This is a genomic window from Flavobacterium beibuense F44-8 (assembly GCF_000769915.1).
In the GTDB taxonomy this organism is placed as follows: Bacteria; Bacteroidota; Bacteroidia; order Flavobacteriales; family Flavobacteriaceae; genus Flavobacterium; species Flavobacterium beibuense.
Genome location: NZ_JRLV01000024.1, coordinates 1 through 57671, shown reverse-complemented (window position 1 = coordinate 57671; position 57671 = coordinate 1). Strand labels below are relative to the sequence as shown.

45 protein-coding genes (1 of these 45 running past the window's edge) are annotated in these 57671 nt (G+C 38.7%); 22 read left to right on the top strand and 23 right to left on the bottom strand.

Features of this window, described 5'->3' with window-relative positions:
* Window positions 1-318, bottom strand: partial view of a transcription elongation factor GreA gene (gene greA / locus Q763_RS15820; RefSeq protein WP_035136006.1) — the 5' portion only. 159 nt of this gene lie to the left of the window's left edge; only the first 318 of its 477 coding nucleotides appear in the window; the start codon lies at window positions 316-318; its stop codon lies beyond the left edge, outside the window.
* Between the two features lie 167 nt (window positions 319-485).
* On the opposite strand from greA, the gene Q763_RS15815 reads away from it, so the two are divergent.
* Together Q763_RS15815 and Q763_RS15810 are read left to right on the top strand one after the other, a co-directional pair.
* Window positions 486-914: a Rieske (2Fe-2S) protein gene (locus Q763_RS15815; protein WP_035136005.1), complete on the top strand. Its 429-nt coding sequence runs from the start codon at window positions 486-488 to the stop codon at window positions 912-914.
* Window positions 914-1393, top strand: coding sequence for an SRPBCC family protein (locus Q763_RS15810; RefSeq protein ID WP_035136004.1), 480 nt, complete (start codon window positions 914-916; stop codon window positions 1391-1393). The genes Q763_RS15815 and Q763_RS15810 overlap by 1 nt, the downstream gene beginning before the upstream one ends.
* 35 nt (window positions 1394-1428) lie before the next feature.
* Here the strand turns inward: Q763_RS15810 and Q763_RS15805 are convergent, their stop codons facing one another.
* The 5 genes from Q763_RS15805 to Q763_RS15785 all read right to left on the bottom strand — a co-directional run bounded on the left by Q763_RS15805 (window position 1429) and on the right by Q763_RS15785 (window position 7456).
* The gene (locus Q763_RS15805) at window positions 1429-3648 is read right to left on the bottom strand and encodes a TonB-dependent receptor (RefSeq protein WP_035136003.1); all 2220 of its coding nucleotides are present in this window, start codon (window positions 3646-3648) and stop codon (window positions 1429-1431) included.
* Between the two features lie 274 nt (window positions 3649-3922).
* Complete coding sequence (gene arfB / locus Q763_RS15800; protein ID WP_035136002.1) at window positions 3923-4324, bottom strand: alternative ribosome rescue aminoacyl-tRNA hydrolase ArfB; 402 nt, start codon at window positions 4322-4324, stop codon at window positions 3923-3925.
* 35 nt (window positions 4325-4359) lie between these two features.
* A complete protein-coding gene (locus Q763_RS15795) occupies window positions 4360-6222 on the bottom strand; it encodes a DUF4301 family protein (RefSeq protein ID WP_035136001.1) in 1863 nt (620 codons plus the stop codon).
* Window positions 6183-6818, bottom strand: coding sequence for a nicotinamide riboside transporter PnuC (gene pnuC, locus Q763_RS15790; RefSeq protein WP_035136000.1), 636 nt, complete (start codon window positions 6816-6818; stop codon window positions 6183-6185). Before pnuC ends, Q763_RS15795 begins: the two co-directional genes overlap by 40 nt.
* 2 nt (window positions 6819-6820) lie before the next feature.
* Window positions 6821-7456: a 4'-phosphopantetheinyl transferase family protein gene (locus tag Q763_RS15785; protein ID WP_035135999.1), complete on the bottom strand. Its 636-nt coding sequence runs from the start codon at window positions 7454-7456 to the stop codon at window positions 6821-6823.
* Window positions 7457-7608: 152 nt separating this feature from the next.
* On the opposite strand from Q763_RS15785, the gene ahcY reads away from it, so the two are divergent.
* A complete protein-coding gene (gene ahcY / locus Q763_RS15780; RefSeq protein ID WP_035135998.1) occupies window positions 7609-8925 on the top strand; it encodes an adenosylhomocysteinase in 1317 nt (438 codons plus the stop codon).
* A 130-nt stretch (window positions 8926-9055) separates the two neighbouring features.
* Here ahcY and Q763_RS15775 read toward each other — a convergent pair whose 3' ends face one another.
* The 3 genes from Q763_RS15775 to Q763_RS15765 form a co-directional block, all read right to left on the bottom strand.
* Window positions 9056-9619, bottom strand: a complete 564-nt coding sequence (locus tag Q763_RS15775) for a DNA-3-methyladenine glycosylase I (RefSeq protein WP_035135997.1) — start codon at window positions 9617-9619, stop codon at window positions 9056-9058.
* Window positions 9620-9648: 29 nt separating this feature from the next.
* Window positions 9649-13347 carry a TraB/GumN family protein gene (locus Q763_RS15770; protein WP_035135996.1) on the bottom strand — a complete coding sequence of 1233 codons (3699 nt, stop codon included), beginning with the start codon at window positions 13345-13347 and terminating at the stop codon, window positions 9649-9651.
* Between the two features lie 97 nt (window positions 13348-13444).
* Entirely contained in the window at window positions 13445-14098 is a 654-nt protein-coding gene (locus Q763_RS15765; RefSeq protein WP_035135995.1) for a queuosine precursor transporter, read from the bottom strand.
* A gap of 188 nt (window positions 14099-14286) precedes the next feature.
* Between Q763_RS15765 and ald the strand changes: the two genes are divergently transcribed.
* The gene (ald, locus tag Q763_RS15760) at window positions 14287-15381 is read left to right on the top strand and encodes an alanine dehydrogenase (RefSeq protein WP_035135994.1); all 1095 of its coding nucleotides are present in this window, start codon (window positions 14287-14289) and stop codon (window positions 15379-15381) included.
* Between the two features lie 73 nt (window positions 15382-15454).
* Window positions 15455-16036 carry a hypothetical protein gene (locus Q763_RS15755; RefSeq protein WP_035135993.1) on the top strand — a complete coding sequence of 194 codons (582 nt, stop codon included), beginning with the start codon at window positions 15455-15457 and terminating at the stop codon, window positions 16034-16036.
* Between the two features lie 68 nt (window positions 16037-16104).
* Here Q763_RS15755 and tsf read toward each other — a convergent pair whose 3' ends face one another.
* The 10 genes from tsf to Q763_RS15705 all read right to left on the bottom strand — a co-directional run bounded on the left by tsf (window position 16105) and on the right by Q763_RS15705 (window position 28924).
* Window positions 16105-16929 carry a translation elongation factor Ts gene (tsf, locus tag Q763_RS15750; protein WP_035135992.1) on the bottom strand — a complete coding sequence of 275 codons (825 nt, stop codon included), beginning with the start codon at window positions 16927-16929 and terminating at the stop codon, window positions 16105-16107.
* Window positions 16930-17032: 103 nt separating this feature from the next.
* Window positions 17033-17791 carry a 30S ribosomal protein S2 gene (rpsB, locus tag Q763_RS15745; RefSeq protein WP_035135991.1) on the bottom strand — a complete coding sequence of 253 codons (759 nt, stop codon included), beginning with the start codon at window positions 17789-17791 and terminating at the stop codon, window positions 17033-17035.
* A 158-nt stretch (window positions 17792-17949) separates the two neighbouring features.
* The gene (gene rpsI, locus Q763_RS15740) at window positions 17950-18336 is read right to left on the bottom strand and encodes a 30S ribosomal protein S9 (protein ID WP_035135990.1); all 387 of its coding nucleotides are present in this window, start codon (window positions 18334-18336) and stop codon (window positions 17950-17952) included.
* Entirely contained in the window at window positions 18337-18792 is a 456-nt protein-coding gene (gene rplM / locus Q763_RS15735) for a 50S ribosomal protein L13 (RefSeq protein ID WP_035135989.1), read from the bottom strand.
* Window positions 18793-18962: 170 nt separating this feature from the next.
* A complete protein-coding gene (locus tag Q763_RS15730; RefSeq protein WP_035135988.1) occupies window positions 18963-19514 on the bottom strand; it encodes a GIY-YIG nuclease family protein in 552 nt (183 codons plus the stop codon).
* Window positions 19515-19555: 41 nt separating this feature from the next.
* Window positions 19556-20101 (bottom strand): hypothetical protein, encoded by a 546-nt coding sequence (locus Q763_RS15725; RefSeq protein ID WP_052123476.1) that lies wholly within the window; start codon window positions 20099-20101, stop codon window positions 19556-19558.
* Between the two features lie 135 nt (window positions 20102-20236).
* Complete coding sequence (locus Q763_RS15720; RefSeq protein ID WP_035135987.1) at window positions 20237-23104, bottom strand: alpha-amylase family glycosyl hydrolase; 2868 nt, start codon at window positions 23102-23104, stop codon at window positions 20237-20239.
* Window positions 23105-23156: 52 nt separating this feature from the next.
* Window positions 23157-24263 (bottom strand): SusE domain-containing protein, encoded by a 1107-nt coding sequence (locus Q763_RS15715; RefSeq protein ID WP_035135986.1) that lies wholly within the window; start codon window positions 24261-24263, stop codon window positions 23157-23159.
* A 16-nt stretch (window positions 24264-24279) separates the two neighbouring features.
* Window positions 24280-25827: a RagB/SusD family nutrient uptake outer membrane protein gene (locus Q763_RS15710; RefSeq protein WP_035136019.1), complete on the bottom strand. Its 1548-nt coding sequence runs from the start codon at window positions 25825-25827 to the stop codon at window positions 24280-24282.
* 19 nt (window positions 25828-25846) lie between these two features.
* Window positions 25847-28924, bottom strand: a complete 3078-nt coding sequence (locus tag Q763_RS15705) for a SusC/RagA family TonB-linked outer membrane protein (RefSeq protein ID WP_035136018.1) — start codon at window positions 28922-28924, stop codon at window positions 25847-25849.
* Between the two features lie 226 nt (window positions 28925-29150).
* On the opposite strand from Q763_RS15705, the gene Q763_RS15700 reads away from it, so the two are divergent.
* The 9 genes from Q763_RS15700 (at window position 29151) to Q763_RS15660 (ending at window position 40759) form a co-directional block, all read left to right on the top strand.
* Window positions 29151-30173 carry a LacI family DNA-binding transcriptional regulator gene (locus Q763_RS15700; protein ID WP_035135985.1) on the top strand — a complete coding sequence of 341 codons (1023 nt, stop codon included), beginning with the start codon at window positions 29151-29153 and terminating at the stop codon, window positions 30171-30173.
* A gap of 204 nt (window positions 30174-30377) precedes the next feature.
* Window positions 30378-31736, top strand: coding sequence for an MFS transporter (locus tag Q763_RS15695; RefSeq protein ID WP_035135984.1), 1359 nt, complete (start codon window positions 30378-30380; stop codon window positions 31734-31736).
* A gap of 13 nt (window positions 31737-31749) precedes the next feature.
* Window positions 31750-32406, top strand: a complete 657-nt coding sequence (gene pgmB / locus Q763_RS15690) for a beta-phosphoglucomutase (RefSeq protein ID WP_035135983.1) — start codon at window positions 31750-31752, stop codon at window positions 32404-32406.
* A gap of 1 nt (window position 32407) precedes the next feature.
* The gene (locus Q763_RS15685) at window positions 32408-34717 is read left to right on the top strand and encodes a glycoside hydrolase family 65 protein (RefSeq protein ID WP_035135982.1); all 2310 of its coding nucleotides are present in this window, start codon (window positions 32408-32410) and stop codon (window positions 34715-34717) included.
* Window positions 34718-34829: 112 nt separating this feature from the next.
* Complete coding sequence (locus tag Q763_RS15680) at window positions 34830-36665, top strand: glycoside hydrolase family 13 protein (RefSeq protein ID WP_035136017.1); 1836 nt, start codon at window positions 34830-34832, stop codon at window positions 36663-36665.
* A 5-nt stretch (window positions 36666-36670) separates the two neighbouring features.
* Window positions 36671-38101 (top strand): alpha-amylase family glycosyl hydrolase, encoded by a 1431-nt coding sequence (locus Q763_RS15675; protein ID WP_035135981.1) that lies wholly within the window; start codon window positions 36671-36673, stop codon window positions 38099-38101.
* Between the two features lie 94 nt (window positions 38102-38195).
* The gene (locus Q763_RS15670; protein WP_035135980.1) at window positions 38196-38882 is read left to right on the top strand and encodes a glycerophosphodiester phosphodiesterase; all 687 of its coding nucleotides are present in this window, start codon (window positions 38196-38198) and stop codon (window positions 38880-38882) included.
* On the top strand, window positions 38879-40099 hold the full coding sequence (locus Q763_RS15665) for a BaiN/RdsA family NAD(P)/FAD-dependent oxidoreductase (protein ID WP_035135979.1): 1221 nt from the start codon (window positions 38879-38881) through the stop codon (window positions 40097-40099). The genes Q763_RS15670 and Q763_RS15665 overlap by 4 nt, the downstream gene beginning before the upstream one ends.
* A gap of 60 nt (window positions 40100-40159) precedes the next feature.
* Complete coding sequence (locus tag Q763_RS15660) at window positions 40160-40759, top strand: hypothetical protein (RefSeq protein WP_035135978.1); 600 nt, start codon at window positions 40160-40162, stop codon at window positions 40757-40759.
* Window positions 40760-40838: 79 nt separating this feature from the next.
* Here Q763_RS15660 and Q763_RS15655 read toward each other — a convergent pair whose 3' ends face one another.
* Window positions 40839-41534, bottom strand: coding sequence for a DUF4397 domain-containing protein (locus Q763_RS15655; protein ID WP_035135977.1), 696 nt, complete (start codon window positions 41532-41534; stop codon window positions 40839-40841).
* A 190-nt stretch (window positions 41535-41724) separates the two neighbouring features.
* On the opposite strand from Q763_RS15655, the gene Q763_RS15650 reads away from it, so the two are divergent.
* The 3 genes from Q763_RS15650 to Q763_RS15640 all read left to right on the top strand — a co-directional run bounded on the left by Q763_RS15650 (window position 41725) and on the right by Q763_RS15640 (window position 44770).
* The gene (locus Q763_RS15650; protein ID WP_035135976.1) at window positions 41725-42408 is read left to right on the top strand and encodes an NUDIX hydrolase; all 684 of its coding nucleotides are present in this window, start codon (window positions 41725-41727) and stop codon (window positions 42406-42408) included.
* Window positions 42409-42473: 65 nt separating this feature from the next.
* Entirely contained in the window at window positions 42474-43301 is an 828-nt protein-coding gene (gene prs, locus Q763_RS15645) for a ribose-phosphate diphosphokinase (protein ID WP_035135975.1), read from the top strand.
* Window positions 43298-44770 carry a nicotinate phosphoribosyltransferase gene (locus tag Q763_RS15640; RefSeq protein ID WP_035135974.1) on the top strand — a complete coding sequence of 491 codons (1473 nt, stop codon included), beginning with the start codon at window positions 43298-43300 and terminating at the stop codon, window positions 44768-44770. The genes prs and Q763_RS15640 overlap by 4 nt, the downstream gene beginning before the upstream one ends.
* 130 nt (window positions 44771-44900) lie before the next feature.
* On the opposite strand, the gene Q763_RS15635 is transcribed toward Q763_RS15640, so the two are convergent.
* Window positions 44901-45377 (bottom strand): TspO/MBR family protein, encoded by a 477-nt coding sequence (locus tag Q763_RS15635; protein ID WP_035136016.1) that lies wholly within the window; start codon window positions 45375-45377, stop codon window positions 44901-44903.
* Between the two features lie 87 nt (window positions 45378-45464).
* Here Q763_RS15635 and Q763_RS15630 point away from each other — a divergent pair, with 87 nt between their 5' ends.
* The 4 genes from Q763_RS15630 (at window position 45465) to Q763_RS15615 (ending at window position 49524) form a co-directional block, all read left to right on the top strand.
* On the top strand, window positions 45465-46550 hold the full coding sequence (locus tag Q763_RS15630) for a diphosphomevalonate/mevalonate 3,5-bisphosphate decarboxylase family protein (protein WP_035135973.1): 1086 nt from the start codon (window positions 45465-45467) through the stop codon (window positions 46548-46550).
* Window positions 46551-46607: 57 nt separating this feature from the next.
* Window positions 46608-47546, top strand: a complete 939-nt coding sequence (locus Q763_RS15625) for a mevalonate kinase family protein (protein WP_035135972.1) — start codon at window positions 46608-46610, stop codon at window positions 47544-47546.
* A 111-nt stretch (window positions 47547-47657) separates the two neighbouring features.
* Window positions 47658-48578: a geranylgeranylglycerol-phosphate geranylgeranyltransferase gene (locus tag Q763_RS15620; RefSeq protein WP_035135971.1), complete on the top strand. Its 921-nt coding sequence runs from the start codon at window positions 47658-47660 to the stop codon at window positions 48576-48578.
* A 25-nt stretch (window positions 48579-48603) separates the two neighbouring features.
* Complete coding sequence (locus Q763_RS15615; RefSeq protein ID WP_035135970.1) at window positions 48604-49524, top strand: pseudouridine synthase; 921 nt, start codon at window positions 48604-48606, stop codon at window positions 49522-49524.
* Between the two features lie 29 nt (window positions 49525-49553).
* Here the strand turns inward: Q763_RS15615 and Q763_RS15610 are convergent, their stop codons facing one another.
* The gene (locus Q763_RS15610; RefSeq protein ID WP_084596095.1) at window positions 49554-51749 is read right to left on the bottom strand and encodes a M3 family metallopeptidase; all 2196 of its coding nucleotides are present in this window, start codon (window positions 51747-51749) and stop codon (window positions 49554-49556) included.
* Between the two features lie 275 nt (window positions 51750-52024).
* Window positions 52025-52924, bottom strand: coding sequence for a NifU family protein (locus tag Q763_RS15605; RefSeq protein WP_035135969.1), 900 nt, complete (start codon window positions 52922-52924; stop codon window positions 52025-52027).
* Between the two features lie 285 nt (window positions 52925-53209).
* Between Q763_RS15605 and Q763_RS15595 the strand changes: the two genes are divergently transcribed.
* Window positions 53210-57671 (top strand): choice-of-anchor L domain-containing protein (locus Q763_RS15595; protein WP_157499480.1); only part of this gene is annotated, 4462 nt, incomplete at its 3' end.

Genomic DNA, 57671 nt, shown 5'->3' with positions numbered 1-57671 from the left:
GGTATATTTCATTTCCATGCCATTGGCCTGGTTCTTAATTTTTACTGTAGAAAGTACCAGTGCTTTAGACAGGTCAAGTTGTGACTCGTCTATAAGGCGTGCATTAGCAAGAAGATCTTCCATTTTAGCTATTTTCATTTCAAGAAGTCCCTGTGCTTCTTTTGCTGCATCATATTCTGCATTTTCCGAAAGGTCTCCTTTATCACGTGCTTCGGCAATAGCCTGAGAAGCTTTAGGTCTTTCTATAGCTTTAAGATGATCTAGCTCGTCTCTTAATTTTTTTAACCCTTCTGCTGTGTAGTAAGATACTGTACTCATAACTTCATCGTTTATATAAATAGAAAAAATCCCATCAGGACGGGATTTTTCATATCGCAAAGATACTATTTTTTTTATTACGTCAATTTTTAAATTCGCGCTAATGCGTTTGTCAAAGTTAAATAAATTAAATTTGTTTCATAATTATACAGTAAAAATTTATCAAAATGAGAAAATATCTGTTACTGCTGCTTGCAGTTGCTTTTTTGTCATCCTGTAGCAAGGACGACTACAATAACAACAACAGGTACCTGCCTAATTATGCTTTTTCTATAAATATAGACATGAGCCTGCCGTTATATTCGCAGTTGCAGTTTACCAATAGTCCGGTTTATATAGGTCAGGCAGGGATAGGTATTAGGGGTATTATAGTAATGAATACCGGCGGAGGTTATACAGCTTTTGAGGCAAGTTGTCCAAATCAGGAGCTGAGCTCGTGCTCAACACTTGAAATTAATGGGATTAATGCTGTTTGTCCATGCGACGACGTAGAGTATAACCTGTTTACAGGCCTTGCAACCAGTGAGGTAGAATTTCCGTTAAAACCTTACAGGGTAGAGATTATAAGTGAAAATGTTATAAGAGTATACAATTAATGCCTGTTATAACCATTATAACATCTATTAATGCACCAGTACAGGTTGTGTTCGATTTGTCCCGAAGTGTAGATTTGCATAAACTATCTACCATACAAACAAACGAAGAGGCTATTGCCGGAAAAACATCAGGGCTTATGGGGGAGGGGGAGAGTGTAACATGGAGAGCAAAGCATTTGGGTTTTTATCAGGTACTTACCTCTAAGATTACTTTTTTTGACAGCCCTAATAAGTTTGTTGATGAAATGGTAAACGGAGCTTTTAAAAGTTTTGTGCATCATCATTATTTTGAAGAGAAGAACGGGGTAACCGTTATGGCTGATGAGTTTGATTATGAAAGTCCGTTAGGTTTGCTGGGTAAAATGGCAGACGGGTTGTTTTTAAAGCAATACATGAAGCGGTTACTGGAGAAGCGAAACCAAACAATAAAAGAGTTTGCCGAAGACAGTGCAAAACATAAAAAAATCCTGACGCTATAAACGTCAGGATTTTTTATTGATTAACTTACTCAAAATTAAAATTTCAGTGTTGCGCCAAGTAGGAAGTTAATACCTGCCTGTGGATAGTATCCGGCACCTTCTTTTGTTACAATGGTTCCCGGTGTGGTGAAATCATCATCATAAGTGTAGAAGTATCCGTTTGATTCATACTGTACATCAAAAATGTTGTTTACAAGTCCGCTCAATACAATCGACTTAAATACCTTGTTGGTTTTAAACTCGTAAGATATATTTAGGTCGTTAGTAAAGTAACTGTCCAGTTTAGAAGAATCTGAATCGATGTTACCCATATACTGTTCACCTACAAACTTTGAAAGTAACGATACCTGCATGTTTTTTACAGGTAGTATCGTTATGGCATTGCCTGCAACAACATTTGGAGAGAAAGCAATATTGGTGTTTCCTAAGTTTTGCAGTACACCATCTCTCTGGAAGTAAAAATCAATGTTTTTGTTGGTGCTTACCGCTACATTAGGACGAAGTATAAAATGTTTCGTGATGTAAAGTGTAGCGTCTGCTTCAATACCTAAACGATAGCTGTCACCACTGTTAGTGTAAACAGGTGCTCCTACATCGTTTAGTGCTCCGGTTAATACAAGTTGGTCTTTATAACGCATGTAATAACCGTTTATGTTAATTCGGGTTTTTGGGGTAGTATATCTCCATCCCAGTTCAAAGTCGTTAAGAGTTTCGGGTTTAGAGCTGCCATTTTCATAGTCATCTCTTCTCGGTTCCCTGTTTGCTCTGGCATAAGAGAAATAAATATTGTTTTGGTTGTTTAAGGTATAGGTAAGTCCCGCTTTTGGGTTAAAAAAGTTAAAGGTGTCATCTACAGGATCTGCTAATACACCATCGGCTTCATAATGAACCCTTCTATATTGCATGTCGCCAAACAGATTAAGATTTTGTGTAAGCTGCCAGTTGGCTTTAGCAAACATATTAAAGTCGGTCTTAACCGCAGTATCATCATAATAATGATCCCTTATCTGGCTTTGTGATGCGTAGCGTGCCCAGATGATTTCACCAAAATGGTCTCCTTCATACTTGTTCCATGCACCGCCCACAATAACATTCCAGTCTTCGTTTTTATAGTTAGCCGAGAATGTTGTTCCGAAGAAGTCATTATCTAACCATTTTCTTCTGATAAGGTCGGTAGTATTGATGGTTTCACCGCCTATGGTTATTTCCTGTAATCCATAATCGGCAAAATCAGCATCCTGACGGTATTGCTCATAATATCCTTCCCCTTTAGTGTAGTGTAGGGCTACATTTGTATTCCATTTGTCAGACAGTTTTTCGCTCCAGTGCAACTGGTAATGATCCTGCTGATAGTTATCGGTTTCATTATCGTAAAAACGGGTTATGCCATTTTCATCTACATATTCACCGGCACTGTTATAAGTTCTGTTATTTTCAAGTTTATATGGGTCTTCCAGTCCGTTCCATGCCTGATAGGTTTTTTCTTTTCCGCCAAAAACAAGGGCTTTGATTAGGGTTGTTTTACCGATGTAAGTACCCTGTAGGAAATACGATTTTAAATCGGAAGAGGCGCGGTCTATATACCCGTCAGATTTAATGTTTGATAAACGTCCTGCCAGTTCAAAATGATCGTTCATCAGTCCGGTACTGAATTTAACGGTGTGTTTCCTTGAATTGAAACTACCGAATGAGTTTGATATTTCTCCGCTTGATTTTTTAGAGAAAGCATCGGTAAGCAGGTTAAGGCTGGCGCCAAAAGCACCTGCACCATTTGTAGAAGTACCTACACCACGCTGTAGCTGAATGTTCTCTGTAGAAGAAGCAAAGTCGCCCATGTTTACCCAAAATGACCCCTGAGATTCGGCATCGTTATAAGGTATTCCGTTTACGGTAACATTAATACGTGTAGCGTCTGATCCTCTAACGCGCATAGAGGTGTAACCTATACCGGCTCCGGCATCGGTAGTGGTAACTACCGAAGGAAGAAAGTTTAAAAGTACAGGTATGTCCTGACCCAGGTTGCGGGGAGCAAGCTCTTCTTTACTAACATTGGTAAAGGTAACGGGAGTTTTTTTGTCTACCCTTACGGCTGATACCAGTACTTCTTCCAGTTTGTATTTGTCGGCATCTGTTTTGGTAGTGTCCTGAACAGAGTTATTGTCCTGAGCATTTGCAGTAAAGGCAAAAAGCCCTAATGCCAGTATCAACGGTTTCCTGACCGATTTGAATTGATTTGTAATGAATAAAGTTTTCATTCGTAAAAAAGGTTTACGAATAAAAGGGGTAATTATTCTGTTAGTGTTAAATTGATTTTATAGTGGCAAATTGCTGTTATTGTGCTTTTTGCCTTTCCCTTGGCAGCATTACCTGCCCAGGTTCTTTGGGTATAATCTCAGCCCTTGTAGAGCACCCCTTTGAGACGGCGCAAAATTAGTAAAAAAATACGGTTAGCCTCATTACATTCTTAAAATATTGAAACAGGGTGTAATGTTTTGAAATTTAGGTGATTAAAAACGGAGTTTTTGCTATTTAATAATCAAACTTTTTGCGGGACTGCTTTTTTTCTGCCTGTCGGCGTTTATTTTCCAGTCGTTTTTTAATTACTGCTTTAGGTATTTTAGTAGCAATACGGGGTTTATCCTGTTGTAATGCCGTTTCAATAAGTTCAATAAAACGTTTTGTTACCAGTTGCTTATTGCGTATCTGGCTACGGTCTTCATCACACTGTAATATAAGCGTACCTTTAGTATTGAGCCTTGAGCTTAGTTTTTCGTTAAGCAGTTCTTTTTCCTCCTCGGTAAAAGCCTGCGAATTATTAAGGTCAAAACCAAGGATTACCTTAGAGGATACCTTATTTACATTTTGCCCTCCGGCGCCGCTGCTTCTTACAGCTTTGTATTCAGGTTCGTTTAATAATTGTTGTTTATTCATATTTATGTTTCCGGAAAAAACCCGGAATAAGCTTATTAATGATTAGGCTGATGGGAAGCCTTAAGTAAATCGTTTACGTTTTTTACAGGGTTAAAAGTGTCCAAGGGTACCTCTGTAAACACAGTTATCCAGCCTGCCATAGCACCATTCCATAACCCCGGTAGTTCGTATGATTTTACATCATGTCCCATCCTGTTTTTGGTTACTATAAATCCGGTGTCGGGATCAGTATATTCTCTAAGGTCAAAATATTCACCTTTGTAGTTTTTAAGCCCGCAAACCAAATCTACGGGGTTAAAATGGGTAGAGTGAGAGAAAATCTCGTTTTGGTTTTTGTTTTCTAAGTCTATTTGTGAACTTTCTACAATTTGTAAGGACAGTTTTCCGTCTTTAGATTTAACCCAAAACGGACCACCTCCCGGTTCGCCTTCGTTTTTAACCATCCCGCATATTCTTATCGGTCTGTTTAATAATTCGGTTAGGAACTCTATTTTATGCTCACAGGTGTACTTGTTTACATCGGGTGGGATGTTAAGGAAAAGTCCGTTTTTAGCAAAATCGAATATTTCGTCAATTTCATTAGCAGGAACATTTCCTTTTTCAATTTTTTCAAGGTAACCAAAAACTTTTTCCTGTAGCTCCAGCAGTATACCGGCCAGTGCTTTTTTATACAGGGAAATAGTTTTTATATTATTATGGCTTACATTGTCAATGTTTTTAATGAAAACTACATCGCTTTGTAACTGGTTTAGGTTCTCTATAAGCGCACCATGACCACCCGGCCTGAAAAACAGTTTGCCGTCACTATCTCTAAACGGTTTATTATTCATATCTACCGCCAATGTATCGGTTTGTTTGTGCTGATAGGAGAAGTCTATATCGATATCAATACCTGATTCTTTTTCAATATCATCCTTAACCTCTTTAATGCAGTCAATAAAACCATCAAGGTGTTCCTGAGATATGGTGAAATGTACATGTGCTTTACCGTTTGAGTATGCATAAGAAACACTTTCCTTTAAATGCTCGTATACCGGTGTAGCAGTAAATCCGTCATACTGGTGGAAAGGAAGTATGCCTTTCGGTTTATTGGCAAAGTCAAATTTTTCGTTGGTAAGAAGCGTTTTTATAAAGTTGTAATAACGCTCATCTTTAGTCCATTCTCTATATTCAGGATGCTTTTTAGATTCTTCCAGTACTTCCTTGAAAAAAGGGAACTTATCGGCACCAATAAGGAAAACCTTTAGGGCTTCATCCCTTCTTTTGTTGATGTAGGCGTTAACCGTATCGTTTACAGGGTCAAAATTAAGCAGGAACTCATTAAGGAATTTAAACATCCTGGTTGCTGCCCCCGATGCCGGAATGAATTTTTTAAGAGTAAGGTCGTTACGTTTTTCATCAAAAAGAGAAGCGTATTCCTGTGCCCTTTTTTTATCCAGGGGTTTAATACCGTCTTTAACGGTAGCGGGCCTGTCTAAAACAACTTTGTTTATTCCTTTTTTAAAGGTATTTAGTTGTGATTTTATTTTAGCTGTGGTAATGCCCAGGCTATATATCTGACTAAAGTCGTTGTAGGTAAAGCCTAACTCCAGTGTGTTTTGCAGTTCGGTTAACAGGTTTTTAATTTCTTCAAAACTATCAAGAACTACAAAGGCTTTATTCTGCTTTTCAAGATTGTTTATAAAACGACTTACTTCTTTATTTGGCTCGTTGTTTACAATTACAGCAATATCTCCATCAGTTGGGTTTGAAAAGTCGCAAATAGTAAAGGTGAAAGCAGTAGTGCTGTTTTCAAATGTTTCGGTAAGCCTGTTTTTCCATTCATGCTTTACTGTGCTATTGCTGTATATGGCAATAGTTATGCTGGTTGTATGTTGTTTTGTAATGTTTTCTTCCATGATAAATAACCGAAAATAGCAATTATGGTTAAAATTAGGTAGAGGATACTGGATAGTGTATATCCTTTTATGAAATAAAGCGGAATTGAAATAATATCAGCAATAATGAGGAAAATCCAGTTCTCTATTTTTCTTTTGGCTAATAGCCACATACCGATAAAACAAAGGGCGGTAGTAAGGTTGTCTATGTAAGACCACCATGCTGTAAATTTATCAAAATAAATGTACACAGATGCCACAAATATAGATGAAATTGTGAAAATGCCTAAGCATATTAAGTTATCTTTAGCATTCATTGAGGATATTTTAAGCAGGGTATGATGCTCTTTATCCTTTTTACTCCACAATATCCAGCCATAAATACTCATTATAAAATAGTAGGCATTGATAATAAGGTCTCCAAAAAGTTCCCACTGATATAAAAGGTATATATAAGCTATGGTGCTTATAATGCCTGTGGGGTAAACCCAAATACTGTTTCTTGCTGAAAAGATAACACTGAGGGTTCCAAAAATCAATCCTACAACTTCAACGCTTATCTGGAAAGTGCTGTACTCCTTGTAGGAAGCAAACAAAAAATCGAAAACCTCACTCATGGTTAGTTGTTGTCAATGCTGTAAACTAAGGTAAAATCTTCTATTTCCTCAAAATAAAAGGAGTAGTTTCCCTCTATTTCCATGTAGCTAACGGTGGCTGTGCCTTTGGCGTCGTGCATCTCAAAAGGCGCTACATCAATATTTTGCTTAAAGCTAAGTCCCTTGCGGGAAAACATTTTATAAAGGGTTTCCTTAACACCCCAAATAACAATAAGTCTCCTTACATAATCGGGCACATCCTCAGTATTCAGGAAGTCAAATTCTTTGTCAATAAATTTATCGGCTATTTTTATGGCTTTTTCCCTGCGTATCTCCATATCGATACCAATGCTTTTATCGCTTATTATAATAGCTGAAAAACTAAAGGAATGGGTAATGGAAATATTCTTGCCGTCTTTAAGGTGGGGTTTTCCGTCTTCGGTATAAAACAGGTCAAAATCAGTATAACCGGCCTCGTTTAAAAGCTTGCGTACACTAAGAAAACCTTTGCGGTGCTGCTCTGACTTCATGGAATCAATCCTGCTTTGACAAACATCCTTAAGCTCTGTGCCGTTAGAGAGTTCTTCCAGGCTTTCGGTTATTTTCCATACCAGCAGCTTAGTGTTTGGTGCTATTGTATACGATTTGTGTAGAGGCATGTAAGGTTTTAAAAAATTATACGTTCATTTTGTTGCAAATCAAACAATTAAAAAAGTTCAACAAATTTTAAAATAGTCCTAAAACTGTTTGTTTACAAAGGAATTCACTAAATTTGCAAAAAATTTTAGCTAAATACAAATATACAATATTCATGAGTACGAACACGGTGCCATATGTGGCTTACAAAGTAAAAGATATTTCCCTTGCAGAATGGGGTAGGAAAGAGATTGAACTTGCAGAGGCTGAAATGCCGGGTTTAATGGCGTTACGCGAGGAGTATAAAAACGAACAGCCATTAAAAGGAGCCCGTATTGCAGGTTGTCTTCACATGACAATCCAAACAGCGGTTTTAATTGAAACTCTTGTTGCTCTTGGTGCTGAGGTTACCTGGAGTTCATGTAACATTTTCTCTACTCAGGATCATGCTGCTGCTGCTATCGCTGCTGCCGGTATCCCTGTGTATGCATGGAAAGGTTTAAATGAAGAGGAGTTTGACTGGTGTATTGAGCAAACGCTGTTTTTTGGTGAAGACCGCAAACCGCTTAACATGATTCTTGATGATGGTGGTGACCTTACTAATATGGTATTTGACCGTTACCCTGAACTTACTAAAGATATCAAAGGTCTTTCTGAAGAGACTACTACAGGTGTACACCGTTTATATGAAAGAATGAAAAACGGTACGCTTGTAATGCCGGCTATTAACGTGAACGATTCTGTTACCAAATCTAAATTTGATAACAAATACGGTTGTAAGGAAAGTGCTGTAGATGCAGTGCGCCGTGCAACAGATGTTATGCTTGCAGGTAAAAGAGTAGTTGTTTGTGGTTATGGTGACGTAGGTAAAGGTACTGCTGCTTCGTTTAGAGGTGCAGGTTCTATTGTTACGGTTACTGAAATTGACCCAATTTGCGCACTACAGGCTGCAATGGACGGTTATGAAGTGAAAAAGCTTGATACTGTTATTGGTAATGCTGATATCGTTATCACTACTACAGGTAATAAAGATATTGTTGTAGGCCGTCACTTTGAGCAATTAAAAGACAAGGCTATTGTTTGTAATATCGGTCACTTTGATAATGAGATCGATATGGCTTGGTTAAACAAAAACCATGGTGCAAGTAAAGTAGAAATTAAGCCTCAGGTAGATAAATACACAATTAATGGTAAGGATATCATTATCCTTGCAGAAGGTCGTTTAGTAAACCTTGGTTGTGCTACAGGTCACCCAAGTTTTGTAATGAGTAACTCGTTCACTAACCAAACACTTGCTCAAATTGAGCTTTGGAATAATAGTGATAACTACGAAAACAAAGTATATATGCTGCCTAAACATCTTGATGAGAAAGTAGCGTCATTACACCTTGCTAAGCTTGGTGTTGAGCTTGAAACACTTTCGCAAGATCAGGCACAATATATTGGTGTTGAGGTTGAAGGTCCGTTTAAGCCGGAGTACTACAGATACTAATTTTAGTATTGAGATATTAGAAGTGAGTATTGAGTTACTTACTTATGACATAAATAAAAAGACCCGCTATGCGGGTCTTTTTGTTTTAATTTGAGTGATATTTCTAACTTCTCATATCTCTTCTGTTGTCTCAATTCTTTTTCGTCCAACACTCGGCTATATGGTCGTTAACCATACCGGTTGCCTGCATGTTGGCGTAAATAACGGTAGAGCCCACAAACTTGAATCCGCGTTTTTTCATGTCCTTACTAATCTTATCCGATAGCGGAGTAGTGGCAGGTACCTGTGAAAGCGATGTGAATTTGTTATCTATAATTTTTCCGTCGGTAAAGTCCCAGTAGTATTTGGAAAAACTGCCAAACTCATCCTGTATTTTCATAAATGCCTGCGCGTTTGAAACTGCGGCAAGCACTTTAAGTCTGTTTCTTATAATCCCGGTATCCTGTAGCAGTTCTTCTATTTTTTTATCGCTGTAAGAGGCTATTTTCTTATAGTCGAAATCATCAAATGCTTTCCTGAAGTTTTCTCTTTTCCTTAAAATGGTAATCCAGCTAAGTCCTGCCTGGAACGTTTCCAGTAGCAGGAATTCAAATAGTTTGTGATCGTCATAAACGGGTTGTCCCCACTCTTCGTCGTGGTACCTCTCGTAAAGTTCGTCGCCCTTACACCAGGCGCACCTGTTCTTTTCTGTCATTATTATGATTGATTTTTGATTGATTGTTGTTAGTACCTGAAGCCGTATTCTCCGTACATACTATTGTAATCTGATGTCTTGGTGAAACTAGCCCTTATTTTATCTCCGTTGAGTATGGAATCGATCATTTCTTTGTAATAGTTTTCCATTTCATCCTCGTCGATAATTGTTTTAGGGTTAATCATTTTAAACGCTGTAGGGTTAATGCCTTTCTCATCCTGTAAAAATGCTATTCCTATAAGTTTGTCCGGGTCATAATCATAAGGATCTTTGTCTTCACTTATGTTTTTAAGTCTGAAAAAGTAAAACTCTGCCTTGTGGCTGTATACGGGTAATATTCTCTTTTCAATAAAGGATAGTGAGTCTTCTTTTGTGTCCAGTCCTCTAATGGTAAATATAGCTGATGCTGCCACATCAGTATGCGATATGCCTTCTGTTAGTTCCGGGGCTTTTTTATGAAGCCTGTTGTAGGTTATAAACAGCGTTTCCTGATCTTTTAACAGGGTTTCAGTCTCGTTTTTATCAATAATGCCATTATCGATATTAAGTTTGGAAATGGCCAGGTTAGCCTGCTTAACATCTGTTTTTTTTACGTTGTCAAAAAAGCTTTTTACGTCGCTGTCATTTCTAAACGGATATAGTAATGCTATATAGTCTATTAGTTCTGTGGTTTCAGGAACTCCTTGATATAGTTCATTTATCTCGTGTTTGTCTTTCCTGCTTTTTACCCTTTTAAGTTCCAGTTTAGCGTTTGTAAGGATCATTTTTTTAAAGCTTTTCAGCTTTTTAGCTTTGACAGCATCACTTTGTAAAAGTTTTGAAGTGAAGCCTAGTATAGGTTCATGATATTCGTTTATGCTGTAAAACTGAAATATATCAGGGAAAAGTACTTTGCTTTTTTCGGTATTGTTGCTAAATCCGGAGAAAAGTCTTCTTAGTTCATAATTGTTGTCTGAAATAGGGAGGTCATACTCCATAAGTTCCAGTATCTTTCTATATGCTTCTTCTGATTTTTGACGGTTAAGTGCTTTTAGAACGGCAAACTGGGTTATGGTGTTGGCATTTTCTTTTTTGTATTGTTTTTCCAGAAATGCAATTGCCCTTTTATCTTTTAGTTCGCCTATTTTTTCATATAGACCGGTTAATGCCTCTGTTTCATCTTTTTTAAATTCAAAAGTATCTATAAAGTTTTCCAGAGTAGGCAGGTCTTCTTTTTCGATTGTAAGATTGTAAACCGAATTCAATGCAGAATAACGAATACTATCATGTTCGCTCTTAGCGTCCTCTATAAATAGTGCAAGCCTGTTTTTACTGTTTATGTCTTCGTTTTCGTCTGGTAGTAACCTAAATGAATTGAATACTTTTTCTACCTGCTGGTCGTTGTTATTATAATCTTTGTCTACCAACGTTCTGATTAGGTAGCCTTTTCCGTTTCGGTAAATCAGGTTGTATTTTATGGCTTGTTCAGACTTGTTGTCTACAGCAAGGGCTTCCATTTTATAGATACCTGTGCTTTTGTCAAACGATGTTTTTTCGTTTTTAATTTCTGTTTTATGCTTTACTAAGGGATCTTTGGTAATAATACTGTTCCATGCGCTTTTAAAGTTCCTGTTTCTTGAATAGGACGGATTTTCTCCAATTACATATAGTTCTGATATTGATGAGATTTCAGAATTATCCTCATCTTCATCCTCATCGCTTCCGGTAATCATTTTCCTGATCTTAACCGTAAGGGAGTCTATACTTTGTGGCTTTTTGTATTTATGGTCCTGATGGTACCATACATTAACAGCCTGACCTGACGGTAGCTTAAAGCTGTAATGGTTGTCTTTTGTTGTAAAGTAATTTTTCTTTTCGTTGCCGTATCTGTAATCCTGTTTTGAAACAAAATCAAGATATTCGTTTTGTAGTTTGGGTATATCAACCTCAAACCCCGCAGTTGTATCCTTATACACCCTGTATTCAGTTTCAGATACTTCCGGTTTGTATTCAAAGGAGTCAAAAAACATATTACTGTCGGTATCATTAGCGCCTACAGCTCCCATTAGATAGTACTTACTTCCTTTAAGGAAAGATTTTAACCTTATGGTTTTATCGCCTATAGCAGAAACCGATGTAAAGCTTAACGGAGTTTCTGTCATTTTTGTTTGTGTGGAGTCGATATCCAACTGGTTATAAAACTCATATTGAATACGTTTCAGTTCAAAAGACGAGTTTTCCAGATTATTATTGTCTGAAAGCGCTCTTTCCAGCAGGAAGTAATGTGCCTTATCCTGAGGGTTATAAGAGTACATCTCAATGTTAGAGACAGTTTTAGAATTTACCCTGTCGCCATAAACAATAGTGTATGAAGGGGCTTTAAGGCTAAAACTACCACGGTTAGGGGTAATATCTTTCCATTGTGAGGTGATAGGTTTTAGCGTTATTTTGCTAAACACATCGTTTTCAAACTTGCGGGTATAATCTTCCTCTCCGGCCATACTAACCACTATGATTTCAAGTGGTGTTATGTAGTACCTGTATCGTTGCGTGTTTCCTGTTTTGGTAACATTTTTTATATCGTAAACATCATAACCGTCCTGAGTATAGAATTTTTTGTCGAGTATTTTACCCGGAATATTTTCATAGAATAGACTGTCCAGTGATTTATGATTAAACGGTTTATTGTCCTTTTTAAGAAAATCAATTAAAGGAAGTCTCTTTACATTGATGTATCCGCCATTGGCCAAATCGGGCGATTCTATATTGTCTTCGTTCTCAATAACGGCTTTGTACAGTGGTAGGCTAATAGTTCCGTCCGGTGATGTATATTGTTTGTATGTTGGCTGAACGAAGTAAGACTCTATTTCCTGTTTTTTTGCTTTACCTTCTTCAGTGTAATTATCAAAAACGGGGTTAACAGTATAGCCTTTTTTACGAAGCATTTCGATAATGCCTTTTTTACCCGGTAGGTGGGCGGCACCCACAGCGGCAAACAGACTTCCTTTTTGGGCAAGGCTGTCTATTGATTTTACCATAACCACATTACGGTCGTAGAGAAGGGCTTTTAGGTAGCCTTCGGGAGCCGATAATACAGTTAGCGAATCAATCATATCCAGATCCTTGTCTCTGTAAAAATTAATCATGGCTTCATCGTAGCCGTTATTTTTCAGTATTTTTTGTAGGGCTATTATGTTTTCCTCCTTTGGCTTGGTGTTAGTCATGTCGGCGTTCATAATATTGATGATGGAAGTTTTGGTGTCTTCCAGTCCTACAGTTTTTTTATTGTATTTCCTGCCTGTACGGTATATAAACATATCCAGGTAGGTTTCTTCCTGATATTCCTTTTGGTGTTCGTTTGTCCTGAACAAAAGGTTGTTCATGGTGAAGTTATTCATGTAGAATAACGGATACATTTTATCCTTCTCTAAAGGAGAAAGGTAAAACTCTGAATAAAACTTGCCTTGTCCGTAATAGTCATACCCATCCCTTGATAAAACACCATACAGGTCTATCCATGTAGAGGGTTCGCTTTCGTTAGCAACCATGTCGGCATCCAGCAGATGTTTAAAAAAAGCATCTGAAAGGTGATAGGAAACCTTGTCGCTTACATGCATGGAGCCATACAGGTATGATTTTTTGGTAAGACCATTACCCGATACCTCCCACAAAAGGCTCTGGTATTTTTTTTCCTGAGCAAAAAGGGTGCTGGAAAACGCTAGTAGTAATAGTAAAGCAAGTTTTTTCAAGGCTGTAAAAATTAAGGTGTAAGTAGTGTTATATCAAATATAGGGCATAGTTTTTAAAATAGTATGCATAGCCACCTGTTTTCTTAGAGCCTGATAATTACTCTTTTTCGGGCTCTATGTATTTGCTAATCCAGGCATGGCCTACATATATTAACGGCGTAAGTACTATTGCTATTATCAGTTTTACGAAATATCCTGTAAAGGCTGAAGCGATGTAGGTAGTAGTATCTATTTTTCCGGTAAGCCAAAAGGCAATTCCCAGTACTATAAAGCTATCAAAAAGTTGTGATATGACCGTAGATCCCGTAGTTCGCAGCCAAATCATTTTGTTGCCCGTTCGCTGCTTAAAGAAATGGAAAATAGCAATGTCAATAAGCTGCGATACCAAAAAAGCTGTAATACTGCCCACTATAATCCACATGCTTTGCCCAAAAACGGCGGTAAACTGTTCGTCGCTAACGGTATTGAAGCCTTTTGCTGCAGGTATTTGCAAAGCCAGATACAATACTATAAAACAATAGGCTATCAGGCCGGCGGTAATGAAAGATAATCGCCTAACGCCCTTTCGCCCGAAGTATTCGTTAATAAGATCGGTAGTTAAAAATACCACAGGCCACGGTAAAATACCGATACTCATTACATACGGACCTATATTGATTAATTTTCCGCCAATAAGTTCGGCGACTACGGCATTGGTAATAAAAATTCCGGCAAGGATTATAAAAATAGTGTCTTTTCGGGTTTGTAACATAGTTTAGTTTGTAAGGGGATTTTCAAAAATACTGCTTTTATGGTTAATCTGGCAGTTTTGGTGTTTTTTGATTGTTGATGTTTTGTTTTTTAGGGGGTTGTGTTTTAAAATTATGTTATTTTATATTTTTCTTTGTAATATTTAGGGGGTGTATTTGTTATATTTGGTAAAATTTAAATTTTATCCACATGAAAATAGGGGTTCCTAAAGAAATTAAAAATTATGAGAGTCGGGTGGCAGTTACTCCGGCGGGTGTTTTTGAATTGGTAAACTGCGGGCATCGGGTGTTTGTGCAGGAAGGAGCAGGAGAGGGTAGTGGCTTCTCTGACGATGACTATCGGGAAACAGGAGCTTATATGCTTCCAACCATTGAAGCAGTATATGCAATGACCGAGATGATTGTTAAAGTAAAGGAGCCTATAGCGTATGAGTATAACCTGGTGAAGAAAAACCAGATTGTGTTTACCTATTTTCATTTTGCATCAAGTAGAGAACTTACTGAAGCTATGATTAGCAGTAAGGCTGTGTGTATTGCTTATGAAACCGTAACCGATAGCGAAGGAACTTTACCGCTATTAACACCTATGAGTGAGGTAGCAGGACGTATGGCAATACAGCAAGGAGCTAAGTATCTTGAAAAACCTATTAAAGGGCGTGGTGTGCTTTTAGGTGGAGTGCCGGGTGTGCCTCCGGGGAAAGTACTTGTGCTTGGTGCTGGAGTAGTAGGAGTGCAGGCAGCTAAAATGGCAGCCGGACTTGGTGCTCATGTTACTATACTGGATATTAACATGAAGCGCCTTCGTTATGTAAACGATGTAATGCCGAGCCATGTGGTAACCGAATTTTCAAGCGTGTATAATATTAAGAAGCATATTAAAAACCATGATCTTATTATCGGGGCGGTATTGATACCTGGTGCTAAAGCACCTAACCTGATTACAAGAGAAATGCTTAAAGAAATGCGCCCGGGTACGGTGCTGGTTGATGTTGCTGTAGATCAGGGAGGATGTATTGAAACCACAAGGCCTACCACGCATGATGATCCTACTTTTGTAATTGATGATATAGTGCACTATTGCGTAGCCAATATGCCGGGTGCTGTGCCTTATACCTCTACACTGGCGCTTACTAATGTAACGTTGCCTTATGTGCTTAAACTGGCTAATATGGGCTGGGAAAAAGCCTGTGAACAGAATGCCGACTTGCGTTCGGGATTAAGTATTGTTAAAGGTGAGGTTGTGGCTAAGGAATTACTTGAGGTGTTTGACTTGCCTTTGGTGTAATTTGGTTTTAAGGTGTAAGTTGTTTATATTTAGTGTTTTATATTTTAATTTAACTAAAAAAACCACCTGCCTTATGAAAAAAACATCCTTACTGTTCTTGGTTGTATGTCTTGTTTTTATCTCCTGCAGTGAAGATAAAGAGCAAGAGCCTGTACAGGCTGCAAATCCTAAAAATGTACATGTTATTCATGATGATGATCCGCCGTCAGGGCAGGGTGATATACCGAGAAATAAACTAGTTTATAAAACATTTGACCAAAAGAGTTTTACGCTTAATGAATTGTGGGAGCGTTATAAAAGCGATGTAGAGGTTACTGCGCCTGATTATCATGATAACCTCAAAAATTTTTGGTTTAGTATAATAGGTGATAGAGTAATTGATGAAGGTAGTGATGCAATGAAGCTTTATTTTCTTGATGAACAAATGGGGCTAGAGCAAAACTTGCTTAATTATGACCGATTTTTTAGTTTGCTTGCTACATGTCCGCTAACTGATGATGAGGTAGAGATGTATGCCTTAGATTTTTTTGACAGAAACCGTGAGGCGATTAATGGTATTATGTGGAAAAGTGAAGAGGAGAAAAAAGATAAATTGAATGAATTGGCATATATGCAACGCACCTTTTTCTTGTTAAGAAATAGTAATAAAGGCTAGAGAGTATTATAACAAAAAATCCCGATGGAAACATCGGGATTTTTTTATATGTGTTTGCTTGTTTTTAATTAAGCAAGAGCAACTCTTTTGAAACCTGTAACAACTAGAGAAGCATCAACAGACTTAACATAACCGCTTACGCTTAGTTTGCTGTCTTTAATGTAATCCTGGTTAACAAGAGTGTTGTCTTTAAAGAAACGGCCAAGTTTACCTTTAGCAATGTTGTCTAACATAGCTTCCGGTTTACCTTCCTGACGTAACTGATCTTTAGCGATCTCGATTTCTTTCTCAACTACTGCAGCATCGATACCTTCCTCGTTAAGAGCAAGTGGAGCCATAGCAGCAGCCTGCATAGCAACGTTTCTAGCAGCTTCTTCACCACCTTCTACGTTAGCAGAAAGGCTTACAAGAGTAGCGATTCTGTTACCAGCGTGGATGTATGAACCTACAAATGCACCTTCAAGTCTTTCGAAAGAACCGATCTCGATTTTCTCACCGATAACACCTGTTTGCTCAGTAAGTTTTTCTTCAACAGTGATGTTTCCGAAAGCAGCAGCAAGGAATTCTTCTTTAGTGTTGAAGTTTAATGCAAGCTCAGCAAGATCTGTAGCTAATTTCACGAAAGATTCGTTTTTAGCAACGAAGTCAGTCTCACAGTTAAGAGAGATAACTACACCGGCAGTTTTGTCAGCATTAACAACTGCGATAACAGCACCTTCAGTAGACTCTCTGTCAGCTCTGTTAGCAGCAACTTTTTGGCCTTTTTTACGAAGGATTTCGATCGCTTTGTCAAAATCTCCTTCAGCCTCAACAAGGGCTTTTTTACAGTCCATCATACCGGCACCTGTAGTTTGCCTTAATTTATTTACGTCAGCAGCAGTAATATTTGCCATTTTGAAATTATTTTAATAGGTTAAAATTAAAGTCGTTATGTTGATATAATGACTACAAAAGTAAACATCTACCAGCACAACGACTTTATTGTAATGTTATTATTTATTCTTCAGTAGCCGCTTGTGGAGCTTCTGCTTTAGCAGCAGTAGCATCCTGCTCTTCTTTTTCAGATTTTCTGTCAGAAAGTCCTTCAACGATAGCGCCTGAAACTAAAGATAAAATTTTGTCAATTGATTTTGAAGCATCATCATTAGCTGGTATTACGTAATCTACCTCTCTTGGGTCAGAGTTAGTATCTACCATTGCAAAAACCGGAATGTTTAATTTGTGTGCTTCTTTTACTGCGATGTGTTCAGCTTTAATATCAACTACAAACAGTGCAGCTGGTAATCTGGTCATGTCGGCAATTGAACCTAAGTTTTTCTCAAGTTTTGCACGAAGACGATCTACCTGTAAACGCTCTTTTTTAGATAGCGTATTAAATGTACCATCTTTCTTCATTTTATCAATAGAAGCCATTTTCTTAACAGCTTTTCTGATAGTAACGAAGTTAGTTAGCATACCACCTGGCCATCTTTCTGTGATGTAAGGCATGTTTGCTGCAGCTGCTTTTTCAGCAACGATGTCTTTTGCTTGCTTTTTAGTAGCAACAAATAATACTTTTCTTCCTGATGCCGCGATTTTTTTAAGAGCCTCATTAGCTTCTTCAATCTTAGCAGCAGTTTTATATAAGTTTATAATGTGGATACCGTTACGCTCCATGTAGATGTAAGGAGCCATGTTTGGATTCCACTTTCTGGTCATGTGTCCAAAGTGAACACCTGCCTCTAGTAAGTCTTTAACTTCTACTTTATTTGCCATTTTTGTAATAGTTTACGTTCTGTTGAGTAGCAATGGTTAAGTGGCGTTTCCGGCCTTATCCATTTAGATGCTAAACTAACTCTCTGTTAGAAGAGACAACAGCAACTTGTTTTAATTTTTTTAAAAAAGAATAAACTGATTGTTGTAATAACAGCAGATTAACGTTTAGAGAACTGGAATCTCTTACGTGCTTTCTTCTGACCGAATTTCTTACGCTCAACCATTCTTGGATCCCTTGTTAGTAAACCTTCCGGTTTAAGGATTGTTCTGTTTTCAGCGTCAACTTCGCACATTGCTCTTGCGATAGCCATTCTTACAGCTTCTGCCTGTCCTGTTATACCACCTCCGTATACGTTTACTTTTACGTCAAAGTTAGCAGCGTTCTCTGTCATTGCAAGAGGTTGCATTACTTTGTACTGTAAAGTTGCAGTAGGGAAGTAAGTTTCGAATTCTTTTTTGTTAACGGTAATTTTACCTGTACCTTCGGTAACGTATACACGCGCAACAGCGGTTTTTCTTCTACCGATTTTGTGAATAGTAGCCATTTACTTTAGATCGTTTAAGTTAACGGTTTTAGGTTGTTGAGCATCATGCTTGTGCTCTGAACCTACATATACATTTAAATTACGGAATAGCTCAGCACCTAATTTGTTTTTAGGTAGCATTCCTTTTACAGCTTTTTCTACTAAAATGGCAGGGTTTTTAGCCTGTAGATTTTTAGCAGTCAAACTTCTTTGACCTCCAGGGTAACCAGTGTGGCGGATATAAGTTTTGTCCTCCAGTTTGTTACCTGTTAGATTGATTTTCTCTGCGTTGATAACAATTACGTTATCTCCACAGTCCACGTGCGGTGTATAATTTGTTTTGTATTTACCTCTTAAAAGCATTGCAACTTTTGAAGCAAAACGGCCCAAATTATGACCTTCAGCATCAACTATGATCCACTCTTTCTGAGCAGTAGCCTTGTTAGCTGAAACTGTTTTGTAGCTTAATGTGTTCACAATAAATTATTTTAATTAAACATTCCATCCCCAATAAAGGGGATGCAAAAGTACAACTATTTATGAGAAATTCAAATATGTATAAAAATAATTATTTAAACACTTTTTTATGTGTGGCTTATTTCATTTTCAGAGAGTTAAAAAAAATGAAATTGATGAAATATCAAAAGTTATAATTGTCCGCTTTTTTTACCAAAAATGGGTTGTAATTTGTCCCATATTTGTTGTTCTATAGCTTCTACTATATTTTGAGTAATTATTACTTCGTGATCTTTTATGTTTTTAATCTCATATACTTTTACCTTGACTGTGTAAGTCATTTGTTTATCCCAACGTAACAAATGCATACTATATACACTTTTTCCAGTTAATCCCAGATGTTGTTTTAATCTGCCGTAAAAGTTTTTCATGGTGCTGCCTACATACAGCGTATTTTGAACAGGAACTTCTTTGTCCCTATAGTTAAATTTAGAAGTTTTTAATCCCTGAGGTCTGTTTTGATATTTTTCAACAAAATCTCTAAGTATACTGGAATCTGTTATTTCGATAGTATATATGAGAGGAAATTTGAAAATATTTTTTTTATGACTGTTTAATACATCATTAAAGTTTGATGAGTTAATCTCAAACGTATCTGCTATCTCTATCTCTATATCGTTTAGTTGTTGGGATAATTTAGCAAGTGAGCCTTGTGTTTCTTTAATAATCTCTTTATAATTCATTAGATTTATGGCTGGTTGTGCATAAATCTAATGAAATTAAATTAATCCAGAGGCCTTAGGGTATTACTGTAAATCAGAATAAACGGACTCTCCTTATTCGAGTTGTCTTTTTGAAGGTAGATGAACTTGTGTTTTTTAGCTTCTTTGCTGTCTATCACAATCTCTTTTTTGGTAAGGTTGTCATACACCCTTACATCTTTAGTATTATCTATCGTTAGTTTATCGGCATAGCCTGTTTTTATGTTTGAGATAAGATAACCGCTAAAAAGTCTTTTTTCCTGAGCGGTAACTACAATTTTCTCACCTTTAAAGTTTTTGGTGAATACTAATAGTGAGTACTGGTCTTCGGTAGCTTTAGATTCTTTAAGGATACTTTCCTTTTCCCTGTCGGACACCGAAAGGAAGTCGTCCCTGTGCTGTATGTTATAATGGGCGCGGGAGCCTGATGTACTTGTTTTAGTCCTTGATGTGGAAGTTTTTGATCTTGATGATGATTTGGAGCTGCCTCCAAATACACTGTTTACGGTATCACACTGAATAAATAATACTGCTGTTAGCAGTAAAAGAACGATTTTGTTAATTCTCATTGTCATTTTCATTTCAAATAGGAACGCAAAATTACCGCACACATTTTGTTTTTCACATTTCTTTATGATTACTATAACAAAAAGCCTCCTGTGAGAGCAGGAGGCTTTGAGAAACTTAACTAAAACTCACTCAAATTAATCTTTAACCAATTTTAATGTTTTATGATTGTTGTTTGTATCTGTTACATTAACAATATACAGTCCTTTAGACAGCATACTTATATCATATAGGTTAAATGCCTGAGTGGCGGCAAATGTTTTTACAAGTTGTCCTGTCATACTGTATATTTCTACACGGCTTACATCTGTATTAATAGTAAATTGTGTAGTAGCAGGGTTAGGGTATAGTACTACTTTTTGAGTAGTGAAATCCTCTGTACCCAGTTCTACCTGTTTGTTACCGTATATCCTGAAATCACCGGCAGGGATGTTTATGGTAGCATTTACATTGGTAACTTCTATTTCAGAATTATCCAGTAGGTTGTACCATGTACCTGTATAAGGGAATGCTGGATCTATTGCCTGATCGGTTACATTAAAGTTAGATACGATAACCACATCTTTAAGATCGGTATCGGCAAGCGCATCATTCCATATGTGTATTTTAGGAGTAAGCGATGTTCCTGATGACGGAGTAATGGTGTAATCGCCTTCAAACACATCTTCCTGTGTTTTTAGGTAATTAAGTTTGCCCCAGGTATAGTATACCTTTTGGCGTTCTACATCGTTTAGCCAGTCTTCATCCCATTGCGGTTGTGGTTTTGTATCAAGTTTACAGTCACCATCGTCTCCGCCCGGCATGTTTACACTGCCGTTGTTACACGTATATATAGAGTACTCCCAACCCAGGTCTCCAAAATGCCATAACATTTTAGGTCCCGGTACCGGAATAAGTACAGCGCCCATAGTTCTCATACGTTTAAGCGCTATATTAAGGTCTTTCACATTATGAGCCGGGTTGTTGCTGTTACCGTATTCCAGATTCTTAAACATTATTCTTTCTTCATCATGGCTTTCGGCATAACCTACAAGTCTCTTACCTATAAAGCCACGGCTGTTATTACCTACGCGGTTGATGTTAGAATTATCTGCATACCCCATAGTAAGCTGGTTGTATGTAGAATTCATTATACCCCACATCATTACACCTTTGCCTTCGTCAACTTTGTAGTTAGCCCATTGCTGCTCTTCGGCATCAGTACCTAAGTGCTCAAAAATAGTATAGTGTGTAGGGTCAAGGCTCCACGAGTAATCAGCATATTCCTTAAGGATATCCACCCTGTCCTGCTGGTAAGCATTGGTGCAGGCTTCATCGTTAGCACTACAGTTTTGTGTGAATCCTTTTGTAAGATCCCAACGGAAACCATCTATATGGAATTCTTCAATCCAGTGTTTTACAACTCTTCTAACATAGTTTTGAGTTCTTGATTGCTGGTGGTTAAAATCGTTACCTACATTATAAGAGTGTTTAGCCTCAACGTTGAAGTATGGGTTTTCGGTACTTGGTCCACCCCATCCGTCGCCGTCAGGGTCGTCCATCCACATTCTAACCATAGGGTTACGACCAAAGGCATGGTTTAGGGCAACATCTAATATAACGGCAATACCATTTTGGTGGCAAAGGTCTATAAACTCTTTAAGCTTATCAGATGGACCGTAAAACTTATCGGTAGCCATATGGAAAGAGGTATTATACCCCCAGCTTTCGTTGCCTTCAAATTCCATAACCGGCATTAGCTCAATGGCATTAATATGCAGGTTTTTAAAGTAATCTATCTTGTCTATCAGGTCCTGATAGTTTCTGTCTGAATCAAAATCTCTAACAAGTACCTCATATATAATAAGGTCTTCTTTTTTAGGTTTCACAAAATCGGTAACCTGCCAGTTGTATTCTTCCTGACCTGTTTGCAGTACGGTTACTTCTCTTTCCTGTCCTGCAGGGTAAGCCGGAAGGTTAGGGTAAGAGGCTGCCGGAATGTAAGGGTCATCATATGGTGAAAGTACCAGTGTAGAATATGGGTCGGCAGTTTTAACCAGTTCAGGAGAGCCTGCAACCGGAGCTTCGGCTACTACCCAGTATTGGTAAGTGTATACTTCGCCTTCGGTAAGCCCGTTAAGCTCTAACCAAAATTTACCCGACTCTGTATCTTTTTTCATGGCATAAGCCGATGTAGGCTGCCAGTTGTTAAAGCTACCTGCTACATATACAAAGTCTTTAAGAGGTGCGTCTAAAACAAGTATTGCTTTTGTAGCATCGGCAGTGTTGTAGGTAATTCCGTCTTCATAATCCTGAGGCATTGCCTCTTCAACAGTGCCCGGGTTAACAATAACCGTAAATGTTTTGCTAATACTATTAGCATTATGGGTTACTACCAGTTCGTAGTTTTTAATCTCGGTAATATTAGTATCGGTATAAGCATAAGTGCTCACTCCTGTTGCCGAGTTTATGCTAACGCCGTTAGCAAACAGTTCGTAATCTGCTTCACCACCGGTATTAGTAGCAGCAATATCAAAATCACTACCCGATGTTAATATGGTGCTGCTGTTATTTGCAGTAGAGGTAAGGTTTACCTGAAAAGCACCTACCTGCACTGTAATATCCTGAGATTTTTTATCTCCGTTACCGTCTTTTGCTTTTATAAGAAATCCTATAGAGCCTATACCTGTCCTGTTATAAAAAGTAGTAGGTACAAAGCTTAGGGTGTAGGTGTCACTGCCCGAATTGTAAGTGAATTTGTTTGCTTCACCCGAGTTATCCCATGAACCATTTGTAGGGCAGTCCATAGAGTTTTCGTCGTTCAGGTCGTACGACCATGCCCATAGGTACAATGCGTTATCAGTAATGTTCCATGTGGCCTCGTTTACGCTTGAGCCTTCAATGGTGATGGTTATAGAGTCATCTTCATTGAATTCTGAAGGCGAAACCGAATAGGTAACATTTTGCTGTTGTGCAAAGCCTATTGAAGCAGTTAATAAAAATAATAGCTGAGTAAATTTTTTCATATTTTAAAAAGATAAAAAGGGCTGTGAAAACAGCCCTTTTTTAAAACAATTATTATAGTCCTGATACAGTTGCTGTACCAACAAGATCTAAAGAAAATTCTATATTATAGCTTCCTGCGCTAACAGAGAAGTTTGGCGCTCCCGGGTCGTAAGTAACCATTGGGTCACTGTTACCAACGTTAAACTTCCATGCGTCACCTGCTATAAAGTTGCCTGTGTTAGAAGATCTGAACTTCATTTCACCTTCTGCAAGTGTAGCAGCGATAGTGTATTTGTTATTCTCAAAGTCGTAAGTCATAGCAGTTTCGCCATCCCATCCGTTTGCTGTAGCACTACCTATAATACCCCAGTCCATTTTAACAGACTGATATTGAAGATTGTCAAGGTCTACCCATACGTAATAGAAACCATCACCATCAGTTTCGGCAACTTTAATGTCGCTGCTTCCTCCGGAGTTTTCAAGGTTACCATCCTGAGCACCACCTACAGTACCATAGTTACCATCGTCCCAGCTTCCTTGAACGCCAATGAATTTAAATCCGTCTGCAGCACCAACTTTTACATAAGCTTCAAATACCATAGTAGTACCGTCACCAATATATCTCATTGGGATAGCTGTAGTGTTGTCCCATGCGTTAAGACCATAGTATGCCTGTGGAGCACCTACAAAGAATAATTGTGGGTCTTCCGGCTCTATAGTAACATAAGGAGTAATGTTTAAAGAGATAACATTAGAAACCATAGCAAGGTCTGCATTATCACCAAGTGATGAAGTAACTCTTACATCTACACTGCCTTGTTCAAAAGGTTCCAAACCTAGGCCAATGGCAATAGTGTTAAGTTCTGCTACATTCAATGAGTATACTTTTGTATTAGTAGTACCGGCAACTGCAGGAGCAGCAAAGTCAGTACCCGAAACAGCCATTTCGATAGTGTAGTCAATCTCGGTATCTACAGTATAAACACTGTGATCCCATACCAGTGTAAGTGCAGGGTTGTCTGCAAGGTCTTCTGTTAAAACAATGCTGCTGCCATCTTCCGGAGAGATAAGTACCGGAGCAGAGTCTGATTCAACAATCGTAATATCATCATCGCTTGAACATGACAGTACCGACATGAATAATAAAGCAAGGACAGAAAAGTTAAATATTTTTTTCATCGTGGTCATTTTTAAATTAGTAGCCTGGGTTTTGTGTTAGGTTAACGTTTGCCTGTAGGGCACTTTGAGGAATAGGGAACAGTTTGTATGTAGACGGTATTGATGTACCGTTTAGTGTATTACCTTTCCATGGCCACAGGTAAGTACCACCTGTAAATTTGCCAAAACGGATAAGGTCTGTTCTTCTGTGTCCTTCAAGGTTAAGCTCTCTTGCTCTTTCGTCAAGAATGAAATCAAGGTCTAGTTGTCCTGCAGATATTGCAGTAGCGTGCGAACGCTCTCTTACCTGGTTAACATAAGTTAAAGCCTGGCTTGCAGAACCTCCCGCAGCACCTCTTAATGTACACTCGGCATACATCAGGTAAGCATCGGCAAGTCTAAACAGAGGGAAATCAGTACCAGAGAAGCTGGTAGCTGTTGATGATCCGTTAAAGTTTGTATTCCTGAACTTAATTGACGGATAACCATCTGCCCAAGTTTTGTAATCTTCCATTTCATAATTATGACCTTCTGTCCAAAACAGTTCTGCTCTGTCGTCTGGCGATGTTTCAAGATCACCGTAAAGGCCATACCATGCCTTTGTAGCCCTGTGTCCTGTCCAGGCATCGGTAGCTCCAAAATCAAGTATGTTCATAGTCTCTGTACTAAGAGAACCGTTTACTATATAAGTAGTATTACCATAACTCTGGCTCACTACCGGATCGGCAATTAGAGGGAAAATTATTTCTGTGCTGGTATCGTTATCACCAGAGAACAGACTTACAAAGTTAGGAGCAAGGGTGTAACCTGCATCAATAACTTTTACAGTGTAAGTAAGTGCATCGTCATAACGTTGTGTGCCGGTATAAACTTCGGCATTAAGGTAAAGTTTAGCTAATAGCATTTGTGCAGTAGCTTTATTTGCTCTACCGTAGCTGTTAGTTTCAGGAAGTATATCCTCAATAGCTAAAAGCTCCTGTTCTACAAACTCAAACAGCTCTGTTCTTGTAGATTCGTTTAGCGGAGAAGTTTCACCATAGTTAGTTTCATTTACAATAACACCTTTACCAAAACAGTCTATCATGTAGTAATAAGCTAACGATCTTATAAAACGCAGCTCTCCTACAATTTGTGCTTCGTTGTCTACATCCACACCATCAAGTACTCTGATGATGTTTGTAGTTTGCGGTACTATGTAATATACCCTGTCATAAAGGTATTTAAAGAATTTGTTGTTAGGGTCCCAGTTAGAAGTAGTGGTTAACTGATCAAGACCATCATCACCCCAACGGTTTTTCATATCGTCAGCAGTAAAGTCCTGAAGGTTAATAATACTTCTAAGGAAAGCTGTTTCACCCGGGTCTGGCCCTGTAATATCTGAACTTCCCGGTCCGTTAGGTCCCGAAAGCGCAAAGGTACCATACATTTTAGACAGTAGCCCTTCTATAGCATTAGGGTCCTGTGCAAGCAGGTTTTCTATAGATAATTCTACCTTAGGCTCTGTATCCAAATCATTAGTACATGATGAGAATAGCAGTACCATGGCACTCATTCCAAGAATTATCTTTTTATTTAGTTTTCTCATGTTCATAATAATTTTTTGATTAGAAGTCAAAATTTAAGCCTACGCTGTAAATTCTTGGTCTTGGATAGAAATTGTTATCAATTGCATTAAAGTTCTCCGGATCCTGACCTGAGTAGTTAGTGATAAGGAACGCGTTGTTAACTGCTGCATAAAGCCTTAGCGATCCCTGTCCGTCTTTTATGATGTTGTTAATACGGTAACCTACTGTGATGTTATCACATCTTAAGAAGCTCGCATTTTCAAGGTAGTAGTCTGATAACGGAATGTTACCCTGAATGGTTGTAAAGCTAGGATCTGCTGCACCGTCATAAAAGTCAATTACATTGTTAAGACTGTTAGTGTTGTTAGGTAGCGCTCTGTTTACCCATCCTCCTACAAGTTTTGCAGAGTTGTAAACCTGTCCGTCTGCCTGTCCGTGGAAACTGGCCGCAAGGTCAAAGTTTTTATAAGTAAAGTTAGTGCTGAAACCATAAGTCCAGTTTGGTCTTAACGCTTTAAAGTATCTGTCATCATTAGTAATTACACCATCACCGTTACGATCTTTAAACCCACCAACAATAGGACTGCCGGATGCATCATAAAGCTGTTCGAATACCCATGCAGAGTATGGTTGCTCACCTACTGCGTGACGTGCCATTCTTACACCTGTTTGTACCGGAAGACCAGACTCATCAGCATTAATCATGCTAACATCTTTAAGATCTGTTACCTCACCAATGTTGTAAGCGAAATTACCTGATACTTCCCAAGTGAAATCCTGAGTTACAATTGGTCTTAATGTTAAGCCAACTTCCACACCTTTGTTTTCCATCGAACCTACGTTTTGAGTAATCTCGTTAGTAAGGTACTGTCCCGGTGGTACTGTAGATCTTACAAGAAGATCGTCGGTATTTCTTTTGTATAACTCAACGCTACCTGAAAGAAGGTTGTTGTTAAACAAATCGAAATCCAAACCAATGTTATAAGTTGTGGTTTTTTCCCAGGTTAACTGGTCATTAAAAGGATTTGCACTGTATGTGCTTGTACCCGGCAGGTACTGGCTGTTTGGATCACCAGGGCTAAAAATAGCTGAACTAGGGTAGAAACCTCCAATTCCTGTAATATCCTGTTGACCTGTAATACCATAACCTAAACGAAGTTTAAGGTTTTTAATGGTTTTGTTGTTTTTAAGGAAAGGCTCATCAGTAATTCTCCATGCAGCACCGGCAGCAGGGAAGTAACCCCAACGCTTGTCTTCGCGGAATAGTGAAGAACCGTCTGCTCTTAAAGTAAATGTGAAAAGGTATTTGTCTAATAAATCAACATTAGCACGGCCAAAGAATGACTGTAAAACCATTTTGTTGTAATACCTGTTTTGAGGATTAGATTCATTCTCTCTTACTTCTCTTACACCTGTTTGAGCATTGTATTGGTAAATGGTTTTGTAGCCATCGTTTACAAAGCTTTGATAAGAGTAACCGGCCTGAGCATCAACTCGGGTTAAGAACCCTGAAAAGTTTTTAGTATAGGCAAGGTAAGAATCTAAAGTTTTGTTTGTAATATGTTGTGTTTCTCTATAATTAACTCCAGGGTTAAATATATAAGTGTCGTTTACGTTATCATACTGGTAAGTTGCAAAAGCGATATCACTGTATTGCTCCAGTATTTTAGCTCTCGATGCCTCTGCACCTAAGTTTACAATTGCTCTTAACTCAGGTAAAAAGTGCATTTTGTAGTCAAACTGTGCGTTACCAATAAATTTGTTAACTACCTCCGGTCTTCTTCTTTCCTGTAAAAGGTTTACCGGGTTATATTGACCGTCAAAATCAAGAGGGTTAGCAGCAGTAGTATTTTGGTAATATCCGCCAAAGTTGTTTATGTCACTGTCGGCATAAATTGGTTTTGTAGGATCCATGTTAAGTGAACCACCTATGGCACCGCCTTCATCTACAGTGTTTTTATCAATCCAGAATCCTTTAGCATTAACATCTACCTTTAAGTGATCGTCAAAGAAAGTAGGGCTGAATTTTAAAGTCGTAGTATAACGCTCGTAGTCATTTGTTTTAACTACTCCTTCGTTCTTGGTGTAACCAACAGATCCTCTAAACGGAACTTTCCCGAAAAGGTTAGCGCTGGCGCTAAAGTTGTGATCTGTAGAGATAGAAGTTCTTAAAATCTCTTTCTGCCAGTTAGTGTCATATATTCTGCGTCCTTCAATAGCAGCAGTATTTGGATCATCTACCGCATCGGTAGTAGGGTCGTCCACACCAAGGTAGTTAGTGTAGTCAGGATGATATTCCTGAATAAACCTAACGAAAGAAGAACTGTCCATCATATTAACAAGGTCATTAGCTTTACCTATAGCTACATACGATGAATAATTGAATTTAGGTGCTCCCGAAGTACCTTTTTTAGTAGTAATGATAATTACACCGTTAGAAGCTCTTGAACCATAAATAGCAGTTGCCGAAGCGTCTTTAAGTATGGTAAACGATTCTACATCGTTAGGGTTAACCAGTGATAAAGGGTTGTTTACACCTGCTGGATTAACGTTATCAATAGGCACACCATCTATAATGATAAGAGGGTTGTTGTTTGCCGAAAGCGAACTTCCGCCCCTAATCCTGATATTTGGTGCCGAATCCGGCGCACCACCTGAATTTGTAATTCTTACACCCGGTGCCTTACCAACAATAAGCTGGTCAGAACTCATAACGGCTCCTTTTATAAAGTCTTTTGAAGTTACAGTGGTTAAAGCACCTGTAGCATCTTTTTTAGTAGTAGTACCATAACCTATAACTACTACCTCTTCAAGTTGAGTGGAATCTTCCTGTAATACAACATTTAAGGTCGCTTCTCCGTTGTATTGTAAAACCTGATCGGCATAACCGATAAAGCTGAATACAATAATGTCTCCGCTCTTAACATCAGACAGTGAATATTTACCGTCTATGTTTGTTGCGACACCGTTAGTTGTACCCTCAACAATTACATTAACTCCAGGGAGAGGTTCCCCGGTTGCATTATCACTTACAGTTCCCGATAAAGTACTCTGAGCCAGTACGCTAAATGGTAACAGTAGTAATAAAAGCAATAACTTTTTATACGTTGTTCTCATACAATTTGTTTGGGTTAATTTTGTGTTTTGTTTTTGCTTATAATTCACTTCGTATGTTAAAATTATGTAAAATCTCTTCATAAAAAAACGTTTTCGTAATTACGCCCTACCGAAAACGTTTGCGTGTTGAAAACTTTCTTTAATTTACAATATTTAGGTGGGAATTTTGTGACTAATAAAAATTAAAACTACCTTTAGTTACGAAAAGTTATTTTTTATCGACGAAATGAAAAGAAAAGTCACTCTAAAGCAAATTGCAAGGGAACTGGATGTATCTATCTCTACAGTGTCTAAATCGCTGAGAAACAGTCCTGAAATTAGTGAAGATACAAAGCAAAAGGTTCAGGCATTTGCGAAACTATATAATTACAAGCCTAATAATATTGCCCTAAGTCTTAAAAACAAGAAAACTAAGACCATTGGCATTATAATACCGGAAATTGTCCATCACTTTTTTGCTACTGTTATTAGCGGTATAGAGCAGGTGGCAAACGAAAACGGATATAATGTAATTGTATGTCTTTCGGATGAATCGTTTGATAAGGAGGTAATCAACATGGAAATGCTTGCTACGGGGAGTATAGACGGTTTTATTATGTCGTTATCAAAGGAAACCCAGCTAAAAAAGGATTTTCACCATATAGTAGAGGTTATAAACCAAGGGATGCCTGTAGTGATGTTTGACAGGATTACTAATGATGTTTTTTGTGATAAGGTAATTATAGACGACCAAATGGCAGCTTATGAAGCGGTAGACTACCTTATTAATAAAGGGTTTAAAAAAGTAGCTCTTGTTACCACGGTCGACTATGTGAGTGTAGGCAAGCTAAGAACTGAAGGTTACCTTAAAGCTCTTAGAGATAATAATATGATGGCCGAAGAGGACATGATTGTTAAGATAGAGGATATAGACAACTGCTCGGTTAAAATAGAACGACTTCTGGAAGAACAAAAGCCTGATGCCATATTTGCAGTTAATGAGCTGTTTGCAGTTACCTGTATAAAACTGGCTGCTAAAATGGGGGTTAATGTGCCCGATGATCTTTCGGTAATAGGGTTTACCGATGGTATTATTTCGCAGTTCTCCAGCCCGGCTATTACAACTGTTAGCCAAAATGGTATAAAGATGGGCAGAAGCGCTGCAAAAATGCTTATTGACCGACTTGAAATGGAGGAGGAAGACGAGCATTATCGCACCGAAGTTATAGAAACACACTTGGTAGAAAGAGAATCTACGCCAACGTTGTAGTTTTGTTTATCTGGTTGTTTTTCAGTTGTTTATTTTTTTAATTTTACACTATTCAATAAAAAAATTAATATTTAAAACGGCATTTGTACATTAAAAATGCTATATATTTGTCACTGATTATCAAAGCTTATACTTCACTTCGCAACAAAAAGTAAGTTTTGATAAGCTACGCGCTTATCGTATTATGAATTTTAAATTACGATAATGGAAAAGCGTAAATTAGGTTTCTGGGAAATATGGAACATGAGTTTCGGTTTCCTGGGGATACAAATGGGTTTTGCCCTGCAAAATGGCTTTGCCAGTAACATCCTTCAAACATTTGGTGCCGAGGTGCACGAGCTTTCCTGGTTTTGGATTGTCGCTCCTCTTATGGGGTTAATCGTTCAGCCTATAGTAGGCCACTACAGTGATAATACATGGACTAAACTGGGTAGGAGAAAACCATTTTTTCTTACGGGAGCAGTACTTGCTTCTATTGGCTTGATATTAATGCCACAGGCAAATATTTTTACGGCATTCCTTCCGGCTTTATGGGTTGGGGCAGGTATGCTCATGATTATGGATGCCTCCTTTAATATTGCCATGGAGCCTTTTAGGGCACTTGTTGCAGATAATTTAAGAACAGAGCAGCGAACACTTGGCTTTAGTATTCAAAGTGTAGTTATAGGTTTTGGAGCTGTTATAGGTTCTGTATTACCATATGTGCTGGCTAACTGGTTTGGAGTTTCTAATCAGGCAGAGGACGGTTCTATTCCTTTACATCTTATTCTTTCTTTTATTATAGGGGCGGTGGTACTTATCACTACTATCCTTATTACTGTTTTCACAACAAAAGAATATACTCCTGAGGAACTAGCAGGCTTTAATAAGTCTGATAACACTCCGCAACCTGAAATCAGGGAAGCAAAATTATCTGATATTTTCACTGACTTTAAAAAGATGCCTTTTACTATGCGCCAGTTAAGCTGGGTACAGTTTTTCTCATGGTTCGGGCTTTTTGGTATGTGGGTGTTTACCACTCCAGCAATCGCTCATCATTTTTATGGATTAGCTGTTGACGATGTTAAAAACCAAACTTATCAAAATGCAGGAGACTGGGTTGGGATACTGTTTGGTATATACAATTTAGTGGGAGGGATATTTGCATTTGCTCTTCCTGCAATAGCTAAAAAAATAGGCAGAAAGCGTACACATACCATTTCTCTTTTTATAGGGGGAATCAGTTTGATAGGTATGTACTTTATGCCAAATGAAGATTGGTTAACCGTTTGTATGATAGGTGTAGGTATTGCATGGGCCAGTATATTGGCTATGCCTTATGCAATACTGGCAGGATCTATACCTCCTTTAAAAATGGGAGTTTATATGGGGATATTCAACTTCTTTATCGTAATTCCTCAAATCATAAATGCCCTTATAGGCGGCCCTATGGTTAAATACCTTTATAACAACGATGCCATTTTTGCCATTGTAACAAGTGGTGTGAGCCTTATTATAGCGGCAATGCTTGTGTTTAGGGTAAAAGACGTAGATGACCTAAAATCGAATTCAGAAATATTATAACAGAAAAGACTAAATGAAGCAGAAAGCATTTATATTCGACCTTGACGGGGTTATTGTAGATACTGCAAAATACCACTATTTAGCCTGGCAAAAAATAGCTGCACAGCTGGGTATTGACTTTACGCACGAACATAACGAATTATTAAAGGGTGTGAGCCGCGTGCGCTCCCTTGAAATTATTTTAGGTTTAGGGAACATTGAGGCCTCACAGGAAGATAAGGATAAGTGGCTTGTAGAAAAAAACGAGGACTACCTGGGGTACATTACCAACATGAAAGAAGATGAAATTTTGGAAGGGGTAGTGCCTGTACTTGATTTTTTAAAGGAAAACGGTCAGCTTATAGCATTGGGCTCTGCAAGTAAAAATGCAAGGCCAATACTGGAAAAGGTAAACATACTGCATTATTTTGACGCCATTGTAGACGGTAACGATGTTACCAACGCAAAACCCGATCCTGAGGTTTTTGTAAGGGCAGCACAACTGCTGGGCAAAACAGCACAGGACTCCATCGTTTTTGAAGATTCGGTGGCGGGTGTACAGGCTGCAAATATTGCAAATATGGTAAGTGTGGGCATAGGACATAAAGACATCCTGAACGAAGCCCGATTTAACTTCAACGATTTTACTGAAATCGACAACAACTTTTTAAAAACCTTAGTAAACGAATAAAATGAATCAGGATTATATAGTACCGGATAATTGGTCGATAATAGAAGAAGGGTTTGAGGCAGACAGGGTAAAATCATCCGAGAGTCTGTTCAGTATCGGTAACGGAGCTATGGGTCAGCGTGCCAATTTTGAGGAGCACTATTCGGGCCCAACCTTTCAGGGGAGCTACATAGCAGGTGTTTACTATCCGGATAAGACTAAAGTGGGATGGTGGAAAAACGGCTACCCGGAATACTTTGCAAAAGTTTTAAACGCACCAAACTGGATTGGTATAGAGGTACAGGTAAACGGTGAAGCATTAGACCTTAATACCTGTAAGGAAATAAAAAATTACAAGCGCGAGCTTAATATGAAAGAAGGGTGGTACAACCGTTCGTTTACAGCAGTACTGCAAAACGGTACAGAAGTGGCAGTAAACGTTAGGAGGTTTTTATCCCTTGTTTCAGATGAGCTAGGTGTTATAAAATATGAGGTAACTCCGGTTAACCAGTCGGCACAAATCGTATATAAGCCTTATGTGGATGCAGGGGTAAAAAATGAAGATGCCAACTGGGAAGAGAAGTTTTGGGAACCACTGGATGTACAGCATTCCGGCAATGATGCCTTTGTAACGGCACGTACTTTCAAAACACATTTTACGGCTGCTACCTACATGCACAACAGTCTGTTACTTAACGGTACCGAAGAGGTGGTTGTGGCAGAAGATATTGTAGCGACTAACGATAAGGTTCAGTTTAGTTATAGTTTGGATGCTAAACAGGGTGAAACGGCTGCCATTGTGAAATTTGGTGGTTATACCGTATCACTTAACCATGAAGAAGGAGCATTAATTGATGCTGCCAAAAATGTAATTGCTAATGCCGTTAGCAAAGGATATGATGCCTTACTTGAAGAACAGAAACAGGCTTGGGCAGGTATTTGGGAAATGGCCGATATTACTATTGATGGCGATGTAAAAGCACAGCAGGGTATCCGCTTTAATATTTTCCAGTTAAACCAAACCTATTTAGGTAAAGACCCAAGGCTTAATATAGGGCCTAAAGGATTTACAGGTGAGAAATACGGAGGTAGTACCTATTGGGATACCGAGGCATACTGTATTCCGTTCTACATGGCAACTAAAGACCAACAGGTAGCACGTAACCTGTTAACCTACCGTCACAACCAGTTAGGTAAAGCTATAGAGAATGCACAAAAGTTGGGCTTTACTAATGGTGCGGCACTATACCCTATGGTTACCATGAACGGGGAGGAATGCCACAACGAGTGGGAAATTACCTTTGAGGAAATTCACCGTAACGGGGCTATCGCTTTTGCCATATACAATTACTACCGCTTTACCGGAGATTACAGCTACATTCCGGAAAAAGGACTTGAGGTATTAATTGGTATTGCACGTTTCTGGTATCAAAGGGCTACGTTCTCTACAGCTAAAAATAAGTATGTGATACTTGGTGTAACAGGTCCTAATGAATATGAGAACAACGTAAACAACAACTGGTATACTAACTATATCGCACAATGGTGTATTAACTATGCTATAGAGAATATCACTAAGGTGAAAGATGAGTTTACTGCCGACCATAGTCGTATAATGGGATTAACCAATCTTACTGCCGAAGAGATTCAGCAATGGCAGAAAGTAGCCGATAATATGTATTTCCCGTATTCGGAAGAGCATGGTGTATTCCTACAGCAGGATGGTTTCCTTGATAAGGAAATGGTAAGGGTAAGCGATCTTGACCGTTCGCAAAGGCCTATCAACCAAAAATGGTCGTGGGACAGGATTCTTCGTTCACCATACATTAAACAGGCCGATGTGTTACAGGGCTTTTATTTCTTTGAAGACCATTTTACAAGAGAAGACCTGGAGAAGCATTTCGATTTCTATGAGCCGTTCACGGTACATGAGTCATCCCTTTCGCCATGTGTACACTCTATACAGGCAGCCGGACTTAACAGAATGGAGCAGGCCTATACATTCTATCTTAGAACATCACGTCTTGATCTCGACGATTATAACAAAGAGGTGAAGGAAGGGCTTCATATTACCAGTATGGCAGGTACATGGATGAGTATTGTAGAAGGTTTTGGAGGAATGCGTGTTAAAAACGGAAACCTTCATTTTGAACCTAGAATCCCTGAACAGTGGGAAGGATATTCGTTCAAAATCAATTTCAGGAACCAAATAGTGAAGATATCGGTACATTCGGGGGAAACGCGTTTTGATCTTGAAGGTGATAAGGAACTTACCGTATTTGTACACGGTAAAGAAGTTAAAGTAGAGCCAAACAAGGCAGTAACAATATAATGATTTAACCTGCAAGGTCTCTTCGACCTTGTAGGTTTTGTTTATTAATGGAGCTGTAAGAACCATCCCGGCTTTCAGCCACCCCTCTAAAGAGGGGAATAAAAACAAGCAAATGAAAAAAATATTTTATCTATTACTTTTTAGCTGTGCTTTCACTTTTGCACAGGCAAACAGAGTAGAACCGCCTTTTTGGTGGAGCGGCATGCATAACCCCGAACTGCAAATTATGTTTTACGGAAAAAACATAGCGCAGTATCAACCGGTATGCGACGGAGTGGTTATTAACAACGTAATCAAAACCGAAAATCCAAACTATGTTTTTGTGACCATAGATACTAAAGGGCTTCCTTCCGGAGAGCTTGTTTTTGATTTTAAGAACATTAAGAACAAAACGGCTTTCAGTCAGAAATACATGCTTAAAGAAAGGAAGGAAGAGGCTTCGCAGAAAAATAGTTTTGATGCGTCGGATGTGATTTACCTTTTAATGCCCGATCGTTTTGCAAACGGTAACCCTGATAACGACACCAGTAAAGAGCTAAATGAGAAAGCCGACAGGAGTCAGCCAAACGGAAGGCATGGCGGAGATATTGAAGGTATTATCAAAAACCTTGATTATCTGGAAGAACTTGGAGTAACAGCTATATGGAGTACGCCGCTTTGTGAGGACAACGATAAAGGTTACTCATATCACGGTTATGCACAAAGTGATGTGTACAGGATAGACCCTAGATATGGCAGTAATGAAGATTATGTACGCCTTTCGTCAGAACTTAAAAAGCGCGATATGAAACTGATCATGGACTATGTAACTAATCACTGGGGTGCAGAGCACTGGATGTATAAGGATTTGCCTTCATACAACTGGATTCACCAGTTTCCGGGGTATTCGCAGTCCAATTACAGGATGACAACTCAGTTCGACCCAAATGCATCACAAACCGATGCCAGGCAGTGTATGGACGGTTGGTTTGTGCCTTCAATGCCCGATTTAGATCAGTCTAACCCATTGGTGTTAAACTATCTTACACAAAATGCCATTTGGTGGATTGAGTATGCCGATCTTGACGGTTTCCGTGTAGATACCTATTCGTACAACGATAAAGAAGGTATTGCCAAATGGACAAAAGCTATAACAGATGAATATCCTGACTTCAATATTGTAGGTGAGGTTTGGATGCATGATCAGGCACAAATGGCCTACTGGCAAAAGGATAGTAAGATAGCAGCTATACAAAGCTACAATTCCTACTTGCCAAGTGTAATGGATTTTACCTTGCACGATGCCATTGGCGGAGTGTTTAACGAAGACCATTCAGGTTGGGATGCCGGTATGCAGAGGGTGTATGATAACTTTACTAACGACTTTTTATATCCAAATGTAAACAGCATACTTGTATTTATGGAAAACCACGATACTGGCCGTTTTAACGAGATATACAAAGGTGACCTAAACAAATACAAAATGGCCTTAACTCTTATTGCTACTGTGCGTGGTATTCCGCAAATATATTATGGTAGTGAAATAGGTATGGCAGGAGATAAAGGTAAGGGTGATGCCGATATCCGCAGGGATTTTCCGGGCGGATGGAACGGAGACAGTAACAATGCCTTTACAAAATCAGGTCGTACTGCACAGCAACAGCAGTTTTTTGAGTTTACTTCAAAAATGCTGAACTGGAGAAAAAATAAGGACGTTATCCATAATGGTAAAACCACTCATTACCTGCCGGATAATAACGTGTATGTGTACTTTAGGCATAACACAAAAGAGAGTGTAATGGTAGTGATGAACAACAGTAGTGAAACAAGAACTTTTAGTACTGCACGTTTTACCGAAAACATTAAAAACTACACAACAGGTACCGATGTGATTACCGGAAAGAAAGTGAACCTTGCTAACGAAATTAGCATGGAGCCAAAATCGGTTATGGTACTGGAACTAAAATAAGAGATATGAGGAAAACAATTCTTTTAGGGATTTTTCTTGCGACTTTTATAAGTTGTAAAACTCTGAAAAATCAGGATAAGACCAAAACTGAATTTGCAACCCTTGCTCCGGTTAGTGATGCCATGATGGAGAACAGCGTTATCTATGAGGCTAACATCCGTAACTATTCGCCGGAAGGAACCTTTAATGCTTTTACTAAAGATATCCCTGAACTTAAAAAACTGGGAGTTAAAATAGTATGGCTTATGCCGGTTTACCCTATTTCCATGAAAAACAGGAAAGCTACCGGAGACCTTTCGGTAGAGGATATACAGGATCCGGAAGAGCGTAAAAAATACTTAGGGAGTTATTATGCCATTTCTGATTATACAGCTATAAATCCTGATTTGGGCACGATGGAAGATTTCCAAAACCTGGTAAATACAGCACACGAAAACGGTATGTATGTCATACTGGACTGGGTAGCTAACCATACAGGTTGGGATCATAAATGGATTACTGAGCATCCTGAATATTACCATAAAAATGCTAAAGGTGAGGTGACCGATCCGCTTAACCCTGAAACAGGCGAAAGCTGGGGCTGGACCGATGTGGCGCATTTGGACTACACAAGCAAAGTGCTGTATGAACCTATGAAAAACGAAATGCTGTACTGGGTTAAGGAACATAATATTGACGGTTTCCGTTGTGATGTTGCCGATAATGTGCCTACAGAATTCTGGCAGTTTACCATTCCTAAGCTTAAGGAGGTAAAGCCTGTGTTTATGCTTATGGAGTCTAACAAGTCTTATCTGTTTAATGGGATATTTGATATGGGGTACGGCTGGAATGCCCACCACCTTATGAATGATATTGCTAAAGGTGAAAAAACAGTAGCCGACTGGGATGCCCTTATGGTACAGCAGGCTAAGGATTACAAGACGGAGGATATCTGGATGAACTTTACTTCAAACCATGATGAGAACGCATGGAACGGTAGTGAGTATGAAAGAATGGGTGATGCTGCCGAGGCTTTTGCTGCATTAACCTATATAATGCCGGGTATGCCACTTATCTATACGGGACAGGAATATGATTTTGAACGCCGTTTAAAGTTCTTTGAGAAAGATGAGATTTCTCACGAGAAAGGAAAGATGTTCGGGATTTATGAAAAACTGGGCGTACTTAAAAATACTAACGAAGCACTAAACGGAGGAAAACACCCTGCTGATTATAACAGGATAGCGACTTCTGCAGATAAAAATATTCTTGCTTTTGCAAGAGAAAAAGATGGTGAAAAAATAATTTTTGTAGCTAACCTTACTAAGGATGCTCAAACCTTTACCCTGCCTGTAGAAGGTACTTATACCAACTACATTACAGGCGAAAAGGTACAGCTTGCTCCCGGCCAGGAGCAAAAGTTTGACCCTTGGCAATATTGGGTACTCACAAAGTAATTTTTTCTCATAAATAGTTGTTAGAGTAGCACAGGTAGTTTTCTGCCTGTGCTTTTTTGTATATTTAGGAGTATCTTTACAAAAATATTCAGGTATGTTACAAATCCTTAAAATAGGGCACAGAGGGGCAAAAGCTCACTTACCCGAAAATACGCTGGCTTCTTTTCAGTATGCGCTCGATATGGGGGTAAACGGATTGGAGCTTGATGTTCATGTTTGCAGTACCGGAGAACTGGTGGTAATACACGACTTTACTGTAGACAGGACAACAAACGGCTCGGGAGAAGTGCATAAAATGACACTAGCCGAACTAAAGGCGCTAACAGTAGAAGGACAGTATACAATCTCTACACTGGAAGAGGTACTTGATTTGGCAGGTAAGAAATGTTTCCTGAATATTGAACTAAAGGGACGCCATACGGCGGTTCCGGTTTCAGAGCTTATGGAAAGGTATATAGCCGAAAAGGGCTTTACGTATAACGACTTTATAGTGTCCAGCTTCCAGAGGGAAGAGTTAATGGTAATGCACGATATAAATCCTAATATCCATTTGGGGATACTAACACAGGCCAGTGTTACCCAGGCATGGAGATGGGCACAGGAGTTTTCGGCAAAAGCCATACATCCGCACTTTTCACTGCTTACCGAAAGCAACGTGAAAAAAGCTCAGCAGGCAGGTTATAAAGTTTATACCTGGACTGTAAATGAGCCTGAAGATATAGAACGAATGAAATTATATGAGGTTGACGGAATTATGTCTGACTATCCCGAACGTTTATGAGTAAAAGTTTTGATGTAGTGATTGCCGGCGGGGGTGCTGCCGGATTTTTTACGGCAATTAATATAGCCGAAGGTAACCCTAAACTTAAAATAGCCATACTGGAAAGGGGTAAGGAAGTATTATCTAAAGTCCGTATTTCGGGTGGGGGTAGGTGTAATGTAACCCATGCCTGTTTTATTCCAAACGATTTAGCGAAGTTCTATCCCCGTGGGGAAAGGGAGCTAAAAGGACCTTTTAACCGATTTTGTTCGGGTGATACTATTGAGTGGTTTGAAAGACATGGTGTGGAGCTTAAAATTGAGGAAGACGGAAGGATGTTTCCGGTAACCGACAGCTCACAAACCATTATAGACTGTTTTTTAAATGCAACTGCAAATTTGGGAATACAGGTATTAACCGGAGAAAGCATTCAAAACATATACAGGGCAGAAGATTACTGGAAAATTGAAACCCAAAAAGAGGCTTATTTATCTGCAAAACTGGTAATGACTACAGGGAGCAATCCTAAAATGTGGGACATGATGCGCGAGCTGGGACATACTATAGTACCCCCTGTACCATCACTGTTTACTTTCAATATAAAAGATCCGCGAATTAAAGACTTGATGGGGATATCGGCGGTGGCTTCCGTTAAGGTAAAAGGCACCAAACTAAATGCATCCGGTCCGTTGCTTATAACCCACTGGGGCATGAGTGGTCCCGGTATATTAAGGGTTTCGGCGTGGGGTGCCCGTGAACTTTTTGATAAAAACTATCAGTTTACACTACAGGTAAACTGGCTTAACGAAACTGGCTTTGAGGAATGTGAAGAAACCCTATGGGACTTAAAACAAAATCAGCCTAAAAAAACCGTTGTAAAATACTGTCCTTTTGATTTTCCTAACCGTTTATGGCATAGTCTTGTCAATGCAGCAGGGATTTCGGCAGAAGCACGCTGGGCAGATGTTTCTAAGTTACAGTTATTGGCACTGGTTGCTCAGTTGATAAACGGAGAGTTTAAAGTAAACGGCAAAAGTACGTTTAAGGAGGAATTTGTTACTGCGGGTGGTATTGAATTAAAGGAAGTAAACTTTAAAACTATGGAGAGCAAAATGCAAAAGGATCTTTATTTTGCAGGGGAGATACTTAACATAGATGCCATTACGGGAGGCTTTAATTTTCAGAATGCCTGGACGGGAGGATACATAGCTGCACAATCGGTTTTAGAAGAAATTTAATTTTTTCACGCAACTTTTTTAATTTTATAGCATCTTATTGAAAACCAATTGATTGATGTTATGAAAAAATCACTTTTACTTTTGTTTTCTTTAGCGCTTTTTACAGCTTGTTCAGGAGATTCTAATACCCAATCGGTAAATGATGATCAGCAGCTACCTACTGCAAACAAAGTTTTATTATTGAAAGTTGACCTACTTACCAATGCCTTTGAAGGAGGTAAGGAACTTACTTTTCCTGATAATGGTAACTTTACTATTTCCACCGATTTTAATCCGGCCGGAGATTTTGGTGATATTACGCTTATATATGAGGAAGTGTCTGAAACCATTTTTGCAGGAGATATTATATGGATGGGATTGGGACAAATGACTTTTCCCGAATCTATAAATACTCCTGAAGAATTTACTGTTATTCAAAATCCTGTTTCCCAACCGGATGAGTCACAGTTTGCTTTAGTATCTGTTGATGAACCTGCAACCTCACCTTTTTTATCAGATATAGACTATGAGGCGATATGGTCATCAATAAGTAATCTGGCTGTGGTAAAACAATACAGGGAGAGTAACCCTGATGCAAAAATCAACCTGTTTTTATATACACCAAGTGTAGGTGTGGGCGATCCTGCCGAGTGGGACTGGTTTGTTATCCTGAAAAATTAACTGCTTAGGTATATTCTATTATGTGGAAAAGCCCCTTCTTTTTGGAAGGGGCTTTTTGTATAAATGATTAATGTTTAAGTTAGTTCCAGTTTCTTATTCTTCTGGTACTAAAGCTGTCATTACTGCCATCGGGCGGGGTAACGTAGCCTTTGGTGTAAATGGTATAAATGCTTTTAGGTGTAAAGTTAACATCGGCATAAGTGTACAGTACTTCTCCGCTTGGGTTGGTAAAAGTAAGAGTATGGGTACCGCTGTCAATCTCAATAAAATCAGTTGCCTGTTTAAATTCAATACCACTAGCCAATTCATTATCCTGTAAGTTAACGCCTATGGCAGGAGCATCGGGTGAGAGATTAATAAAACGTACCATCGATTTATCGGCGGTAGAAGGATATTCTAATACATCATCATATACCACCAGTTCTATATTAGCAAAAGTATTTACGGCAAATACACTAAAAAAAGTACCGGCTTCAAGAGTTTTGTCTACAGTGGCGAGTTCGTTACCTGAGGCATCCTGAATACTGAAAGTACGGTCGCCTAAATAGAAGTTATAGTAACCGGCAGCATTTGGATAATTTAGGGCAGTACTGTTTATACTGTTGGCATCGGCATAAAAAAACAAATCACCGGAGTCGGGGCTGGCATTGGCAATCATACCTAACGACACATTTGGATCAGGGTAATAGTAATAATAGTTGTCGTCCGTATTACAGCTTATAAAAGCTAAAACCGGAAGAAGTAACAGTAGGGATTTTAAAAATTTCGCTTTCATAATGACAAATTTATTTAACCTAAGATAATGTTTTTCAGGGTAAGGCTATGGTATATAGGGTTTTAGTTTATTAATAAGACGCTTGTACCCCGGCAGGGTTGCGTATTGCCGGTGTTAAAGCTATCTGTTTTAACATGATTTTAATATAGTGGTATATTTTGTAGCTTTGTGTAAATAATACAATAAAGATATGCAGGATATAAAGGTAGCAGTCGATGCAGTAGTTTTCGGGTATCAGCAAAATACATTGTATGTATTATTGATACAACAAAAATTTGCAGGGCAAAAAGCCTATTGGGCCTTGCCGGGCGGGCTCGTTAAAGACAACGAGTCGCTTATTGATGCTGTAACCCGCGAGCTGAAGGAAGAAACCAATGTTGAGGTAAACTACATGGAACAACTGTATACCTTTGGTGATGATTTGCACAGGGATTCGAGGAACAGGGTAATATCTGTTGCTTATTTTGCTTTGATAGATTCTTCCAAAACCAATATAAAAGCCGATACTGATGCTGATAAGGTGCAATGGCTTCCTATTAAGGAAGTGCCACAATTAGCCTTTGATCATAATCTTATCCTGCAAACTGCTATTGAAAGGCTTAAATCCAAACTTACCTATCAGCCGGTTGGATTTGATTTATTACCTAAAGAGTTTCTGTTCTCAGACCTTGAAAACCTGTATTGTACCATTTTAGAAAAGGAGATAGACAGGCGTAACTTCAGGAAAAAGATATTAAGCTTTGATATTGTTGAAGAGACCGACAGGTTTGCCGAAAAGAAAACAGGCCGTCCGGCGCGGCTTTTCCGCTTTAACAGCCAAAAGTATAAAACTCTTGAAAAAGAAGGTTTCCTGTTTGAAATAAAATTTGCGTAAAAATTACACAAAATATTTTGCCGGGAAACTTTACTTCTATAACTTTGTGTAAAAATAACGCAAATATGATACTTAATTTAGACAACACCTTTAGTCCGCTTGAAGGTAAGGAAATAAGCTTTAAAGCTTTTACCTTTTATGGCGGAGAACCACACATTAAAATTGAGCCCGATTTTGACGTTAATGAAACCGTGACCATCACGCAACGCATTAAATCGTTTAACGACTTAGGTCTGCTTGCTGTTGCCACAGACGCCCTTAAAAGAATGGGAGTGAGCAGACTGAATCTCTTCGTGCCTTATTTTCCGGCAGCACGCCAGGACAGGTTAATGGTAGCAGGAGAACCGCTAACGGTAAAAGTATATGCCGATATTATCAATAACCTTCATTTTGATAAAGTAATGGTATTCGATCCGCATTCTGATGTTACTCAGGCACTTTTAAATAATTGTGAGGTAATATCAAACCATGCCTATATAAAAGAGGTAATAAGCAGGATTGGTAATGATGTAAAACTGATTTCTCCCGATGGTGGTGCACTTAAAAAAGTGTATAAACTGTCGGAATACCTTGGCGGTGTTGAGGTTGTGGAGTGCAGTAAGAGCAGGGATGTAAAAACCGGTAAGCTATCTGGATTTAAAGTATACCATGATGATCTTGCCGGAGCCGATTGCCTTATTGTAGATGATATTTGTGATGGCGGAGGTACTTTTACAGGACTGGCACAGGCACTAAAAGAGAAAAATGCCGGAAGGCTGTATCTGGCAGTAAGCCACGGTATTTTCAGTAAAGGATTTGAGGTGTTTGGTGATGTCTTTACCAAAATATTTACTACCGATTCTTTCACCGATATTGATAACCCTAATGTTGAACAAATAAAACTAGCGCTATGAACCCATTATTATTAACAGATGGCTATAAAGTAGACCACAGAAGACAGTACCCGCAGGGAACAACAATGGTATACTCTAACTGGACACCAAGAAAATCAAGAATACAGGCTGTAGATGAGGTAGTTTTTTTCGGGTTACAGTATTTCATTAAAAAATATGTTATAGAAGACTTTAACCAGTATTTTTTTGGAAAGCCAAAAGAAGAGGTGGTAAAAAAATATGCAAGGAGAATTAACAATTACCTGGGGGAAAATCAGGTAGGTACTGCCCATATAGAGGCGCTGCACGATTTGGGTTACATTCCTATGGTGTTTAAAGCATTGCCCGAAGGAGCTTCTGTTCCGCTTCGTGTACCTATGTTTACCATGTACAATACGATGCCCGAGTTTTTCTGGCTAACCAATTATTTTGAAACACTGCTTTCTGCTGTGGTATGGTTGCCATGTAATTCGGCTACAATAGCAAGGGAGTATAGGAAGATACTGGACAGGTATGCTGCCGAAACGTCTACACTTGAAGAGTTAGTAAACTGGCAGGGGCATGACTTCTCTATGCGCGGTATGGGCGGTGTGGAAGCTGCGGTAACTTCGGCTGCAGGACATCTGCTTAGCTTTACGGGTACCGATACCATTCCGGCAATTGATTTCCTTGAGGAGTACTATAATGCCGATTCAGATAAAGAACTTATTGGTGGATCTGTTGCTGCTACCGAACATTCTGTAATGTGTATGGGTACAAATGAGGGTGAGTATGAAACTTTTAAAAGACTGATATGTGAGGTATATCCTAAAGGGATAGTTTCTATAGTGTCTGATACCTGGGATTTATGGAAAGTGCTTCAGGACTACCTGCCACGGCTTAAAAACGAAATAGATAACAGGGAAGGTAAAGTGGTTGTAAGGCCTGATAGTGGTGATCCTGCCGATATTTTATGCGGTAACCCTAACAGTACAACCGAAGCTGAAAGAAAAGGAGTGGTTGAGCTGCTTTGGGATATTTTTGGTGGTACTGTAAATAGTAAAGGTTATAAAGAACTGATACCGCAAATAGGAGCTATTTATGGTGACAGTATTACGCTTGAAAGGGCTGCCGAAATTTGTGAAAGGCTTAAACAAAAAGGATTTGCTTCTACTAATGTAGTATTGGGTATCGGGTCATTTACCTATCAGTACAATACAAGGGATACCTTTGGTTTTGCTATGAAAGCCACCTATGGAGAAGTAAACGGAAAAGGCAGGGAAATATTTAAAGATCCTGTAACCGACGACGGAACCAAAAAATCGGCTAAAGGCCTTATGAAAATAGAACTTGCAGACGGGAAATATATTTTAAAAGACCAGGTAAGTAGAGAAGAAGAAAAGACCGGAGAACTTAAAGAAGTTTTCAGAGATGGGAAATTGCTAAAAGTAACAACACTCGCAGAGATAAGGGAACGCGTAAAAGCAAAAACCGCTGTTGATGCCATATAATAAAAAAGGCTGTCTTAAAATGTCATTCTGAATGTAACGCAGTGAAATGAAGAATCTCAGGCAATAAGCTTGAGATTTTTCCTGTCGTCAAAATAACAGTGTGATTGAAGATTTTAAGACAGCCTTTATTTTATTTATTAAGCCACCAAATGGAGGCGTTAAGTATAGCTGCAAAGCTTACCCAAAGCATGTAGGGTATAAACAGATAAGTTGCCACTTTGTTTACTTTGTTAAACTGGGCTATGGTCTCATAGATAAACAGCCATAATAGTATAATCTCTATAAGTGCCAGTAATGGATTTTTAAGTCCGAAAAACAAATAGGACCACAGCATGTTAAGTCCCAGCTGAATAAAAAAGTAGGTAAGCCCCTTTTTTACGTTTTCTTCTTTTTCGTTCAGTTTATCCCAAACTAAGGCTCCTGCCACACCCATTATAACATATAAAAATGTCCATACCGGCATAAAAAGCCAGTTGGGCGGATTAAACGAAGGTTTCTCCAGCGTGGGGTACCAGGTGTCAACACTTTCGCGGGTTACAATAGATGCCAGATAACCTACAGAGAGGCATAAAAAGACCAGCAGAATGATTTTTCCGATTCGATTCATGGTATTTTTGGTTGGTTCGCACCCAAAGTTAATAAAACAGAAAAAATATATTTCCATAAAAAGCTATCTTTGCATAAATTTTAAGATATGCTATCGGAAAAGGATTTTATTGCTGTAAACTATACTTCTTTTGTACAAAACGGCAGTTTTGAGTGGAGTGCTCCAAGTAATATAGCTCTTGTTAAGTACTGGGGTAAAAAGGAGAACCAAATACCGGCTAACCCATCGGTAAGTTTTACGCTTAATAACTGCAAAACCATTACTAAGCTGAAATTTGAGAAAAAGGAGAACAATGGTGCTTTTTCTTTCGATTTGCTTTTTGAAGGTCAGCCAAAGCCCGATTTTCGTCCTAAAATTGAAAAGTTCTTGCAAAGAACAGAGCAGTACCTTCCGTTTTTAAAAGAGTATCATTTTGTAATCGATACCCAAAACACCTTTCCGCACAGTTCGGGTATAGCTTCGTCTGCTTCAGGTATGGCGGCTCTTGCCATGAACTTTATGAGTTTGGAAAAACAGTTAAACCCTCAAATGGACGATGCTTATTTTTATGCTAAGGCTTCTTTTCTTGCCCGTTTAGGGTCGGGGAGTGCCTGTAGGAGTGTAAAAGGTAATGTGGTAGTATGGGGTGAGCATCGTGATTTTACCGAAAGCACAAATCTGTATGGGGTTGAATTTCCGTATGTATTACACAATAACTTTAAAAATTATCAGGATACTATCCTGCTGGTAGATAAGGGAGAAAAACAGGTTTCGAGCACTGTAGGGCACGAGCTTATGCATGGTCATCCATTTGCACAGCAGCGTTTTGCCCAGGCACATGAAAACCTTTCAAAGCTTAAAGATGCTTTAGCAAGCGGAGATCTTGATGCGTTTATTAAAATAACCGAAAGCGAGGCGTTAACGCTACACAGTATGATGATGACATCCATGCCATATTTTATACTGATGAAACCTAACACGCTCGAAATTATAAACAGGATATGGAAGTTTAGAAATGAAACTAACATTCCTGTATGCTTTACCCTGGATGCGGGTGCTAATGTGCATGTGCTGTATCCTGAAAACGATAAAGTTAAAGTTTTGGAATTTATTAAGAATGAATTAGTTGCCTATTGTCAAAACAGTCAGTACATTTGCGACGAAATTGGTAATGGAGCGCAACAGATAGCTTAAGACAATATTTTAGGAATTCTGTGGTTTTTTAATTATCTTTAATAAAAATACATCCTGATGAAAGGACCTTTATTTTATTCGAAAATACTTCTTTTTGGAGAACATGGTATCAACAAGGGCTCTAAAGGGCTTGCTATTCCTTATAATTTTTATAACGGGGGGCTAAGATTAACTGATACCGATACTGAACTTGCGAAAAAATCGAATGAGAAGCTTAGGGGCTTTGTTGCCTATCTTGAAGAGATGCAGCAGGAAGAACCGGGGCTGGTTACTTTTGATATTGAAAGCCTAAACCGTAATGTTGAGGCCGGACTGTATTTTGATTCTAGTATCCCGCAGGGATATGGTATAGGGAGTAGCGGTGCATTAGTAGCAGCGATTTACGACCAGTATGCCAACGATAAAATCACGGTATTGGAAAACCTTACCCGTGAAAAGCTGATGCAGCTTAAAAAGATATTCAGTAAAATGGAGTCATATTTCCATGGTACAAGTTCGGGGTTAGATCCGTTAAACAGTTACCTGAGCCTGCCTATACTTATTAATTCTCATGATAATGTTGAGGCTACCGGTATCCCTATGCAAAATCTTGAAGGTAAGGGAGCGGTATTTTTACTGGATTCAGGTATAGTTAAGGAAACCGCACCAATGGTGCAGATTTTTATGGAAAGCCTAAAGGATAAAGGTTTCCGTAATATGATCAAAACACAGTTCCTTAAGTATACTGATGCCTGTATTGAAAACTTCTTACACGGCGATGTAAAATCGCTTATCAATAATACTAAAGAGCTTTCTAAAGTGGTATTCAATAACTTTAAGCCTATGATTCCGGAAGGATTCCATGAGTTATGGCAAAAAGGTATTGAATCAAACGACTACTACCTGAAACTTTGCGGATCAGGTGGCGGAGGTTACATACTTGGTTTTACTGAAAACATAGACAAGGCTAAAGAATCCCTAAAAGGACACAAGCTGGAAGTGGTTTATCAGTTTTAAACCAAAAAAATGCTAAAATCTTTATAAGTAAATCTTTACGTTTTTATATTTACATATTGAAGCAATATTTGCATCTATAGATAAGTTTAATATAAAAACCAATAAATAATTATGGCGTCAAGGAAAGCAAGATTAACTCTGATGAAAGTTCTCAGCTTGTTTTCTGTGGTGCGAGGTTATAATATACCGGTAATAGCACTGGCACAATACCTGTCGGCTATATTTATACTGGCTCCTAATGAGCGTGCCCTTGATGTTATACTGGATTTAAACCTATTCCTTATAGTGTTGGCTTCTACGCTAACAATAGCATCTGGCTATATTATCAATAACTTTTATGATGCTCAAAAGGACCTTATTAACCGTCCTAAAAAGTCAATGCTGGACAGACTGGTGAGCCAGCAAACCAAACTGAAGGTTTACTTTACCCTTAACATATTGGCAACCCTCATTGCATTTGTGGTATCATGGCGTGCGGCTTTCTTTTTCTCGGGTTATATTTTCCTGATATGGTTTTATTCGCACAAGCTTAAAAAATATGCTGTGATAGGTAACCTAACAGCAGCTTTGCTTGCTGTACTTCCCTTTTTTGGTATACTAATGTACTTCAAGAATTTTTATGAGGTAATTTTTGCCCATGCTACCTTTTTGTACCTGCTTATACTTACACGCGAAATAATTAAAGACCTGGAGAATATAAAAGGCGATTTGGTTGCCGATTATAAAACAATTCCTGTTTTATATGGTGAAAAAACAGCTAAGTATATTATAATGTGGCTAACGCTTTTAACCGTTATTCCTGTGTATCTTTTAATAGAGGTGTATGATGTAGGGTATATGGATCTTTACTTTTACGGTGGGATGATTTTCATTATTTATTTCCTTTTAAAGCTATGGAAATCCCAAACGCATGAAGACTATCTGCTGCTGCACAACGTACTTAAATTCCTCATTGTTTCGGGGGTTTTCTGTATCGTACTTATAGATCCTTCTGTTTTAGTTCACGGTAGGAAGCTTTTATCAGTGATTTAATTCTATCTTTGCAAAAAATAATCAGATGAATAACAATAACAGGAGAGGCAATGCATCCGGTAAGGGGGGCAATGACAGGAAGAAAACGGGCGGTAATAATTCGCGTCCGGGAAGCAATAGCGGAAAACCATCATTTGATAAGCCGGGCTTTGGCAATAAAAAGCCATACGGCAGTAAGCCTCACGATAAATTTGAAAAGAAAACACCGGCTACACCTAAGGCAACTAAGCCTTCAGATGAGCTTCGTTTAAATAAATATATTGCAAACTCAGGAATGTGTTCGCGCAGGGATGCCGATTTATACATCAGTTCGGGTAATGTAAAAGTAAACGGTCAGGTAGTTACTGAGATGGGTTACAAGGTAAAACTTAACGATAAGGTTGAGTTTGACGGTACGACCATCACACCGGAGAAAAAAGAATACTTACTGCTTAACAAACCTAAAAACTTTGCCACATCGGGTGATGAGGGTAAAGATATGCGCAATGTTATGGAACTGGTTCGTATGGCTACAAAAGCTAATATACAACCAGTGGGCAGAATGGATAAAAACACTACAGGACTGCTTATATTTACGAATGATACCGATATGATTCGTAAGTTTAGCCTGCCTAACCAAAAGTCATTCAAAATCTATCAGGTGTCGTTAGACCGTAACCTTAAGTTTGAAGATTTTGAAAAGATAGCAGGTGGTGTTACTTTAGATAACCACAGGCTTATGATTGACGAAATAAGCTATATCGAGAATCAGCCAAAAACAGAAATAGGTATAAAACTAAGAACACAAAACGTGAAGGTAGTTAGGGCTATTTTTGAGAAGTTTAATTATGATGTGCTTAAAGTAGACCGTGTTTCTTATGCCGGGTTAACCAAAAAGAATTTACCAAGAGGTATTTGGAGATTCCTTACAGAACAGGAAATTATAAACCTTAAGAATATAAAATAAAAAAGGCCCTGCATTTGCAGGGCCTTTTTTTATGGTTTAAACTCATCTAAATTTTCGCTATCAGGCTTTACATTAAATTCTACTTTTTCAGCAGGTTGTTTGTTACCGTCCAGTCCGCGTTTTCTAAGTAATGGTTCTATAGAAGGTTCTGCACCCCTAAACTGTTTGTACAGTATCATTGGGTCGGCAGTACCACCTCTTTCAAGTATATTCATTTTGAATGATCTTGCAGTCTTCTCATCAAACAACGAAGTACTCTTAAAGGCTTCAAACGCATCGGTATCCAATACGCCCGACCATATATAGCTATAATATCCTGCAGAATATCCGCCACTAAAAATATGGTTAAAGTAAGTACTCCTGTAACGTGGTATTATGGCGCTTGGTAATCCTATTTTTTTCATTGATTCCTCTTCAAACGGTACTACGTTTTGGTTTAACGGTTCGGTTAGAGAGTGGTAATCCATATCAAGATAAGATGCGGCAAGGTATTCTACTGTAGCAAACCCCTGGTCAAATGTTGCAGCCTGCTGTAGTTTTTCTATAAGCTCATCAGGAATCACTTCGCTGGTTTTGTAATGCTTAGCATACATTTTTAATACTTCCGGTTCGGCAGCCCAGTTTTCCATGATTTGTGAAGGTAGTTCAACAAAATCAGTATACACACTGGTTCCTGAAAGGCTTTCGTAAGTTACGTTAGAAAGTAATCCGTGTAGTGCATGCCCAAACTCATGGAAAAACGTAGTAGTCTCGTCAAAAGTAAGCAGGGCAGGGTTATTACCTATCGGCTTAGAGAAGTTACATACTATAGATATTATTGGGGCAACACGGGTACCTCCTTCCATTTTTTCCTTTCTGTATGATGTCATCCATGCACCACCTCTTTTAGAGCTCCTCGGGAAGAAATCCATGTATAGCACTCCAACATGATTGCCCATGTTATCGCTTACTTTCCATGCGGTAACATCTTTGTGGTACACAGGTACATTTGTAAGTTGTTCAAACTCGAGTCCGTATAAATTTTTAGCGACCATAAAAATGCCTTTCCTAACGTTGTCAAGACTAAAATAGGGTTTCAGTTCCTGCTCGTCAAGGTCGTAACGTTGTTTTCTTATCTTCTCGGTATAATACCTCCAGTCATAAGGCTGAACGTTATCTTTAATACCATCGGCAACCATCATTTTTTTAATGTCGGATTCTTCTTCTTTAGCCTTTTTAAGTGCCGGCTCCCATATTTGGTCCAGCAGTTTGTATACACTTTCAGGTGTTTTGGCCATCCTTTCTTCCAGAATGTAATCTGCATGGCTTTTATAACCTAAAAGTTTAGCTTTTTCCATTCTCAGATTTACAAGTTGTACCACATTACTCCTGTTGTCATATTTGTCGCCGTTATCACCACGGCGCTGGTAAGCATTCCATATTTTTTTTCTCAGCTCCCTGTTTTCGGCATAATGAAGGAACGGCATTACACTTGAGTTATGAAGCGTAAACACCCATTTTCCTTTTTTATCTCTTGCTTCGGCTTCTTCGGCTGCAGCAATAATTAGTTCCTCCGGTAATCCGGCAAGGTCTTTTTTGTGTTCAACAACCAGCTCGTATGAGTTGTTTTCTGCCAGTACATTATCACCAAATTTTAGTGATAGTATTGATAGTTCTTCGTTTATCTTTCTAAGCCTTTCCTTGTCGCTTTGATTTAAGGCAGCACCATTCCTTAAAAAAGCTTTGTACTTAGTTTCAAGCAGTTTGGTTTGTTCTCCGTTAAGTTTCAGTTCTAACTGAGTATCCCATAGGGTTTGTATCCTTTGAAACAGCTTTTCGTTAAGGTAAATGTTATCGTTGTTTTTAGCCAGCTCGGGAGCAATTTCCTGAGCCAGTGCTTGTATAGTATCGTTAGTGTTTGCCGAACTCAGGTTGTAAAAAACAGTAGTAACCCTTCTTAAAAGGTTTCCTGAGTTTTCAAGCGCTTCAATTGTATTGCTGAAATTGGGCTTGGAACTATTGTTTGCAATGGCTTCAATTTCGTTTTGCTGCAATGCAATAGCCTCCATAACGGCAGGCTTAAAATGCCTGTTTTCTATAAGGTCAAACGGTGGAACTTCATAAGGTGTCTCATATACGGCAAGTAGCGGATTGTTTTCTCCAATGGTTTCCGCTCTGTTCTCTCTCTGGCATGACATAAGTATACTGGTGGTTATGCTTAAAAATAAAAGTGATTTCCTATTCATGAATGAATGCTTTTCTAGACAGAAGTAAAGTTATTTTAAATTGCTATACCAAGCAACAATTATTAATGACAAGTTAATTTTTTATCCATTTTCCAGCTCTAACGGTATCACTGTATAATTTTATACTAAAAGATTCGACTCTTTTATAAAGGTGAAGCACTTTTATAAACTCATTAATTTTTTTGAAATCAATTTAAAAAGACTTCTGTTTAATGATGAGATTAATATAATAAGAAGTAAAAACAAAAAATCCCGGAGTCTCCGGGATTTTTTTATTAAGCGTTTAGTGCTTCAACTTTAATGTCGTGGTCGTTAAGCATGTCCTTCAGCATATTCTCAATACCGCTCTTAAGGGTAAAGGTAGATGAAGGGCATCCGCTACAGGCTCCCTGTAATATTACTTTAACACGTTTTTCTTTTTCGTCATAAGAATCAAAAGCAATATTACCACCGTCTCCTGCCACAGCCGGTTTTACATATTCTTCCAGTATATTAATAATACGTTGTGAAGTTACATCCAGTGAATCAAAATAAGCTTCCTGCTGTTTTTCGCTTTGCGGAGTTTTTTGAATTAAAGACTCGTCGATAACCGTTTTACCTTCTTCTATAAATACTTTTATGAAAGAACGGATCTCTGCTGTAATTTCATCCCACTCGGTAACAGCATACTTAGTGACAGATATGTAGTTCTCGTCAATAAATACCTCCTTAACAAAAGGAAACTTAAATAGTTCCTTGGCTAATGGTGATGCAAGTGTTTCATCTATGTTTTTGAATTCTGCCGGAGTTTTGGTAAGTCTTTTGTTCGATACAAATTTTAAAACTGCAGGGTTTGGTGTACTCTCTACATATACTGTAGAAGGTACTTTCTTTTGTGCTTCGGTACTCTCTTTAACGATTTCTCCGCCGTTGTTTACAAATTCTTCAATTTGCGAAGCTACGTCGTCCTGTACATCTTCCCATTCAACTATTGAATATTTTTCGATAGCAATAAAATTTCCTGATATGTAAATTGTTTTTACAAACGGAAGGAAAAATAATTGCTTTGCCAGTGGAGACGATGCTGTCTCATCGATATTCTTGTATTCAAAGTTGCCGCTTTTTGCGATAAAATCACTGAACTCAAATTTTAGAATTGCAGCGTTTTGAGTGGGTTTTATAGTTATTTTTTCCATGTTTATCAGAAGTTTAGAATGCAAAGGTACAAACAATTACAAAAAAGAAAATGAAGAGGGTAGGGTAAATAGTAGTAAGCTTGTTACATTAAAAGCAACGTTATACTTGTTTTATAGAAGTTTTAAGTTAATATTTGTTGAAATTTTGATGAATTTTGTGATTTTTCAAAATTTAACCGTTAAGTTTTTATTGAATAAGTATATTTGATTTTTTGTTTTCATAACACTTTTTTAAAGTGTTTTATTTGTATTAATACTATTTGAATCATTCATAAAATTTGCTATATGATTAGACTACTACTAACCGCGTTTTTGTTCTTAGCAACACTAACGACCTATGCACAGTCGGATATAGTCGTTTACAGTACGAACCCTGCTAATGAATATACAGAGGGTGAAACGCTAACGTTTACGGTAACGATAACCAATAATGGTCCTAATCCGGCTTCAAATGTACATGTGTACTATGCTATTCCTCCCGGGCTTATGCCTATACCTAACGGGTATATCAGATTCTGGTGGACAGGAAGTAACGGTACATCGGGTACAAATGTTGACCTGGACAGTACAATCCTTACATTAGGGGTTAACCAGACTGTTAGTTACACTATTAATATTAAGTTCCCAAGTGAATTTACAGATGAGCTTGAAGATATTCAGGTGACTTATGATTCGCACTCGGATATCGAGGTTGTAAATACCGACGGGCAAACTAATTATACTGCTGGTACACAATCGGTGTATACGGTAACAGTTACTAATAACGGTCCTGAAGACGCTGCTAATGTGGAAGTTGAAAACCTTATCCCTGCCGGTATTACCGGTTTTTCATGGGTTGGAGATAACGGTTCTTCAGGTACAAATGTTAACCTTAATGATACTATAGCTTCACTGCCGGTAGGTTCAACAGTGACATATACAATAACGCTTGATGTTCCTGCAGGTTTTACTGATGCTATTGCAAGTACATTTACTTACAGTGGTGTAGACGACCCTACGCCTACATGTGAGCAGTGTACGGATATAGATTATCCTGATACAGGTGCTGATATCGTAGTAGTTAATACCGACGGACAGGATTTATATACTGCTGGTACGCCTTCAGTTTACACAATTACAGTTTCTAATAACGGTACTGTAGATGCAGATAACGTAGAGGTAGCTTTTGTTGTGCCTGCTACGGTAACTACTGTGGCTTGGGTTGGAGATAACGGTTCATCGGGTACTATAGCTGATTTGACTGATTCTATTGGAACGCTTGCGGCTGGTGATACAGTTACTTATACGGTAACGGTAGATGTTCCGGCGGCGTTTACAGGTGAATTCACTGTTAATACAATTGCAACAACAACGAGTCCTGATACAGATGGTACTTGTCCGCTTTGTTCGGATACAGATTATGAAACGGCTTCTGCCGATATAGTAGTAGTAAATACAAACGGGCAGGAGATGTATACTCCGGGCTCTTCTTCTGTTTATACGGTAACCGTAACCAATAATGGTCCTACGGCTGCTGCAAACGTCCAAGTTAACAATGCTATTCCGGCAGGAATAACAAACTTCTCATGGACGGGAGATAACGGTACATCAGGTACTAATACTGATTTAGCCGATACTATTGCTTCTCTTGCAGCAGGAGAAACAGTAACTTATACAATAACGCTTGATGTTCCTGCAGGTTATACAGGGCTACTTACAAGTGAGACAACCGTAACCAGCGATACTCCTGATCCTGATCCGTCATGTGATGCGTGTGCTGATACTGATAGTGATACTCCTTTAGCAGATTTAGTGGTTACTAAAACACTTGCTTCAGGAACTTCTTATACTGCAGGTTTAGATGCAGTTTATACTATTACAGTAGAAAATATGGGGCCGACTGAGGCTCAGAATATAAGTGTTTCTGATGTTATTCCGGCAGGTATAGATCCTACTACGGTTACCTGGACAGGAAGTAACGGTACCAGTGGCACAGGAAACCTTACAGATGTTGTTGCAACATTGGCTGTTGGTGATGTAGTTACCTATCAGTTAGTAATGCCGGTTCCAAGTGGTTTTGATCAAACGGCAGATATTGTTAATGAAGTGGTGGTAACCAGCAGTACTCCTGATCCAAATCCTGCTTGTCCTGACTGTATCCATACGGCGACGCCAAATCCATTGGCAAATCTTATGGCTGTTAAAACAAATGGACAGACTACTTATGTTTCTGAAACGCAAACTATTTATACTATTACAGTAACCAATCCTGGTCCTAGTGATGCATACAACGTGGTTGTATACGATCAAAAACCATATCAGGTTTCTATTATGACCTGGACAGGTAATGATACCAGTGGTTCAGGTAACCTTAATAATACTATACCTGTTCTTGCAGCAGGAGAATCTATGGTGTATGAGGTTATTGTTGATATACCGGAAAATTATCACTTAACGGTTGGGCCGCTTCAAAATGTGGTTTCTGTAACCAGTGATACTCCTGATCCTGTTCCCGGTTGTCCAACCTGTACAGATATAGATCAGCCTTCTTCTAACTTCCTTACAGTATCGCAAAGTAAATATACGGTGCCGGAACTGGTAAAAGACGTATTAATTGGCGTAGACTGTGTAGGTATTGAAAATATAACATGGAGTACGGGGCCTAACTTTGGACAAACAGATAATGGTATTGGTTATTTTGAAGCTAATAACTCAAGTTTCCCAATCCAGTCAGGTCTTATTCTCCAGTCAGGTAATGCAATGCAGGCTGGGGGACCTAATACAAATACTCCTCCTGGTGATGGTACCCTTTCGGGCGGTAACTGGGATGGAGATGGTCAATTGCTAACCTATATGCAGGGACTTGGATTTAGTGTGAATAGCTATAATGATGCGACAATAATCGAGTTCGATTTTACACCGATATCAGACCACATGAGTTTCAACTTCCTTTTCGCTTCAGAAGAGTATGGTACTTATCAGTGTAGTTTCTCAGATGCATTTGCTTTCTTCTTAAATGATGTTACGACAAGTGGACCTGTAACAAACCTTGCACTTATACCGGGTACTACTACTCCTGTATCGGTAGTTTCTATTAGAGATAGTCAGTACAACACAGGATGTAGCTCAGAAAATGTTGACTCTTTTGGTCAATATAACGGTAATGCCCCGGGTAATGCGACTGCGGCTATTGACTTTAACGGTCAAACAGTTGTGTTAACAGCAGAATCAGATGTAGTGCCGGGTAACGTTTACCATATTAAATTAGTAATTGCAGATAGAAATGACCACGCTCTGGATTCGGCAGTATTCCTTGAAGCAGGTAGTTTTAATATTGGTCAGCCTGTGCTTCCGGACGATTTAACAATCTCAAATGGTGGAGCTTTATGTCCAACAGAAACAGTTGTGCTTTCTGTTGCTTCAGATGCTGATTTCCTATATCAGTGGGAAAAAGACGGTGTCCTGATTCTTGATGAAGAAGGTGATCCTGTAGATACAGATACTTATGAGGTGACAGAACCGGGTGTTTATACCGTATTAGCCTCGTTTGTGTCAAGTCCTGATTGTCAGCTTGAGGATTCGGTTAGAATTGAATTCCAGCCTGAGGTTGAAATGAATGACCCTATTGATTTAGTGCAGTGTGGAGATGTTACTGCTCCTACTCAAACTTTTGATCTTACACAGAATACCGATGTAATGGCTGATGGTTATCCATCATTACAATTCTATTACATCTATTATTTTGAATCACTTGAGGATATAGATGCCAATGATTATATATTTGATCCTTCAGCTTATGAAGGGACTAGTGGTCAGACTATTTATGTAACGGTACAGTCGCCAGCTAATAATTGTTATACTTTAAAAGAATTCCAGTTAGAGGTTATTGATTGTGAGGTGCCGATAGATCCTCTTGATCCTATTGCAGTTTGTGAACCACAACCTTATGATGATATTGAAATATTTGATCTTACTGAATATGAAGATCAGATTACTGCTAACCTTTCTTCTCCTGAAAACTACGTAATAACATATTATAATAGTGAGGATGATGCTGAGGCTGCAGTAGCAGGAACGGAAATTACAGATCCTGCAAACTATTCAGGTACAAATGAGATTATATATATAAGAGTGCAGAATACAGTAATTCCTGAGGCTTATAATGTAGCTCCTTTAGAACTTATTGTTAATCCTCAACCGGAAGTAGTTCTTCCTACAGGTCCATACGAGGCATGTGTTAATGACGGATATATTTTACCGGCTTTAACTACCGGTTCATATTTTACAGGTCCTTCAGGAACCGGAACACAGCTTAATGCTGGAGAAGCTGTTACTGTTTCTCAAACAGTATATGTATATGCTGTTTCAGGTACAGCTCCATATACTTGTGATAATGAGGATAGTTTTGAGGTGGTAATATTCCCCCTTCCAACCATCTTAGCCCCAATCACGAACTACGTTCAGTGTGACCAGACGGATCCTGATGCCAACGACGGTATCGAGGAGTTTGATTTAACCACAAAAGACACAGAGATCACCGGCGGTAACGTAGATTACGCGGTGAGTTACTATATGAGTTTTGCCGATGCCGACAGCGCTGTAAACGCTATTGCCAACCCGGCGACCTATCAGAACACCACTCCGTTTACCGAGACGATCTATGTAAGACTGGAGAACACGGTAACGGATTGTTACAGCGTTTATGATTTTGATTTGATCATCAACCCGCTACCTACGATTTCCAACCCGGCCGCTGAATTCCATGCCT

What these genes read in the sequence shown, in the direction of transcription:
- Q763_RS15815 (WP_035136005.1), top strand. Translation starts at nt 486, where the DNA reads ATGAGAAAATATCTGTTACTGCTGCTTGCAGTTGCTTTTTTGTCATCC.
- Q763_RS15810 (WP_035136004.1), top strand. Translation starts at nt 914, where the DNA reads ATGCCTGTTATAACCATTATAACATCTATTAATGCACCAGTACAGGTT.
- Q763_RS15805 (WP_035136003.1), bottom strand. Translation starts at nt 3,648, where the DNA reads ATGAAAACTTTATTCATTACAAATCAATTCAAATCGGTCAGGAAACCG.
- arfB (WP_035136002.1), bottom strand. Translation starts at nt 4,324, where the DNA reads ATGAATAAACAACAATTATTAAACGAACCTGAATACAAAGCTGTAAGA.
- Q763_RS15795 (WP_035136001.1), bottom strand. Translation starts at nt 6,222, where the DNA reads ATGGAAGAAAACATTACAAAACAACATACAACCAGCATAACTATTGCC.
- pnuC (WP_035136000.1), bottom strand. Translation starts at nt 6,818, where the DNA reads ATGAGTGAGGTTTTCGATTTTTTGTTTGCTTCCTACAAGGAGTACAGC.
- Q763_RS15785 (WP_035135999.1), bottom strand. Translation starts at nt 7,456, where the DNA reads ATGCCTCTACACAAATCGTATACAATAGCACCAAACACTAAGCTGCTG.
- ahcY (WP_035135998.1), top strand. Translation starts at nt 7,609, where the DNA reads ATGAGTACGAACACGGTGCCATATGTGGCTTACAAAGTAAAAGATATT.
- Q763_RS15775 (WP_035135997.1), bottom strand. Translation starts at nt 9,619, where the DNA reads ATGACAGAAAAGAACAGGTGCGCCTGGTGTAAGGGCGACGAACTTTAC.
- Q763_RS15765 (WP_035135995.1), bottom strand. Translation starts at nt 14,098, where the DNA reads ATGTTACAAACCCGAAAAGACACTATTTTTATAATCCTTGCCGGAATT.
- ald (WP_035135994.1), top strand. Translation starts at nt 14,287, where the DNA reads ATGAAAATAGGGGTTCCTAAAGAAATTAAAAATTATGAGAGTCGGGTG.
- Q763_RS15755 (WP_035135993.1), top strand. Translation starts at nt 15,455, where the DNA reads ATGAAAAAAACATCCTTACTGTTCTTGGTTGTATGTCTTGTTTTTATC.
- tsf (WP_035135992.1), bottom strand. Translation starts at nt 16,929, where the DNA reads ATGGCAAATATTACTGCTGCTGACGTAAATAAATTAAGGCAAACTACA.
- rpsB (WP_035135991.1), bottom strand. Translation starts at nt 17,791, where the DNA reads ATGGCAAATAAAGTAGAAGTTAAAGACTTACTAGAGGCAGGTGTTCAC.
- rpsI (WP_035135990.1), bottom strand. Translation starts at nt 18,336, where the DNA reads ATGGCTACTATTCACAAAATCGGTAGAAGAAAAACCGCTGTTGCGCGT.
- Q763_RS15730 (WP_035135988.1), bottom strand. Translation starts at nt 19,514, where the DNA reads ATGAATTATAAAGAGATTATTAAAGAAACACAAGGCTCACTTGCTAAA.
- Q763_RS15725 (WP_052123476.1), bottom strand. Translation starts at nt 20,101, where the DNA reads ATGAGAATTAACAAAATCGTTCTTTTACTGCTAACAGCAGTATTATTT.
- Q763_RS15720 (WP_035135987.1), bottom strand. Translation starts at nt 23,104, where the DNA reads ATGAAAAAATTTACTCAGCTATTATTTTTATTAACTGCTTCAATAGGC.
- Q763_RS15715 (WP_035135986.1), bottom strand. Translation starts at nt 24,263, where the DNA reads ATGAAAAAAATATTTAACTTTTCTGTCCTTGCTTTATTATTCATGTCG.
- Q763_RS15710 (WP_035136019.1), bottom strand. Translation starts at nt 25,827, where the DNA reads ATGAGAAAACTAAATAAAAAGATAATTCTTGGAATGAGTGCCATGGTA.
- Q763_RS15705 (WP_035136018.1), bottom strand. Translation starts at nt 28,924, where the DNA reads ATGAGAACAACGTATAAAAAGTTATTGCTTTTATTACTACTGTTACCA.
- Q763_RS15700 (WP_035135985.1), top strand. Translation starts at nt 29,151, where the DNA reads ATGAAAAGAAAAGTCACTCTAAAGCAAATTGCAAGGGAACTGGATGTA.
- Q763_RS15695 (WP_035135984.1), top strand. Translation starts at nt 30,378, where the DNA reads ATGGAAAAGCGTAAATTAGGTTTCTGGGAAATATGGAACATGAGTTTC.
- pgmB (WP_035135983.1), top strand. Translation starts at nt 31,750, where the DNA reads ATGAAGCAGAAAGCATTTATATTCGACCTTGACGGGGTTATTGTAGAT.
- Q763_RS15685 (WP_035135982.1), top strand. Translation starts at nt 32,408, where the DNA reads ATGAATCAGGATTATATAGTACCGGATAATTGGTCGATAATAGAAGAA.
- Q763_RS15680 (WP_035136017.1), top strand. Translation starts at nt 34,830, where the DNA reads ATGAAAAAAATATTTTATCTATTACTTTTTAGCTGTGCTTTCACTTTT.
- Q763_RS15675 (WP_035135981.1), top strand. Translation starts at nt 36,671, where the DNA reads ATGAGGAAAACAATTCTTTTAGGGATTTTTCTTGCGACTTTTATAAGT.
- Q763_RS15670 (WP_035135980.1), top strand. Translation starts at nt 38,196, where the DNA reads ATGTTACAAATCCTTAAAATAGGGCACAGAGGGGCAAAAGCTCACTTA.
- Q763_RS15665 (WP_035135979.1), top strand. Translation starts at nt 38,879, where the DNA reads ATGAGTAAAAGTTTTGATGTAGTGATTGCCGGCGGGGGTGCTGCCGGA.
- Q763_RS15660 (WP_035135978.1), top strand. Translation starts at nt 40,160, where the DNA reads ATGAAAAAATCACTTTTACTTTTGTTTTCTTTAGCGCTTTTTACAGCT.
- Q763_RS15655 (WP_035135977.1), bottom strand. Translation starts at nt 41,534, where the DNA reads ATGAAAGCGAAATTTTTAAAATCCCTACTGTTACTTCTTCCGGTTTTA.
- Q763_RS15650 (WP_035135976.1), top strand. Translation starts at nt 41,725, where the DNA reads ATGCAGGATATAAAGGTAGCAGTCGATGCAGTAGTTTTCGGGTATCAG.
- prs (WP_035135975.1), top strand. Translation starts at nt 42,474, where the DNA reads ATGATACTTAATTTAGACAACACCTTTAGTCCGCTTGAAGGTAAGGAA.
- Q763_RS15640 (WP_035135974.1), top strand. Translation starts at nt 43,298, where the DNA reads ATGAACCCATTATTATTAACAGATGGCTATAAAGTAGACCACAGAAGA.
- Q763_RS15635 (WP_035136016.1), bottom strand. Translation starts at nt 45,377, where the DNA reads ATGAATCGAATCGGAAAAATCATTCTGCTGGTCTTTTTATGCCTCTCT.
- Q763_RS15630 (WP_035135973.1), top strand. Translation starts at nt 45,465, where the DNA reads ATGCTATCGGAAAAGGATTTTATTGCTGTAAACTATACTTCTTTTGTA.
- Q763_RS15625 (WP_035135972.1), top strand. Translation starts at nt 46,608, where the DNA reads ATGAAAGGACCTTTATTTTATTCGAAAATACTTCTTTTTGGAGAACAT.
- Q763_RS15620 (WP_035135971.1), top strand. Translation starts at nt 47,658, where the DNA reads ATGGCGTCAAGGAAAGCAAGATTAACTCTGATGAAAGTTCTCAGCTTG.
- Q763_RS15615 (WP_035135970.1), top strand. Translation starts at nt 48,604, where the DNA reads ATGAATAACAATAACAGGAGAGGCAATGCATCCGGTAAGGGGGGCAAT.
- Q763_RS15610 (WP_084596095.1), bottom strand. Translation starts at nt 51,749, where the DNA reads ATGAATAGGAAATCACTTTTATTTTTAAGCATAACCACCAGTATACTT.
- Q763_RS15605 (WP_035135969.1), bottom strand. Translation starts at nt 52,924, where the DNA reads ATGGAAAAAATAACTATAAAACCCACTCAAAACGCTGCAATTCTAAAA.